Here is a 57,671-nt window from a genome sequence, read left to right on the forward strand (position 1 = left end):
CCAGGACTAGCCGCACGGCCTGCTCTCGGAACTCCTTCGTATACTGCTGTCGCGGGACCTGTTCCATCTCACACCTCCAGCCCTCTCATTCTAGGTTGAAGGCGTCCACTTTTTCGAGCTTACCTCATGGTACGGTCATTGGGGAAATCCAGTGGCAATCGATGGGCGATCTGTTCCGGTGACCACCGGTCGAGGAATCGTGCTTGCACATAGGCGGCCAGTGGGGGATGCGCGAGACGGCCTGCACGCGAAGTTTGCTGGCGCCGCCGCCGGGCATCACGATGGGCCCAATAGCCGGCATACCCACCCCAGGGATCAGTGTTGCGGCGTACTTCCCGACTGACGGTGCTTGGCGCTCGGCTGAGGGCATGGGCAATCTGACGAATCGACCAGCCTAGCATCCGCATCGGGGCAATCGCAGCGCGTTCTTCCAAGCTCAAGTGATGATAACGCATCGTATAACCTCGCTCGGTGAGAATGACGGGTTCGTCTCACTCTACCGAACGGCCGATGCGCTCGCATGCCCCCTGCTGCGGTGTTGCACTTCCAGTTAGAATTCGCGGAGATGCTTACAGAGAACTTGGGCGGTATGAATAGGCGATTCAAGACTACTCAGAGGCTCTCAAAATCCAGTCGAGTCATGCTCCAAGCCTCAGAAATCGTGGGTGGGTCTATGACTGTACCGGGGACCTTGAGAAGAGTCTGGCCGATTTTAATCAGCTGTTAGCACGGTTTCCCGAGGATCTCCTGACGCGTCGAATGCGTGGATGGGTGCGTATTGAAATAGGAGATAAAGATGGTGCGCTGGCTGATCTGAGCTACGCTTTGGAGAGGGGAAGTAAGGACTCTTGGACATTCCTAAATGCCGCCGCCGCATATTCCCTTCATGAGAATACGGCCAAAGCTCTGGAAGTGAATGGACAAGGCTTGGCACTAAAAGATCCAGACAGTGAGTATGCGCTTCAGTTTCAACGAGGGCTCCTGCTCCTCATAAGCGGTCAGGAGGCGGAGGCTAGAGCGTTCTACAAGAAGGCGGGAGCTTCGGCATTAAAGAAGCAAGACCCATTGGATCTGCAAGTGGCGATAGCTGAGCTTAAAGAGGAAATGAACTTTCACCCTCACATTGCTGGCGTAGCAGAATCTATCCTGAAGGAACTTGAGCATGTATTGACCAAGACAAAGGCACCGCATAAGCCACGACGAAACCAATGTCAACAGTTCAAAAAAGAGAGTGAGGCGGGTCATCGTGTCACCGCCGTGCGGCCAGTGAGGGATGCGGTGACTCTTCGCTGACGGATCTTCTCTTGAATCCGGAGGCGCTCGTTGATTCGGTGGGTTTGTCCCGTCCGCGCGGACAGTGCGGGGTTCAGTGGTGACGAGTTACCTCATTTCATGACGAATCGCGCCTCAGCACTACAATACCTCCGTCATGCTTGCCTCCTATCCACAGCGATAGGCAGGGGGCAGTGCTTGAAGCGTAAGTGCGGGCGATGGCGCCTCGTCTTCGCGGAAAAAGAGGCGTCGTATACCTACGATAATTGTTTCGAGGTGGTTGTGGATGATCGGGCGAAAGAAACCGAGTTCCACGTCTCCCCGTAGCCGTCTAACCGTTATGAGGCCGCCGGATGCTGATTGTTATGAAGAGGACGTGGTTGTCGTAGACCCGGTTGCGCCTGATGCCGGCGTTGATGAGGAGGCAGGGGGAGATGTCGTCGTTGTTGCCGGCGCAGTCGATTCTTTCTTTTCCGGTGATTTGGTCGCGGTCGTTTCACCTCCGCTACTAGACGGGGGTTTGAGCTTGTCCGAATAGTCTGTCACATACCACCCGCTTCCCTTAAACATGATGCCTGGCGACGAGATGAGGCGGCGGACCGCTTTCCCGCATCGTTCGCATGCGGAGAGTGGGTCATCCTTTATACTCTGTTTCACCTCAAAGCGATGTGAACAACTGTCACATTGATATTCATACGTTGGCATTGGTGCGTCCTTCCTCCATCAGTCTTCTATTCACGGTACCTTGGGATGAGCCGGTGGTCGTTTACACCAGCTTGGCAAAGGCTTGTCCCAGTCGTTCAAGTCCTCTGGTAATGTTGGTCATGCTGGTGGCATATGACAATCGGAGATGGTCATGACTGCCGAACGGCTCGCCTGGGACTACTGCGATGTGCGCATCGTTCAACAGATAGTTGGCCAACTCGTTGGGTGTCTTGAGCATACCTGAAGGCCCTCGTTTCCCCAAGACTCCTTTAATATTGGGGAATGCGTAGAAGGCGCCACGAGGCATCGAGCAGGTCACACCTGGAATGTTGTTCAGTCCCTCGACGATCGTCTTTCGCCGGCGCGAAAACTCTTCGACCATTTTAACTGTGAATGGTTCTCCAAGGCGTAACGCGGCGACGGCTGCCTTCTGTGCGATCGAACAGGGGTTGGAGGTGCTCTGGCTTTGGATATTGGCCATGGCCGTAATGAGCTCTTTGGGGCCTGCCGCATAGCCGATACGCCACCCGGTCATGGCATAGGCTTTTGACACTCCGTTGATGACGACGGTTCGCGCAGCAATCTCGGGCCCCAACGAGGCGATACTCACGTGGCTGGCTCCATCGTAGAGGACTTTCTCATAGATCTCGTCGGAAATCACGATGAGATCATGGCGAATGGCCACGGCCGCGATCTGCTCCAAGGTGCTGCGGTCATAGGTGGCCCCGGTTGGGTTGCCTGGGCTGTTGACAAGAATGGCTTTGGTTTTCGGGGTAATGAGCTGTTCGAGTTGTGCCGGCCGAATGGCATACCCTTCGTCTTCTTTGGTCGGCATGAGGATCGGAGTCGCATCGTTCAAGAGGGCTTGATCAGAGTAGGAGACCCAGTAGGGAGTGGGAATGATAATCTCATCCCCTGCTTCAAGCAACGCTTCCGCCAGATTATACAGCGAATGTTTGGCGCCGCAGGACACTAGAATTTGAGACTTGTCATACCGAACTCCAAGTTCAGCCCATAATTTCTCGGCGACGGCGCCGCGCAACTCGTCAATGCCCGAGGAGGGCGTATATTTGGTAAACCCCGCGCGAATAGCAGCCTCCGCTGCGGCCTTGACCGGCTCCGGTGTATCGAAATCCGGTTCTCCGGTTGAAAAGTCAACGATGTCTAATCCCTGTGCCGCCATGGCCTTGGCTGTCGCCGCCATGGCGAGTGTGGGGGACGGAGCGATGCGGCTGACACGGGCAGCAAGTTTCATGATTTGAGACTCCTGATACGATCATTCAGACGGCGTGCGACTTCAGGGTGAAGAAATTCAGTCAGTGTACCTCCATGCCGTGCCACTTCTTTGATAATGGTCGACGAAAGGTAGGAGTACTCTTCGCTGGGCATCAAGAACACGGTCTCCACGGTTTTCGCTAATTTTCGATTGATCAGCGCCATCTGGAATTCATGTTCAAAGTCTGAGATCGCCCGTAAGCCTCGAATAATGGCGTTGGCACCAGACCGCTCAACGTAATCAACCAACAAGCCGTCAAATTGCGTGACTTCGATCTGAGGAAGGTCCTTCATGACGAGTTTGACCATCTCGACGCGCTCCGTCACATTGAATAACGGATGCTTGGAGGGGTTTGGCGCGACGGCCACCACCACTCGATCAAACATCCGGAGGCTGCGGGTGATGATATCTGTATGCCCGTGGGTGATAGGGTCAAATGTGCCGGGGTAAATGCCTGTTTTCATGTTTCGTACATATCAAGAGGAGTAGAGCGACAGCATGGTGTCGCCGTAGCGATATTGTCGGCGCAAGCTGGTAGGGCCGAGCGCAGCGGGAACCGTGGTCTTTCCTCCATGTTCGACGACGAGCCAGGCATCCTCAGCAAAGAGTGCCCCGGTTAATGATTGGCTCAATAACGAGGACAGTCCTGTCGTTTCTGCGTAGGGAGGATCGGCAAAGACCACATCGTAGGGACCATTCCACTGGTCTGGGCGTCGAAGGAACTGTTCAACAGCGTGAGGCTGTATCGTCAGTTCCGAGCCAATCTGACAGAGCTGTTTATTCCGCTGGAGAAGCTTCACGGCGTCCTTGTCCGACTCTACGGCGGTGACATGGTCCGCGCCACGGCTGAGAGCCTCGATTCCGACCGCACCGGTTCCTGCATAGAGGTCTAAAAACCGACTGTGTGGCAACCGATTCCCAAGAATAGAAAATAACGCTTCTCGAACTCGATCAGAGGTTGGACGAAGGGTCTGTGTTTGTGGCCCATAAAGACGCCTCCCACGGTAGGTTCCTGCAATCACACGCATTCCACACAGCACCACGCCATACGATGTACTGAACTCTAACATAGCGTTTTTACAGGGGTCAAGAAACGAGGGCTGGGAAGTCGCCGTACTGACGACGAACCTGACGAATCTGGGCGATTGGTTGGGAGATCTGAGGAGGGGGAGATGTCCTTGTCGCTTTGACCGTCTTTTGTGGGAAGACTATAATGACGCTGTCAGTACGCGATGTACAAGCACTCCCGTGATCAGCTCAGACGGTCACGGAGGGCCTGCGGGCTCGTGGAATTCGAGCCCGACTGGTCGATGGTGTCAGCGCGTACCGACGGTCTGGGATTCGCGGGCAGCCAAACTCTTCCGGCGATTATTGGAAATGGTACGGTCGATAATGGCGCCGCAGTTGATGCATTTCCATGCATAAAACACGAGAAAGAAGTCCGAGAACCGTTCCAGCATCATCATTCCCTTGCATTTCGGACATTCCATTGAACCCTCCCAGGGTGGTTACGTTCACAGCTGACGGCGAATTTAAGCAAGAGCTGCACCAAATTGTCAGTCTTTTGTTTTTCAATGATTTACACGTTATGTAGTTAAGTGGGATCAGGGTTTTTCAGGAAATTGACAGTACAAAAGAGTCCGGCTCGTCAATTTTTTGTCCATCACAAGGGATGTCATGGCAGGAAAAGATCGCGGAAAGGGCATCGCGAACTGGCCCCAAGCCGAGCGACCTCGTGAGCGTCTCCTTGCCAAGGGGCCAGAAGCCTTGTCTGATGCCAATCTGCTAGCTATTCTGTTGCGAACCGGCCGTCGTGATGCCTCCGCTGTCCAGATAGCACTTGAACTGCTTGAACGGATGGGCGGGTTGGGAGGCCTCGCGGCCTGCGGGACGGACGAACTCTGTACCATTCCTGGAATCGGCCCGGCCAAGGCTGCTCAGCTCAAGGCCGCCCTGGCACTCGGAAGACGATCACTTGCGGCGCCACTTTCAACCGGGACGCGTATTTCGTCGAGCGCCGACCTCTATAAGCACTTTCACCCCTTACTGCGTGGGATAAAGCACGAACTGTTTAAGGTCGTTTTGCTCGATGCCAAGAACGTCGTGATCAGAGAGGTGACGGTGTCTGAAGGTAGTCTGACCCTCAGCATCGTCCATCCTCGTGAGGTCTTCGCCCTGGCCGTCCGTGAATCGGCGGCTGCTGTGATTCTTCTTCATAATCACCCCAGTGGAGATCCCACACCGAGTGGTGAGGATCGGCAACTGACGAGCCGACTTGTCGAGGCCGGACGGTTGTTGGGGATCCGTGTGGTGGACCATATCATCCTCGGAGATGGTCGCTACGTGAGTTTTGCGGATGAGGGGTGGCTGACCGAGCAGTAGGGATGGATGACATCCTGGGAATGTTCGTCAACCTGAGCATGGGAGTAGAAAGGTGAGGATACAAATGGCGTAGAACACCATCGTGGATAAGGAGGGCCGATCATGCAAACAGCCTGTGGAGAGTCCATCAGGAATGTGGCGATCGTATCCAGTGCCAATGCAGGGAAGACCTCTCTCAGCGAAGCCTTGTTGTACATGGGGGGAGCGCTTCCCGTACTTGGCTCGGTCATGCAGGGAACAACTGTTTCGGATTTTGAGCCTGAAGAACTCCGTCATCGTACGTCGACCAGTGCCAGCCTGCTGCAGTTTTCGTGGAATCAGACCCAGCTCACCCTGATCGATACTCCCGGTACTTTAGCGTTACTCGGTGAGTCGATGGCCGCGCTCCGTGCCATCGATGCGGTGGTTCTCGTCATGACCGAGCAGATCGGCGTGCGTACCGAACTCTCTCGACTGTGGGCAAAGATCACAGAGTTGGAACTTCCCTGCCTGTTGTTCGTGAGCGGGCTTGATAAGGATGGCGTCGCCTATGAGGACGTGCTTGAACGGTGTCGTACACAACTCGACTGTACGCCGATTCCCATGACGGTGCCGGTCCGTTCTGGTGGGATACTCGATGGTGTCATCGATGTCCGGCTCAAACAGTTCGTCCGATCCGGACCGAGCTCCGTGAAAGTCGACCTCCTCCCCATTCCAGCGCATCTGGAGGAGAGTTTCAGCCGAGCACGAACCAAGCTCTTGGAGACTGTGGCAGAGAGTGGAGAAACACTCCTGGAGACCTATCTTGCGGAGGGCGATCTGAACGATGACGCACTGCTTCAAGGACTGCGTCGAGGTATTCTGACCAGGCAATTGCTTCCGGTGTATGCAGGATCGGCCACGCAGAACGTGGGAGTCTCGCCTCTGCTTGATGCTATGGTGAAGCTTCTTCCGTCGCCAACTGAGCGTGGCATGACGCATCCCTGGTACGGTATCCAGCCAGAGACCTCTGAGAGGTGTGAGCGGAAGGGGACTGTTGAGGAACCTTTTTCCGCCTATGTTTTTAAGACGATCATCGACCCATTTGTCGGTCGATTGTCATACTGTCGTGTGGTGTCAGGCAGCGTCCATGCTGATTCGATCGTGATCAATGCCTCTAAACAGGTACGGGAGAAACTTGGCCATTTCTACCGAGTCTTGGGGAAGCGGCATGTGGCGGTCGATTCCGCCAAAGGTGGAGACATTGTGGCGATTGCCAAACTCAAGGACACTCACACCGGTGATACGTTGTCGCAGGAAGGGAATCCGATTTGCTATCCAGGGCTTGGTCTGCCGAGACCAATTTTGTCGTATGCGATCGAGGCCAGATCGAAGGCGGAGATCGATAAGGTCGGTCTCGGCCTGCACAAACTCATCGAAGAAGATCCGACGCTGGAATTCTCCCGGAACGATGAGACCAAAGAAATGGTGCTTAGTGGGATGGGGCAATTCCATATCGATCTTGCGCTGGAAAAGCTCCATCGAAAATTCGGAGTTGATGTCATTCTCCATACTCCGAAAATTCCTTATCGAGAAACCATCAAGACGCAATCCCAGGCGCAGGGAAAGTACAAGAAACAGACGGGGGGGCACGGGCAGTACGGCGACTGTTGGCTCGAGGTGGCGCCGCTGCCGCGAGGACAGGGTTTTACCTTTGAGAATCGAGTCGTCGGAGGGGCCATTCCACGGAATTTTATTCCGGCGGTGGAAAAGGGTGTGCATGAGGCGATGCACGAGGGGCCGCTGAGCGGCTGTCCGGTGGTCGATGTACAGGTTGCTGTTTATGATGGGTCTTACCATGTGGTTGATTCTTCAGAAATGTCATTCAAGATGGCAGGCTCGATGGCATTCAAAAAGGCGATGGAGAGCGCCCATCCTGTCCTGTTGGAGCCGGTGATGACGATCGAGATCGACACACCGACCGATACGGTGGGGGCCGTGATGGGGGATTTGAACGTCCGTCGAGGACGCATCCTCTCCGTGAATGCGCACGATCAGGTGGAACAGATTACGGCGCTGGTCCCCTTGGCGGAATTACTTCGGTATGCCACCGCGTTGAATGCCATGACTGCCGGTCGAGGGAGTTATGCCATGGAGTTTGCGCAGTACGACGAAGTGCCACGGGATCTCGTGGGAAAGATTCTGGAGAAGCGGAAGGCTGACAGACCGGCCGTTGCATCGCACGCGGAACACTAGCATGGTCTTAACAAAGTGCTTATGTGCATCACAACGCAGGAGTGCGCGGATCTCACGGACGCATTCAGAATTCCCTGCAGGCCGTTCGGAAAGGCCGCAGCACGCGAAGAAGGGAAGCGTACGCTTGGGTACGTTGAGCCTTTGAGCACCGTGAGAACGCCGCTGGAGGACTTTATCAATGGCTCTGCTAGAGCCTGCTAGTCGGAGGTTTTCAAAACGACATAGAATGCGCGAGTTTCACGCAGAACGCGTAACAAGATTGTGTCGCCACGCCGTGATCGGGCGATGGCTGCGGTATAGTCGGCGAGAGAAGCGGTCTCCACGCGGTTGACTTCTTTGATCAAGTCGCCCTCGCGGAGTCCTTCGGCGTGGGCCAAGCTGTTTGACTCGACCCGCATAATCACCACGCCTTTCGTTTCACGAAGCTTGAATTTTTCAGCGAGGCTTGCCGTTAATTCCTGAACCTCAATTCCTAGTTTCACTTCGGTTCGCGCGTGAGGAGCCGTGGGTACGGCTGCCACGTCGCGGCGTTCCGTGAGGAGAATGGTGAGCGTCACGTGCGTAAGATCTCGGATCACGTCGATCTTGGCCCGTGCACCCGGAGTCAGTGTCCCGATCAGTCGCGAGAGCTTATTCGGTGAGTCGACGATCGCGCCGTCGATCCGGAGGATGACATCCCCCGGTCGTATTCCGGCGATGGCGGCGGGATCATTCTCAAATACTTCGTTCACCAAGACCCCTTCGCCCTCGGTGACGCCGAATTTCTTGGCGAGCTCGGCCGTCAGGGGTTGAATGCCGACCCCAAGCCATCCGCGAATGACCTTTCCTTTTGCCAGCAGTTGTTCAATGACCTGTTTGGCCATGTTTGAGGGAATGGCAAACCCAATGCCCTGGGCGAAATTGATGATCGCCGTATTAATTCCGATCACTTCACCTCGAAGGTTAAACAGCGGGCCCCCGGAGTTTCCTGGGTTGATCGACGCATCGGTCTGAATGAAGTTTTCGTATCGTGAAAGGTTGATATTTTCACGGCCGATGCCGCTGACGACACCGAGCGTTACCGTACGGTCCAAGCCAAAGGGGTTTCCAACCGCCAGTACCCATTGACCGACTTTGACCGCGGAAGAGTCGCCGAACCGCGCGCTGGGAAGCGGCCGATCGGCGGTCACTTTGAGCAGCGCCAAATCCGTATCCGGGTCCTTGCCGATGACCTGAGCAATAAGCTTGGTCTTGTCTGAGAAACGAACTTCAATCTCCGTGGCATCGCCGATGACATGATTGTTGGTTACGATGTGTCCGTCACTATCCACGATGAGGCCAGAACCGGAGCCTGAGGCATTCGGCGTCCGGTCTCCTGACGTGTCACGGGACCTTCCTGCGGTGGAGATGGGAAAGAGATTCACGACGGAGGGTTTGGTCTGTTCAGCGAGTTCGGTAATGACGGTTTGAATTTCTTCGAGCATGCGAAGGCCGGTCGAGTCGGGCGAGACGGCTTCGACTGCAGGCACGAAAGAGATCCATACAAGAAAGAAAAGGAGGAGTAGGGACATGGGTGAAAGATCTCGAACTGTACGGGACGACATCACGACCATGAAGGAAGATTGTAGCTGATCTTATGTTCGTGTGCCTACTCCCTGGGAGGACAGTGTCAGCGTCGGGGTGAGGGGGCGTTGTCCGGTAAACCAGTGCGTGAGTTGATCGAGCTCAGTTTGAGGGCCGATCACGATCACGATGTCGCCGGGTCGTAGGACGAGGTCACTGTTGGGAGCCAAGAGACAAGGCCCTCGCAGAATCGTGGCGACGTAGGACGCGAGCGGTGCGGGAACGGCACTCAGCGGTTGTCCGGAGGCAGCGGCGTCACGCACCACTGTGAGACGCTCGATCCCTGCCGATCGGACGGTCAGGTCGTGATGCAATAAAAGCAAATCTTGATGGATTGCTTCAAGTTTGAGTTCTCGGATTTGTGCATCGACTTGTAGTAAGGATCGTTTCAATTCATGCACGCGAGCGCGAGCATCGGTTAAGGCTTCATCAACCGCGTACACAATCGAATCCGGCTGAAGTCTGGAGTGGAGTCGATCGGAGACTTGCACGGCGATGAGTTGCCCAACTCGAGCGGTCACGTCGTCGATGCGTTGGAGCAAGGAGGATGCCTGCCAATGCAGTCGGATAATCTCAATCTTGCGGTTGACGACTTCAGAAATCGACAAAATACCTTCATAGAAGGCGTGTCCGGTGATCGAAAGTTCTTTATGGACTCGGTCGAGCAGCTCAAAACTCATGTTCTGATAACGTATATTATGTCAACTTACAGATTATTTCGACCATCTGTAGCGACTGCTGGCCTCCTGCTCTGTACGCAAGAAAGCGATGCCTCAGATGCTGGTCGGACTATAGCACATTCGTTCCCCAGGCGCAGCGTGTGAGTCGGATCACCGCTGTTATCTGCTGGGAATAACGGCGGATACATTGCAACAAAGACTCACCATTGGAAGTCAGTGGTGGGTCGGAAGCTCCACGCCCCTGTCGTTTCACCCTAGCTACCACGAAAAAAGTTTATGTGTTAGTTGAAGATTTTGAATAGGAGCAAGCCACCTCGAGCGAAGATGAACTCACCTCCCTCCGCACGCATGTGAATCGTCAGCAACCATTCGGGCCAGCTCAATGGCAAACGCGCATGCCACCAGGTCTCCGACTGGAATCCACGTTGCGCAGCTGCCCCCGAAAATCCCGGCCTGAAAAGTAGCCTATATCCCCTTTTCTTGTTTTCGCGATTCCCGACTCCGTTATAGGTGTAGGCGGCTTGGTTGATCGTCGGGCCGCTGGTGCCGAGCTGGTGGAGAATCTGCTGGACTTGCGAGGCGGGATCATAGATTTAACTCTTGGCTGGTCTTTAAAGAGAGCATGCTTTTTAGGCATACTTTCCGTCGTTTGTATTTGCGGAGTAGGTCTTTTCTTGCAGCGCTTGCCATCACTTGATCAGAATCTAGAAATGTAAGAACAACATATTTTGCCAACTGACTGTCAGAAAGAGATTTTTCAAGCCACCATCGAAAGGCACCGTAACGGTAATGTTCAGAGGCAGCCTCTGAACCAGGCTCATAATCCTTTCTTTGTGTCTGATAAAGCTTCTGCGAATACATTCCCCATGCGAGCCATTGAATGGGAAAATTCAGCAATTTGGCAAATTGGTGTCTTGATGCCCGTTTTGGTATTGATCGTGAGGAAGCCTTTCGCTCTTTCATCGATGATCAACTAATGGACATGGTGATTCGACTCGCTGCTCAAAGAGCTCTGGCATGATTTCAGAAGGAAAGAAATTTGTGTCAGAGCTTGAATTGTGCATTACTGCTCAGCAGCAGCATATCCCGTGACATGGTGTATGGCATCTCACTGAGCTAACTGTACGTGAAGTCGCTGAGTCCGCCAACATGTCTGCAAGAATTTACTGAGCTTCATCGACCAGGATAGACTCCGTGAAGTGAGTGGAGGCGGGAAGTAGTTTCCGAACTGACGCCAGCCTTTCAGGCAGCGGCAAGCGCGGTCGCGTTCAAGCATGCACGTCACAAGAAGTTCTATGTGTTTTGACCGACCTGACCAGGGAAATCGAAAGACTCAAGATAGACGGAGGGTGTTCCCTCAGGCTGTCAGAACCGCACCAGTCCCAATTTGCAATCAGCCTGGTTCGTCCGTATGATCAGCGCGCGATGAACTGTACAAAGTGTAAGACCAAAGCCGTGCTGAAATTGCCGCGTCACAACGCGGCATTCTGCAAGAATTGCTTTAACTCTTTCACCCATGATCAAGTCGTGCGAGCGATCAAGTCACAAGAGATGTTTGGGAAGGATGACCGCATTCTCGTGGCCGTGTCGGGAGGAAAGGACAGTCTGGCGCTGTGGGATATTCTCTTGAAGTTGGGATACAAGGCCGACGCGCTCTATGTGAATCTCGGCATCCCGGGCTACTCGGATCGCTCAAAAGACAAAGTCCAGCGTTATGCCGAAACAGTGGCCGCACCCTATCGTGCCACGCTGCACCTCCACACCGTTGAACAAACCGAAGGCGCCGGGATCAAAGAGCTTGCGCAGCTCGTGCATCGCCCGACCTGTAGTACGTGCGGTACCATTAAACGTTATCAATTCAATCGTGTTGCGATCGAGCAGGACTATGATGTGATGGCGACCGGCCACAATCTCGATGATGAGGCTGCCCGGTTGCTCGGGAACGTACTCCATTGGCAGGAAGACTATCTCGAGAAACAGAGCCCAAATCTTCCTGCCTCGATCGATGGCTTTGCGAAAAAGGTGAAGCCACTTTATAGATTAACGGAGCGTGAACTGGCTGCCTATTGCGTGCTGAATGGGATCGATTACATCGTGGATGAATGTCCTATGGCTCAGGGCGCGCGCACGCTGCTGTATAAGGAGGTTCTCAACCGACTGGAGACTGAATCGCCAGGGACGAAACAATATTTCTATTGGGGATTCTTGGAAAAGCAACGCAAGAAAGCGCCTCCCGTAGCGACCATGACGGAGAAAGACCAAGCCTCGCTGCACCCCTGCCCCACTTGTGGGCAACCCACCACCGCCGAAACCTGCTCCTACTGTAAGCTCATGGCGCGAGCCAAAGCATCACCCGCTCGTTGAGCCATTCGGCTCTTGCAAACCTCGTGCGCACTCCGTAAGCTGAGCCGTAACGGCATTGACTCTACTCTCCTCGAACGGATGTGGTATGGGGACGGCTCCGCAAGATTACTATCAGACGCTCGGTGTTTCCCGAACAGCCTCTGCCGAGGAGATCAAGAAAGCCTTTCGGCGACTTGCTCGTCAATACCATCCTGACCTTCATTCCGGTGCGAAGAAGGCTGAGATGGAAAAGAAATTTAAAGAGCTGAATGAAGCGCAGGAAGTTCTCACCGATCCTGAGAAGCGAAAGAAGTATGATCAGTACGGGAACGAGTGGGACCAAGCCCAAGCATTTGAAAAGGCTCGCCAGCAGGCTTGGAACAGGGGCGCGAACAGTCCGTGGGACTTTGAGCAAGACCCTAATAGTCGCGGCGGTTCCGGGGAGCACTTCTCCGATTTCTTTGAGAGTCTGTTTGGGAATCGTAAGCAAGGGACCGGAGGACGAAGTGCGAGCGGACGAGCTGGACAGGATTTAGAGACGGAAGTGCAGTTGACCCTGCGAGAAGTCTTGACCGGTGTCGTTAAACGGGTCAATTTGAGGGAACCTCAAGCTTGTTCGACCTGTCATGGGCACGGCATGGTGCGAGGACGGCCTTGTGGGACCTGCCAGGGAACTGGGAGAGTCACCGAACACAAGACCATTGAAGTGAGAATTCCCGCCGGTGTGCAGGACGGAACTCGTGTCCGAGTTGCGGGGAAAGGTCAGCTTGGGAGCGATGGTGGAAAGCGTGGTGATCTCTATCTTCAGGTGAGTATCGCCACCGACCCGATTTTTCGTCGGCAGGGTTCAGATCTCCATGTCGCCCTCCCCATCTATCCCTGGGAAGCGATTCTTGGCGCCGATGTGACCGCGCCCACCTTAACAGAACCGGTCAAAGTCAAAGTGCCGCCTGGCAGCAAGGCGGATGCGAAGCTTCGACTCAAGGGGAAAGGGCTTCCCTCGGCCACCGGTGGGGCGGGAGATCTCTTTTTGACGTTACAGATTGTGATGCCGACGATGGCCACGGAGGAAGAACGAATCCTCTATGAACGGTTGAGCAAACAACGGCATCCGGATCCTCGCGCGGAACTACTCCATCAGGCTCAACGACACTAGCGGAATACGGGATGAAGGATTGCCGGTGGCGTCTCGCTTCGCTCAGAGGCGCACGGTACCGCTCAGCGTACGACTCACCTTTTTCCACACTACGGCCTAGCTCTCGGTTTTTGTAAATTTTGCATAGTCGCCGAACGTCGTTTCTCTCCTCGATATCCCTGACGGCATCAGAGATCACGATGAGTTTTCCCGTCGCCTCGTAGAGTCGACAGGGTTGCTGCTTGGACATTCGTGATGAAGTCGAACGGCTCGCTTGCGTTGCAGCGCGTGCTGTGGCAAGCTTCGGGCGAGGGGCTTCCAAACCAAGGAGGAATTCATGAGGTCAGTCACGAAGACGACAACCGTTGCGGTTCTATCCGCCTGTCTGTTGGTGTTGGGTGTACCCAGTCTGTGGGCGAATGATCCAAGCTATGGACATGCGGGAGGCGGACATGGCGCCGGTGGCAGTCATGGGTACGGGAAAGGGATGATGCATAGCGGAACCGGCCACTTGATTCGGCACCTGCTCAAGCATGAGAAGGATATCGGACTCAGTGGGGATCAGATCACCAAGCTTAAAGAGTTGCAGTTGAACCTTGACCGTGTCCGGATTAAGACGGAGGCGGACATTCAGATTGCCGAACGTGAGGCGAAGGCGCTGACCGATGAAGACAAGTCCGATCTCGGAGCGATCGAAGCAAAACTGAGACAGAGTGAAGACCTCCAAATTGGATTGCGCATGGCGGCCATCAAGGCTCGACGCGATGTGATGGCGGTATTGACTCCGGAACAGCGCGCGAAGGAAAAGTCCGAGCATGACAAAGTGATGGAGCAACACAAGGGGTCAGGGGGGCCTCATGGAGGGACGATGCCCTATGGCACGAATCCTCATGGAGCCAACCCACATGGTAGTAATCCACACGGAAAGAACCCCCATGAGGTTGCACCTCCGACAACACCAGGCAACTAGCTCGATGATCACACGGTCCGCTAGCTGGTTCTCAGATCGCGGTCACGTGCGTGACGCGTCGTTCAGTCAGTTGTCGAATACGAGATGCGATGATCCCGCTGGCTCTTCTGCTTCGAGTCGTGATACCTACGTCATCGAGGCGACAAGGGCTGCGACATAGTTTTTAACAACCTGCTCGGCTGTGCAGTAAAGAGGACCTCAACGACCGATGAAAAAACAAGTCAAGCTTCAAAGTCATGATCTCTTGGTGGGAGCCGGACGTGCCCCGGCTCGGGCGATGTTGAAAGCCGTGGGCTTTACGGACGACGACTTGACGAAGCCGATCGTCGGTGTTGCCAACACATGGACAGAGGTCATGCCCTGTAATTTCCATCTGCGCCGGCTTTCCGAGCGCGTGAAGGCCGGCATCCGAGCTGCCGGTGGGACTCCGATCGAATACAACACCATCGCCGTGTCCGATGGAATTTCCATGGGGACCGAAGGCATGAAGGCCTCGCTCATCAGCCGTGAGGTCATCGCTGATTCGATTGAACTTGTGGCGCGTGGACATTTGTTTGATGCGGTCGTGGCCCTGTCCGGTTGCGATAAGACGATCCCTGGAACCGTCATGGCCCTCGCCCGGTTGAATTTGCCGTCGATCATGCTGTACGGCGGGTCGATCATGCCTGGACAGTTTCAGGGACATGATGTGACCATTCAAGATGTCTTTGAAGCCGTGGGAAAACATGCCTCCGGAAGGATGACCGATGCCGAACTGAAAGACCTGGAGGACCATGCCTGTCCGGGGCCTGGAGCCTGTGGCGGGCAGTTTACGGCCAATACCATGGCGATTGCTTTTGAGTTTCTTGGTATTTCTCCCATGGGGCGCAACGGAGTGCCCGCCATGGATGGGCGGAAGGATGACGTGGCATTCGAGTGCGGCAAGATGGTGATGGAGCTGGTGAAGCAGGATCTTCGCCCGCGTCAGCTCATTACGCGCAAGTCATTGGAGAATGCGATTGCTGCCGTCGCTACCACCGGAGGCTCGACGAATGCCGTGCTGCATCTGCTCGCGATCGCCCGCGAATCGGGGATCAAGCTGAGCATCGACGACTTCGACCGGATCAACCGCAAGGTCCCCTTGCTGGCCGATTTGAAGCCGGGTGGTCGCTTTGCCGCAGCGGATCTCTATGCGGCGGGGGGGACCACCTTGGTCGCCAAGCGATTGCTCGATGCCGGGTTGCTCCATGGGAATCAACCGACTGTCACCGGTCGGACGATCGGTGAAGAGGCATCGCAGGCTCGTGAAGCCTCGGGCCAGCAAGTGTTGCGTCCCCTCGCCCATCCGATCAAGCCAACCGGCGGCCTTGTCATTCTGAAAGGAAACTTGGCACCGGAGGGGTGTGTCGTGAAGGTCGCGGGCCATTCGATGACGAAGTTTCAAGGACCAGCAAAGGTGTATGATCAGGAAGAAGACGCGTTCGTGGCGGTCAAGGCTGGGCAAATCAAACCCGGTGACGTCGTCGTGATTCGGTATGAAGGCCCGTCGGGTGGTCCAGGGATGCGCGAGATGCTCGGCGTGACGGCAGCGATCGTTGGCGCAGGGCTCGGTGATTCCGTTGCCTTGCTCACCGACGGCCGTTTCTCCGGAGCCACGCATGGGCTCATGGCCGGCCATGTGTCGCCTGAAGCGGTAAAGGGCGGGCCCATTGCGGCGGTCAAGAACGGCGACATCATTACCTTCGATATTCCCAAACGTCGCCTTGATGTAAAACTCTCGAAAAAAGAGATCGTGACTCGACTGAAGAAGGTCAAACGACCGACTCCGCGATACACTTCAGGAGTCATGGGAAAGTATGCGCGGCATGTGTCATCGGCTTCTGAGGGAGCGGTCACGAGCTAGCACCTTGCGGCTTCTCCAGACAGACGGTCACGACACTCGTAACCGCGTCTTCGCGAGTCAATCGATGGAGGTATGGCAAGGACGGTAACGCGTTGTCAACCGATTCGTTTCGCTGTGACTCTTCATGCCGAACGACAAACCCTGCCTCCTTGAATAGCGTCAACCACTCAGATTTTCTGAGGCGGTTTGTATATGAACTGCGGTTCCACTTCATGAGGTTCCAGAGCCATTCCGGATACCGAAGCCCCTGAAACAACTGCTGCGGAAGGAGGTCGGAATTTCCATAGACTGAGTGGTCGCCCAGGTCTATCACTGCAACCAACTTCCCACCCAGGCGCAATACCCTGAAACATTCCGCCACAGTAACCGAGGGATAACGAAGATGCTCAAAGGCCGTATGGGACCAAATGAGGTCAAACTGCTGTCCATCGAACGGTAAGCGTTTTCCATCGTAGGTCCGGTACTGAACAACGTTCCTCCCCGCGTCGGCCATGAGATAGTCGTTGATATCGATCGCCACACAGCTTCTTGCCCCAGATGCACGCGCATACTCTAACACTTCAAGCGTGTGGCCAGGTCCGATCTCCAAGACATCTACCCCTATGACCGGCACAAACCGGGAGAACATTTCAAAAACTCGCTTGGCCAGCACTGGATCGGCATTGAGACCGGTTGAATGGTGCCGTTGGGCAAATTTTGCCACCGGTCGCAAGCCCATGAGCAAGTTTTGAAAGACTTCTTTTAGAATAAACATCATTTGCTGGACGCAAGGGCAGTACAGAAACAGGCGGGCTGATCTACCGTCTCTTCATCTAGCCACGTATGCCGAGCATCATGCTGTTGGGCTCGACCTCGCTGAATAGGCATAGCGGTGCGCTACTGAGATGGCACTGGAGCCAGAGGGGGCTCCGGAAATTCGGACAGTATGGTAAGTGGTAGCCTGGCTTCACCGACGCCACCGAGAGGTGGCGACACAAAGGAGCGAGGCAATGAAACGCACGAGACGGAATCACGGAGCCACCTTCAAAGCGCAGGTGGCGTTGGCCGCAGTTAAAGGGGACAAGACGCTGGCCGAATTGGCTGAACAATTCAGCGTCCACCCCACTCAAATCACCGAATGGAAGCAACAATTGTTGGCGCGAGCCGCAGACGTGTTCGGCGGAACGAAGGCTTCCTCAGAGACACCGGATCTCAAGACCTTGCATGCGAAGATCGGGCAACTGGCGTTGGAGAATGATTTTTTAGAAGGGGCGCTCACCAAGGCGGGCTTGCGGAGCGCAAAGCGATGATCGACCGGACTCACACGTTACCGGTGGTGCGGCAATGCCAACTGCTGAAGCTGGCTCGCTCGACCGCTTATTACCAGCCGACGCCGGTCTCCGAGACGACGCTGGTGTTGATGCGGCGGCTCGATGAGCTGCATCTGCAGTATCCCTTTGCTGGGGCGCGGATGCTGCGCAATCTCCTCAGGCAAGAGGGCCGGGCCGTTGGTCGGCGCCAGGTGGCCACCCTGATGCGTCGCATGGGGATTGAGGCCCTGTATCAAAAACCACATCTCAGTCGGCGACATCCGGCCCAGCAGGTTTATCCCTATCTCCTGCGCGACCTGGGGATCTTACGCCCCAATCAGGTCTGGGCCGCCGATATCACCTATATTCCAATGCGCCGGGGCTTTGTGTATCTTTTCGCAGTGCTCGACTGGGCGAGTCGCCGGGTGCTGGCCTGGCGGCTCTCCAATACGTTGACGACGGACTTCTGTCTCGACGCCGTGCGGGAAGCGATCACGCAGTATGGCTGCCCCGAGATTTTCAACACCGACCAAGGGTGCCAGTTCACCAGCCAGGAATTCACGGGACTCTTGAAAGACCAGGGGATTCAGATCAGCATGGACGGCAAAGGCTGCTGGCGGGATAACGTGTTCGTGGAGCGACTCTGGAAAAGCATCAAGTATGAGGAGGTCTATTTACATGCGTATGACACCATCAGCACGGCCCATCAAGGGCTGGAGCACTATCTGATGTTTTACAACCAGACCCGACCGCATCAGGCGCTTGATGGCCAGACGCCTGACCAGGTTTATTATGACAATCTGACGACACGGCAGACCGCCGCGTAGTCAGCATTCCGCCAGGCGCCACTTAAGAACTGGCAGAAACTGTCCAACCAACCGGAGCCACCTCTGCCACAGGGAATTCTCGGAGCAGAATATCACCGATATCGCTCGCCAACACCGTAAGCCCCTTGCTGTTGAGATAGGCCGCATCGCAACCATATCGACCGTCGATCCACGATTTCACCAAATCCTCTTCCGGTCCCCCCTCGGCACATCGTTGGAAGATGTTCGCTTGGCACTCGTGCTGTTGTTGCCGTGTATCGCTTATCGTGTTGTCTAACGGCAAATCGTAGGCTAAAGCTCCGCAGCATCTCTACGCATGAGGAGTTGCACCATCCGGCCGATGCTGAATCTTGCGATTGAGTCGCTCACATAACGAGCCATAGAGGGACTCGTACTGTGTCACCATTTCTTGAATATGAAACTCTCGGGGAAAGTCCTCCGTAGCCGTCCGTACACGTTTTGGCGCCGCACGGAACATTTCCAATATGCGAAGGACACCTTGTGCAAGCCCCGTGCAATCCCCCGCTTCGTATAAGAATGCGTGTCCTCTCTCTGTAATTGTTTCTTCGACTCCGCCCACATTCGTGGCCACGATCGGCAAGCCCGACGCGCGTGCTTCCAGAAGGACTCTCGGCAGTCCCTCCCAATGGGAGGTCAGGAGAAACGTATCGAGCGCCTGCATGATTGCCGGAACATCACGTCTCCATCCTGCCAAATACACACGGTCTTGAAGCCCATACCGATCTATCAGCGATTCCACTTTCTCCCGTAGCTCGCCATCGCCAATGAGGACGAATCGGACATCTGACCGCGCCTCAAGGACCAGCTTCGCCACCTCAACGAAATCTTCAGGGGCCTTCTGTGGCTTAAGACAGGCCACGGTTCCCACCAGGTATGTACCGGGCTGTGCACCCAGGTCCATTCTAACTCGCTCTCGATCGGAGGGAGTCATCATTTGCTGAAATGGTTCAGGGGCAATGCCAGGCCTCACCAACATGACGTTATCGAGAAATAGGCCCCAGGAACGGCCCCTGGTGATATCGGTCTGTGCCACAGCGATCCAATGAGTGGTGATCCAACCGGTGCATCGTTCGACTATGGTGAGCAGACGTTGGAGCCAGGGCGGCTGGGCCGGAGTGATTCCGTAGCCATGGACCGTATGTACTATGACAGGAACTCCGGCCAGCCATGCAGCCCACCGGCCGAGAATCCCCGCTTTTGAACTGTGTGTATGGACGATTGATGGGCGAATTCGGCGAAGGAGTTTGGTCAGCCGAACCAGAGCGATCAGATCATCCACCGGATGGATCCGACGACCGAGTTCCGGAAGAAGATGCATCTCGATGTGCGGTAAGCGTTGGGCCTCTTCTGTCAGAAGTCCGCCAGGGCCGCTGATGAGGACGGCCTGATATTTTGTGGGATCCAGATGTGACACGACATGAAGCGCCACTTCCTGCGCTCCTCCAAGTTCAAGCTTGGTGATGATATGGCAAATAGTATCCACGACATGTTCCGCTAGGCCGAGAGGGTTTGATCGTGTCCCATTCTGAGCCGTTCAGCGAGGTGCTTCCCCTGCCCAATGGCATCCTCCATAGAGGTATGTTCCCAACGGCCATATCGGCCAATGGAGTAGATGCCTCTCCGCTCGAGCTCGGAGAGGATGGCGGGAATCGTACGTGCGCGATGATGATCAAAGTAGACATACGCATAGTGCAAATCCTTCACATCCGAGACGACCAGTTCGTCGCTGGGTTGTAGGATACCTGCCCGCTCCAATCCGGCCCTGGCTTCGGTGGCGAGCTGGTCAGCTGATTGATGTTCCGTCGGCCGGTGCGAGATCTCAACGTACATCGAGCTACATCCAGGTTGCCCCAACGATGGGGAGAAATTCATGGGAAATCCGACTCGGTAAAACGGAAATTCTTGTTCAGGGAAGTAGAGCCAATGCTTGTCCGACACCTGCTCACGTGCCACGGCCATGTTGAGGTTATAGACCGACACCCAGCGTAGCCCGTCAGCGGCTTCTTTGAGGTGGGCGGGCATATCGAGGCAACGGCGCACAAGTTCCGGAACAGGAATCGTCGAGACCAACGACTCATAGTGTTCGGTGATGGTTGTACCGCTGAGCCGATCGTGAAAACGTGCGAGCCGACGTTTTGTATCGACCTCCAGGAGTTCGATATTGGTGGTGGCACCAGTGATGTGAGGCAGGAAAGACTCTGGAAGGATGCTGATCCCGCCGGATGCAGGATAGAGGAATGACGGATTGTACCCGAATGCCTTGTCCTTGATGCCCAGCGCCCCATTAATCACGTCTTTCAACTCCGGCTTCGGCACCAGCCACGACACCCAATCGGATGTGAGCTCATCCAGCGACACCTTCCACAGCTTTTCGTTGAATGGAACCATAAAATGCTTGGCCATCCCCTCTCCAAGGTTCTCCACAATCCACTGCTTGAAGGAACCGTCTTTCGGGTCGATGCGAGAGGCCGGTTGCAAAAGTGTCGTCAAGAACCCCATCAAACACTCCCGCACGACTTCAGGCGGAAGACCGTGGATGTTTACCTGAAAGGGATATTCCGTGTAGGTTTGGTGTGAGTAAATAAACGACTTGCGATCGTGTTTCTGGAGTTTGTCTGCGAGCAATTGCTCCACGAGGGCCTTGATCGGTGGCTGGCGGAAATGCAACAGATGTCCCGTGTAGTCGAAGGTAAACCCGTCCTTGCGATAGGAGCGGCACAGCCCCCCGACCTCCGACTCGCGCTCATAGAGTCGGTATGGAGTCCCCGCAAGATGATAGGCGGTGCTTAACCCGGCAAGCCCGGCGCCGACGATCAGGATCATGCTGCTCGCCTTCTTTCTTCCGGGGATGTCTCGACCTCCAGTGTCCTGGCTTTCTTGACCTCGATTCGTTTCAACGTCAGGGTCAGGGCGAGTAATATCGCCACGGTCCCGAGACAGAGTCCCCAGGCCATCTCATACGTCACCATCATGAGCATGAGACCGACGGCTCCAACCGCAGCGGTGGCAAGATAGCTGACGATGACGATGTGTTTGGTCGACATCCCCCAATGCCGGAGTCGAAGGGCGATATGGTCAGGGCTCCCTAAGAATATCGGGAGGCCCCGTTGATAGCGGATATACATCACGAAGAGGGTATCGAAGATTGGAATGCCCAAGATGAACACGGGTGTGAGCAATGAAAGAGGATGCGCGCTTGGAAATTGTCCGATCATCGCCATGGCACCCAGCAATAAGCCGATGAACATGGCTCCGGTATCACCCATATAGATTCGAGCCGGTTGCCAATTATATTTGAGAAAGCCGACGAGGCTTCCAATCAAAGCGGCCAGCATGAAGGCGATGACCTGATCGCCCTGGAGCAAGGCCGCTAAGAGTAAACAGGCGGCGCTGATGGCTCCGATTCCAGCGGAAAGGCCGTCCATGATATCTAAGAGATTGAAGGCATTAATGAGCCCGACCATCCACAGTACGGTCAACGCGAGGTCCAGCCATTCCGGGAGTGCGGCGATTTGAATACGGATGCCGCTTTTGATCAGTACAAACACAGCAAGGAGCTGTCCGATCAGTTTCGTCGTAGGCGAGAGCACCCCAAAATCATCGATGAGTCCCAGCATGACCACGATAGTGGCGCCGAGAATAATACCCAGGACGTCCTGCCGGAATTCAAAGGTGAATGCGAGACTCATTAAGAAGGCAAGATAGATCGCGAGCCCTCCGAAGTACGGGACCGGTTCCTTCTGGTGTTTGAGACGCCCGTCAGGGGCATCGACAATGCCGTATTTCAACGCAGCCTGTCTGGCAATGGGAACGCCATAGAGCGACAGGAGGAGTGCAACGAGGAATGTTAAGCTCAACAAGTACATGAGGTTACTTTCATGGCGTTCTGCTAGACATGAGCCAATAAGTCTGAGAGATCACACGCTGCCACACGAAGTTTGAGCAAGGCACGCTGCATAGACCTCCTCATGTTGTCGTACGACCTTCGAGATGTGATAGCTCTCTCGTGCTCTCATCTTCCCCTTGGTCCCCATGGTGTGAGCCAGCTGTGGGTCACGCAAGAGCCGATCGATCGCGTCAGCCAACGCGTCAACATTTCCAGGCTCGACTAACAGCCCAGTTTCGTCTGGCAGGACAAATTCGGGGATTCCTCCTACGGCGGTTGCAATCACCGGCTTTCCCGCTGCCATCGCTTCGAGAATCGCAATGCCGAACCCTTCGTACAACGATGGAAGCACGAAGGCGTCCAACGCGTGCAGCACGCGAGGGATATCCCGTCTGGACCCTGTAAACACGACCCAGGAGCACAGCCCCAATTGTTCACGCAGCACTTCTAATTCGTGACGTGATGGCCCGTCTCCGACTATCAATAATTGACAGGGAGGTTGCCCATACCGTCTGGCCAACTCGGCCATTGCTTGTAGGAGGCTTCTGAGCCCCTTTTTGGGTTCGACGAGACGGCAGACTGTTCCGATCACTGCTCCGTCATCTCGAAGCCCGAGTTCGCGCCTTGTCGCCGCTGCGGTAGGCTCAAACTGATCGGTGTTCACGCCGAAGGGGATAATGTCACAGTGTTCGATTTGTCCACCAATCCGAGAGACGACCGATCGACTGACTGCGCCAGAGCAGCAGACGATGCGGTCAGTCCAATTGAGCGTGAGTCGATCCACCAAGCGTACCCACCATCCTTCACTGACGATTTCATCATGATATGACGAAATAACTGGAAATGCCCGCAAAATTCGCCCGCACGCACGGGCAGCGGCATTCGCCCAGAAGAGAAATGCCTGTACGACATCCGGTTGTTCGACTCGAAGAAGCTTGAACAATCTTAAGATGACGCGGGCATCGAGTTTCCCGGCACCGTCCAAGGATAGAACCCGGACTCCTCTCTTTTGGAGTTCCTGCGCCATGATCCCGCCAGGTTTGAAGGTGCAGACCGTGACCGTAAATCGTGAGCGATCCAGTCGGGAGGCCAACTCCAGAATATGGGTCTCCGTCCCTCCAACTCCAAGGCCAATTGCCAATAACATGACCTTAGCAGGCATGAGCGGTTTTGCCGGCTAGTTGTGAGGAGGAGAGAATCTGGCCATACCAATCCAAATACGCTTGCACCTGCCTTTGAATACCGAACGAGCGTGATGCGATTTCTGCAGCGGCTGTCCCCATGGAGGTTCGTATCTGTTCGCTCGTAAGCAGATGAATCACGCGATTGGCCATGGCGTCAGACTCTCCGGCCTGAACTAAGAATCCGGAACGATTCTCATCTATCTGTTCAGGAATGCCATCGACTGCGGTGGCGACAACCGGAAGGCCGCAGGCCAGTGCTTCAAGTACGGTGTTGGGAAACGTATCGGACTTGGCCGCATGTACATAGACATCTGCTGCTTGGTAATACTGAGCCAGCGTGTTCACATCTTTCTCAAACTCAATAAATCGGATCTCGCCGTTTTCGAAGATAACCGGCTCCCCTTCCTCCCCTAGGACCAGCAAGATCACCCTGCGCTGGTGATAGGCGGCCGCGGTTGCGACGGCACAGCGTTCTACCGTTCGATAATCTTTGAAGATATTGCTTCTGGCCTTATTGGCGACAAAGAGCAGGATCGCTGCCTCTTGTGAGAGGCCACGTGACGCCCGTGCTGCCTGTTTGGAACCGGGACGAAAATGAGTAAGGTCAACTCCGTTCGGAATGACGCGGCCCTGAACGATTGCGGGTGCCACGATGGATTGTTCCACTTGACGCAACAGCCATCGTGAGGGGGTCGCAACGTAGAACCGGCTGGCCGCATAGATATCTCGCTTGCGCCGCCAGTTATCGGCCGTGTTATCTCGTGAGATTGCCGGGTAGATTGAAAGATCAGGGCACTGCCCGCACCCTGTTTTCCAGCGGTCACATCCAAGGGTATATGCACAATGTCCGCTCAGCATCCAGGTATCATGTAAGGTCATGATGGTTGGAATGTTCCGGCTGAGTTCGGGCAACGCTCTCAAATCAAAGTAACCGCCACGTGAGAGCCACCCGCCGTGCAGGTTATGGCAATGAAGGATGTCCGGGCGGTCGGGCAAACGACTGAGGAGTTTCCAAGTTTCAGGAAAGGTGAAGTGGTCTCTCCCTGCACAGGTCTCCCACCAGTTACCTGGGTGTGCCACATACGCTTCAAGCCACCGACGCATTCTCCAGACGCCACGAAGACGTCCTTCATACGCTGCAAGCCATCGACTGAAATGGGCAAGAGAGGCACCGTCTGCAAGATGGGCTTCGGCCCCGGAGAGAGAAATGACCTGAGGATCATTGCCCACCTTTTCACCGACGATCAAGGTGGAGTCATGTCCTCGGCGCCGATAGTGCTCAAAGAGCCGTCGGGCAATGGATTCGGCACCACCTCCCTGATCGTACGTGCTGACCTGGAGTATCCGCATTCGCCTAGATTACATGGCTAGACCACGAATCCAGAAATCATTCTCCATTCTGTGCCGCCCCAGACGATCACTTTGCTAGGGAAGGTCAGTCCTGACCATTGCGCCACCATCCGAACCCATTCCGGTATTGGCTTCAGCGACAGGTACCGGCAGGTTTTCCACAGTACTCCTCGCAGAACCGCCTCAGGACAGGGACAGGGGCTACCCCCATTCTGCTTTAAAATCATTTCAGCTTCGGCGAGGTATTCTTGTGCATGCAAGACCGATCGCTGATTCCCATGAGACCGAAAGCCACCCAATGGGACCATGACTCCATAGAGTTCACTATGCTGGTAAAATCTGGCCCATAGTTCAAAGTCGGCAGCCAGGTGAAAGGTGGTGTCCAATCGCCCACCGGCCTGTTCCCATAGTGATCGTCGCCAGAATGTTGATTCCTGTTGAATAAAACGCCGTTGAAATGATCCTTTTGTCGGGAGATTGCCTCCTTTCAAGAAGGAGGTCCGATTGAATCCTCCGCCGAAATTGATGGATGTGGCCTGCCCTTTTGCATTCCATCCGAGTGCCTGTACCGTACTGAGCCACTGGATTTCAGGAAACTGTGTGAAGATGTCCCGTACGACGGAAAAGGCCCATGGGGTATATTTATCGTCGCTATTGATCCAGGCCATAATGTCTCCCGTCGTATGGGAAAAGCCTTTATTGATTGCATCATAGGGCCCTTGATCAGGCTCACTGATCCAATACCTCAATCGTCCGGCATGCTGTTTGATCAGATCAACACTGCCGTCGGTCGACCCCCCGTCGATAATGACATACTCACAGTTGGGGTCTCGCTGTGACAACACAGAGTCGATCGTTTCGTGAAGAAACGAGACTTGATTAAAGGATGGCGTGACGATCGATATTTTCAAGGGCGATGTGTGCACGCGAGCTCATTCGACACTCCGCTTAAGACGGAAGAACGGAATCGCTGATTCTGTCGCTTCCGTTGATCAGGAGTGGCATAGGAGTGGATTGTCCGGAGTGGCCCATCCTCTTTCACGAACACCACATCAACCTGTGACAGCGCATCATCAATGGGGCGGTATTGAAGGCCAAGGAAGTCATAAGGAGCAAATCCTTTGGCCTTCATATACTCCAGAACTTCCTGGAAGACAGGCCCACGTTGAAAAAACCTGAACAGAGAAACTTCCAGAATCGCGACATCCGTATCGGCTAGGATCGCTTGTCCACCTTCGAGTACATCGAGCTCAGCTCCCTGCACATCGATTTTCATGAGATAGGGTGGCATCCCACCCTGCTCTTCTACCCATTGATCAAGCTTGATCGTCTGCACCTGTCGTGGTGCGCCGTTGACATCTGACCCCTCCTCGGTTTCGCGATACAGGGAAGATCCGAGAAGGTCAGCGTGCACGTTGAGCGTTGTTGAATCTCCACTGGCTGTGGCAGCCGCGAGTTTAAATCGTGTTCCAGGAATGTCTCTTGAGACCTTCCTCAGCGACGGCACGAATTCCTCAAGCGGTTCAATGAGGAGATAGTTGGCCTGTGGGAATATCGCATGGCAGGTACGGCTAAACATCCCCATGGCAGCTCCGACGTCAATGACCGTGGCTGGAGCGAATCCTGCTTCGCGAATTTGTCGCAGCACACCTTCGAGGGAATCTCGATCCGGCCCAAGATGGGTCCGAGCCCTACCCTCACGGCGGTGAATTTCCAATCCAAATCGTCGAAAGAGCCGCTGAAGGAATCGCTTCATGATTCATCCGCTCCAAGCTGAGAGGAACATGCTCGCCATCAATCGCTCCGGCTGATTATGGTCGGACCGCTTCCATAAACAGTGAATCAGGTTTTCGCACATCCCCGCTCACCACATCCAAGTTGTAGGAATCAAATGTGACCATGCGACTGTCAAAAGCCGTGCAGCGTCGGATGTCGCAAAACCCACACTGTTCGAGTAATTGCTTCAGTGAGAACTGGTCGTACATCCATCGATGACATTCACCGGATGCCCGAAACAACCCTTCCTGGACTGCCGAGCGCCCACGTCGCCCGACCAGGAGGCTGCAGACTCCTGTCACGAGCCGTTCTTGGAGCGCCGTGAATGTATGCTGAAACCGTTGGCCGGTTGAGTTATTCGATGAATTGCGATGTGCCTGACTTGAAGAACCGAGGTTCTTGCCATCCTGCTTGAAATAGGGAGCAGCTTCGCATCCGATTCGCGATGCGACATAATCGACGTTCTGTGAGGCCAGGCTCCGGAGGTATCGTCCCATCTCACCGCCGGACTCCACACGTACCAGTTGGTCCAGTAACTCAAGCGTGATCCATTCATACTGTTTCACTGCAGCCGGATCTCCCGTCCGTGCGTGGGCCAGCACACGGAGGTATTCTCTTGCGATGGCCTCAAGGTCTGGGACGGCCAATCGAACGATCCCACCTGAGCGAAGCACGCGAAGACACTCCCGCAACAATCTTCGAGCACCCTCTATAGGAAGATGTTCCAGAAGATGCGAGGCATAGCATCCGTCAACGGACCCGTCCTCGAACGGAAGCCCGTTCTCCACATCCCACGATTGGACCTCCGGACCCACAGGACGCACGTCCAGGTTGACCCACGCTGGATGCCAGACCGAACCGCAGCCGAGATTGACCAACATGGGAAGTCTTGAGCCTGATCCATTCTCATTCACAATGGCTTCACTCCGATTCGACCCGTATAGTCGATTGCGTGGAGGGGCATCTTGATCTGGTGTTCATGTAGATATTCGTCAACGGCTCGGCGGGCACCCTTCCAGTGACCATAATCGTCGATAATCAACACTCCGCCTGGACAGAGTTTTGGAAAGAGGACGTCCAATTCATGTTTGGTCGATGCATACCAGTCTGTGTCTAGCCGCAAGAGCGCGATGTGTTGAGGGGGAGAGACAGTCAAGGTCTGTTCAACCGGTCCAGGAACACAATGGATATGTGATTCAGGGTATTTCGTCAGGGCGAGGGACTCAACAACTCGCCCCATTGGTGCATAGCACCACACCATGTCCTCTTCGGTTCGAGCCGATTGCTTCAGCAGTGTTTCTGCGATATCTCCCTTCAAGGAGATGTCGAGAGGTCCTGGTTCGGTCATTCCCTCGAAGGTGTCGAAGAGGTACAGCTCCCGTGCGAGTCCTCCGGAGTTCATGAGCGTTCGTGCAACCGCCATCATACTTCCCCCGCGCCAGACGCCGCATTCAACTACGGCCCCTTCGAGCCCTGTCTGTTCAATGTATCTGACGGCTGAACAGAGCGCACGAATCCGCTCCGGAGACGTCATGGTATAGGGCTGGACGAATTGAACCGTTTCGTCGTCGCCCTGCTGCCTGTATTGAAGTGCAGGACAGGTTTCGTGGCCCGCGCTGTGTCGGCGGTTCGCATTCCACTGCTCTACTAGAGCATGCAGAGGGGCAACCAGTTTACCCAACACGGTGACCTCGTCGGTGAGCGAAGACAGTGACTATGGGTTACGCAGAACGATGAGGGAATCTCGCTGAAGGAGGCCTAGGTCGGCGCAAAGCACGTCCCAACCGGCTTCCGTCGCGAGCTTCGTCATGGCCTGTTGATCATTGCGTGGCCACCAAATATCCCGGTCGCTCTGTGACTTGAACGCCAGTGGAACGCCCCCACGACTCCAGCCGAAGCGCTCCAATTTGATCCAATCACCATATTGATGGATTGAGACCGCACCCCGCTTCATGGTGCGTCGAGCGGAACGAAGAATGTCTAGAATTGAAGCGGATTCATTATGACAGAGCACTCCGAATGACCAGAAGATGTCAAAGTACTCGTCGGGTAGTTCTCTAAAACTGTTGTCTTGGACGTGGTGACAGGTGAGTTGCCCGGTATAGTCTTCAGGGCTCAACCACGGGGTGACATCCTGGAAGTCGACGGTGTGCAGTTCACCATGAGGAATAAACCTGAGAATCGCGCGTGACCATGACCCCCTGCCCGGTCCCAATTCGAATACCCGTGAGCCCGGATTGAGATAAGGTCGTAATGCCTTGTTGAAGACTTGTCTATACGATCCCCCGCTTCTCCGTTCTTCTGAAAATCTGACTCTTCCTGGTATCCACGACAGCACGTTGCCACTGTTGTAGCCGTAGGTGAATTCCTGTTGTAACCAACGATGCGTTGGCATGGGCGACAATTGCTCCCACTATTTCTCCTGCCTGATGGCAGAAGAGACTGTCTGCTTCATTCTACCCGCCATCATGCGGAGTCGCGAAGCCAATTCAGCTATCCTGCTCTTTTGCCTCTGAGCACCTAACCTGATAAAAAACGAGCGAATTTCATCCCGCGCCATAGGCGATTCCTCGATGCGCTCCGAAAAGTGCCAGGCCGAAGATTTGCTCAGCCGTACATCAAACTGTGATGATGTGTTGCAATGCATACCGCTTCCATCCATCCCAATATTCTGCACCAGTGATTGCCCTGGGTAGAGGCAGAGTCCCTGTGCCGCAAACATGCTGGCATACCAGCGAACTCCCCACACGTCCAGTTTTCCAGCAGCCTGGAGCTTCAGCTGTGTGAAATAGGGATAGGCGCCATCCACATCGAAGCGGTCCTGCTCTGCTTTCGTGCTCAACCCAGCCAGTAGTTGAACCGCGTGAGGCTCGAACTGTTTCCATGCTCGATGCCAGGTGCCCCATCCCCAACTGGCCGGAACAGGAAAAAAGAATGTTGAGGTAAGGTGCTCAGGATGTTCAACGGGGAAGAGATACCCTGATACCGTCATGACTCGTGAAGCATGTTCATAGTGCTTAAGCGCCTGATTCATAAAGGTCAGAAATCCCGGTGCCACAACGAGATCATCTTCCAGAACGATGACGGATCCGTACCGCGCGGATAACTCGCTGACACCGGCAATGATCGAACGTGCCAACCCGATATTGTCTGTCTGTTCATGAATGGTGACCGCTGCAAACCCGTCGACTTTCTTGATCACTTGTCGGACCTGGGTGACAACGGTTTCGTCACGCGGAGTCTTCGGACCGTCGCTATAGACATAGAGCCGGCTCTTGTGAGCCAACGGATTATCTCGTAATGCGTCGAGCGTACGAGCTAGATGTGTTGGTCGATTGTAGGCAAACAGCGCAATCGGCGCAGGGGTCATAGCGCGATGTCCTCTTGACTCAAGACCGTACGCTTTTCACAAGGTGAAATCCTGGAAACCTAGGCAGCCTTCCCTTGTTCAAGCTGCGTGCGTGGGCCAGACCGCTGTGATTGTGTTGTCACCGCGGCAAGCTTCCTGCTCCAGAGTTCAAGCGTGAGGGCTTTGAACGAAAGCGGCGCTCCGGCTCCAGCCGGATAGAATCCGTTGGAGAGTTCTCGTGCGCTCGACGGTTTCAGCACACCGGCATCGACGAGGAACCCGTCGTCAAGTGTCGCCCCGTGAGCAGTGAAGATTGCCTTGTGCCATTCGTTTAGGGGAGGCGTAAACCCTCTCTTTGGACGGTTCAATACCCATTCGGGCACCATGGTGCTCAAGGCCTGACGCAGCCACGACTTTGGGGGCAGCGTGTGATCGGATGAGGCCTTGCGCAATCCGATGACGGTTTCCACTAGTCGGTAATCGACGAATGGAAGTCGTAGCTCCACAGAGGAGGCCATGCTGAGCCGGTCTCCCTGGGCGATGCCATTCTCTTGCAAATAGGTTTTGCAGATGAGCTGGGTTAGGACAATGTCAATCGAGGGCCGAGGAAACGGGATTCTAAAGACATCGTACACCGCTGTCTCTTGCAACTGGTGAAGAAACGTCTGGGTATACAGGTTGCCGACTCCCTTGCGGGCCAGTTGAAAATCTGGTGTGAGATCATAGAACACGACCTGTTCGTTCGGAGTGGACCGGTCGCGCAAATAGGCTTCCCATGCAGGGCGCAGTCCCGCACCAGATTGTAGCCATTCCTTCAACTCCCATAGCGACCAATAGTCAGGAGACTTCAGTGTCAGGTAGTCATGGAAGTTAAAGGAGCCTGACGCCTGTCCTCTCAACTTTCGCGTCGTCTGTGTCACCGCCTCCTGCACCCAGGGGTATCCCCAAAACAGTTCATCGCCTCCGTGTCCTTGAAGCATCACCGACACTCCGTGAGCTTTGGCCGCCTTCATGACTGCGTAGTAGCCGAATGCGGAAATATCTGCGATCGGATCATCGAGCCAATACGTCAATTCAGGAAAGGATAGTGCGACATCATCGGCACACAGCTCGACTTCGTGAACGGGCATGTTGAGATGTTTTGCAAGAGCCTTTGCGGCGTTTCGTTCGTCGAAGGGGCTCTCTTCTCGATAGCCGACGGTGAATGCCTGCATCACGCCGGGATATCGGTGAGAGGTCATCGCGGCAATGGCACTCGAGTCGAGTCCGCCACTCAAGGCAATTCCGATTGGAACGTCTGAACGGACGATGAGTGAACTAATCGTCTCCAATTCATGTCGGATGGCGTCGACAGGATTATCAGTCCGTGCAGGAACATCCTCCATATGCCAGTAGCACCACTGCTTCTGTTCCCAACTGTGCGCATCGATTGTCAGGATATGAGCTGCCGGCAACTTGTGCACCGCTTGTATCGGCGTCATCGGTTCAGGAACATACCCATAGTGAAAGTAAAGGTTCACCGCTGTCGGATCCAGCGCAAAGGGGACACAGCCGGCGGCCAGGAGTCCCTTGAGCTCGGACGCAAAATAGATCTCGCGTGGTCCGATGTGGAGATAGAGCGGCTTCTCCCCCATTCGATCACGCGCCAACATTAACCGTTGGAGACGGGCGTCCCACAAGGCGAATGCGAACATGCCTCTGAGGTGCTTCACGCAATCCAGGCCATATTGCTCGTAGAGATGTACGATCACTTCGCAGTCACTGCCAGATCGGAAGCGATGCCCTTTGGATCTGAGCTGATCGCGGAGTTCAACATGATTGTAGATCTCTCCGTTGACGATCAGCGCCAGGGAGTCGTCCTCATTAAAAAGCGGTTGTTGTCCTCCATGAAGATCGATGATACTCAATCGGTGCATGGTCAACGCGACCGGTCCATCATGGAAACTGCCTTGTCCGTCAGGCCCTCGATGGACCATGACGGCACTCATGTCCACGACACGGGAGAGGTGGTCTGGTGTCAGCGGTTCTGCGGCGATTATTCCAGCTATTCCACACATGTCAGGTTAGGCGCATGTGGTTAGTGAGTGCGATGAGTGACCTGTTCGTATGTGCTGCCAAGTGTTTGGAGGTGAACAAAGACCACTTCATAAAGATAGTTTTCTATGAATGGATATCTGGTGCGGTCTCTGGCCAAGATTCCGATTGCCATGTCTTTGACCAATGCGAGCAACGCGCGAAGGCCGTAAAGACAGGAACGAATGGCATGGGCTCGCTCGGTCGCCGTCTCATACAAGACCCGTTGCCAATCTCGTCCGGATATAAACATTTGTTTGGCACACCAACTCAGCTGCATTTTGTCCGATCGTACAAGATGCAAGACGGTAAGGCGAGGCTCGTAGTAGATCATCTCATCCTGACGTTCGTGGCGAACTTGCCGCTGAAACGCAGTTTCTTCACCATATCCTAGTCGGGTTCCTGCCATCCCCACCCCAGTATGAAATCCGCCGAGTTGTTCTAAGAGGGAGCGTCGAATGAAAAGATTTGTGCCGGACAGATATTCGTCTTGGTCGAGGATGCGAGCGACGGGTCCGTCATCATATGTCCCATACCGATCCAAATACCACTTCGGTTTCAGTGAAACGTAAAATGGTTGGTACGGTCCTCCGAAGAGCGCGGGTGCAACGTGCGCGATGACATCCTGAGCGACCTTCAACCATTCTCGTGGTACGGTACAGTCGTCGTCGACATAAGCGACGTACTGGCCCCGAGCCGATTGGAAGCCGGTATTGCGTCCATGCGAGAGTCCTTGTTGTGGCTCAAAGCAATACCGAACATGCGGATACTGTCGGCCTATCTCGACGACGTGTTGCCTTGTTCCGTCAGTCGAATTATTGTCGACCACTATGATTTCATAGAGCGATGGTGCGAGGGTCTGCTCACAGAGACTGTTTAGTGCAGCCGACATGAGATCGCAACGATTGTAGGTGCAGAGCACCACACTCATCAGTAACGATTCAGTTTGCGCCACGACCCATCCTCATGAATTTCGTATGGGGATCCTTTCGGAGGAGGCATTTCACGACAAACTTCACGTGTTGGCTCGGGCTCCAGCCGGAGGCCGCCAAGCGCGGAGCGCGCCAAAAGGCGATCGCTGTTTGCAATCCTTCCTGAGTCGCCAACGAACATATCTCGCTCCATCGTCGACCCAAGACCGTCACAAACTCATTGCCTGGGTAGACCTTATGCAGTCTATTCGCGTCTCTCAGCTTATCAAACCATGCACGAGTCGCCGAGAGAAATGTCGTTGACGACTCAAGCTGCCAGCGACTGATCTGGTGATGTAGTTGTGCTTCCTCAGGTGTAGGGTTGATGCCTAGACGAAGAAGTTGACTCAATCGGATCGCTTGTGAGGACTCTTGGGTTGTCAATTCATGACGTCGGCCAACTTGCTGCGGATGTATCCGATACCGAAGCAAGCTTATCGGTATATTGGCAAAACGGGTGTGTTGAGACGCTCTCGCCCATAGATCGTAGTCTTCGGCATGAACTGCACGCTCATCGTAGAAGAGCCGATGATGAATGATCAGGTTTCGCCGAAACATGGTAGCGGGGTGAGCCAACGATGAGGAGAACAATAACTGGCAGCGAATGGTGCCGTCATCGACGGGATACTCCACCACTTCCGAGGAGTCCACGCCAAATGTTTCGATCCATGATCCGCAGACCCCAATGTTGTGATCACGATCCAAATAGTTTAGTTGAGTCGCAAAGCGATCCGGCATACTGATATCGTCGGCATCCATCCGTGCGATATACTCACCTCTGGCCGCCAGGATGCCTTGATTCAATGACGCAACGAGGCCTTGTTTCGACTGGTGATAGACCCGTATGCGTGTATCTTTTCGTTGAAATTGATCGAGAATCTGATCCGTGCGATCGGTAGACCCATCGTCTACGACGATCAGCTCCCAGTCGTGGAACGACTGTGCCTGGATACTTCGAATAGACTCGGGAAGATAGGCCTCCCCATTCCATACCGCTAAGACACAACTGACTCTCGGTGAATTGGACACCTGGTGGCCTATTAAGTCCTGTCTTTTGATTTCTATGGCAGCACCCTGTCAGGTGCGAGTAGTTTCCAATGGTCGTGTCCGACTTATTTCTCAGGGATATTGGTAACCTTAGTCCGGCATGGGTCTAATACATACCAGTCATCCTGTTTCGAAACGCGTTCAAGGGTTCTTTTGTACCCATTCTGAGAAAGTAAGGTGTAAATCTTGTCTCGAGCCGGGGTAAAGTTGTGTTCGCATGTGATGATACGAAACTGGTGCCGTTCAAAATCAAAGTGCTCCAATATGGCAAACTCACTTCCCTCCGTATCAATCGACAGATAGTCAATGAGCGGTGGGGCCTGATGTTTGATGAGTAAATCTTGCAGTGAAATGGTCGGTACGTCGTACCGTATGCCATGGGCACGTTTGCTCGTATGAAGATCCTCTCCTCGGTAGACAGCGATTGTTGAGAGATCTGAGGCATCGGTTTCACAAAATGGCACGGTCTGGTTGGACTCTTTCCAGACGCACTGTGTGTCAATGGCAACTTGGCGGTTTCTTTGTAAGGCTCCGTGCCAACAGAGGGCTGGTTCAGCCAAAATGCCGGTCCAACCAAAATTCTTCTCTAATATGTAGGTATTGGAATGATCGATGCCGTTGGTAGCGCCAAACTCAATAAAAAAGCCATCTCGTTTAAAGTTGAGATGTGATAGGACGAACATATCCTGTCTGTTCTGAGCTCTGGAGAGGGGGAGATATTTGATGAGATCAGCGATGTGCTGGGGAGGAGTATTGATCAGGAGCTCGATATCGCTGTCGCCGGCTGCGTTCAGCCGTTGCTTCAACGCTTCAAGGCGACTGTGCCGTGTAATGACCAGGTCAAATCGCTTGAGCATCCTATTCAGTCTTGTCGCGACAGACATCAGTCCAGAATTCACGTTACGCTTCATGGGCCGTCATGAATGTGTGATCCGTTCGAAGAATCTAACTAGGGCCTGTCGATCGAGGTGGTGTGACTTTGGGGTCGTGAAGTGTGGTGCTTTCAAAAGGGCGAAGTACAAGTCATCGTTTCGATCGACTTCCATAATGTACTCGATGAGCCGCTTGACGTTCGAGAACTCATAGGCATTGATGAACGCGCTTGTATTCCAGTCTCGATGAACATCGGGGTTGCCCCAATAGATGGGAATGCTGTTGACCAGCTTCGGATGGACTAGTTTCTCGGTGGTATAGCCTGGATATTCACTATTCTCAAAGGCGATAGTGAATTTATACTGGCTTAAGAACTGCATCTTGTCGTCGACGTAGTAGCCCAGATTATTGTGGGCTCTTCCTCCTGAATCTACCCGTTTATACTTTGATAGTTTGTGAAATAATGTATTTCTTTCGCGAGCGTTCGGATTGGAAAAGAGAAAATTGCAGAATCTGGTTTTCTCACGCTTGACCTGCTCGCAATCGACGGGTTTGTCGAAGCCATCCAGGATACCCCATTCGTACAAGGTAACTGCCGATAACGGAAAGCGTAGATGACGATCATCGTCAAGATAGTCGAAAGTGATCGCGTACTGACATTCACCAAAGTTTGGTCTGACATTTTCGCCCGTATAGAACACCTTGGCGCAGGTAAAGCGTTTATGATTAGATCCAAATACGCTGTAGATCAGGAACTCGGGATTGTCGGAGATTTCAATGTCGAAGCGTTCTGCCAGTATTCGATACAACACGTTATCAAAATGCGATTTACCCGTAGGATTACAATCAAATCCCTCCCAAAAATCCGTGAAGGCCAGGCGCAACCGTTGTTTCATCGGCATGTTATGTTCCCATTATCGAATATCGACAGCGGCCTCCGGTGCCCCTCTGTTCATCTCACCTCGTGAGTCTGTCCAGCGACCACTGGTTGGTCGCCGTCAGCTGGATCGGTATGCTCAGCCAGGCCAATTTGTGCGAAGATGTCGTTGAATCGCCGTTGGTAGGTATGGTTGCTCAGCGTCCGCTGGTATCCAGCCTCAGCAATGGCGGTGCGCTCAGCGTCATGTGTGAGGTAGTAGCGAACCTTTTGGATCATCTCCTCGGTGGAGTGAAAGCTGACGACTTCCCTGCCGGGTTCATAGTAGTCTTCGAGATGTGCCGCATGCTGCGTCAGGAGAAACCCTCCGGTGCCTGGGACCTCAAAGTTACGCCCCTTGATCTGTTCGGTGCTGTGTCCTGTTAGTCCAGATACTGTAGGTTCGGATGTCGTCGAACTTTGCCCGCACCCGGTCGCACACCCCTTTCTAGCACTCGTGAGCGGGATGCGCTCGAATAGCCGCCCAAAAGGGTGTCTCTTGCGTGAAGAGGCTTCTGGCTCGTCATCAGAGTTCGCACCGTAGGAAGCAGTCAAATTAAGGTTGATGCGGCTGGTGTTGAAAATCTTGATCATCTCATCCTGAGAGGCTCTTCCTTCGTCCCATCCCTGTCCCCAAGTTCTGACATGAATACCCGCATGTCTCAACTGCTCAATCACCTGGCGGCGTTGTCCATAGGGTTGTCCGATAAACGTCACATCGTACTCCAGGGGAAGGTTCAATCTTTGATACAAGAAGGTGTTGCAAGCCCACTGGCTCTTGATGACATTGTGATAACCCATTTGTGCATACTTAGGGAGCGCGCTCTCTGCCGTTGTCACAACCCAACGGAAACACGGCGCCCACAGGCGGGAGTACCGTTCGAATCTCCAATGATCGTCGCAGAACCAGTTGACGGACGTAATTCCGACGTCCTCGGTTACGTTGCGTAGAACCGACGCATCGAACTCATCCGTAAAAAGTACAGTGAACATCATGTCCGGCTTCTCGAGCTTGGCCACTTCCATCAAGCGGTTATTCATCCAAGACCGTCCATGTTCTTGCATCAAGGTCATGAAATCGAAATATACGATGTCATGCCCCATCTGGAGCAGACAGTCATAAAAATTGTAGTGCTCAAAACTCGGTCCCTGGTTACGACGGCCATAGTCGTATTTCATTGCGACGTATAAAATACGCATACAGGTGAACCCGCCTAACACCTTCTGAATGCTTCGGCTGTGACGGCTGGAGCAGTACAAACCTGTTGAAACACCGTTTCATACTGTCGGGTGATGCGTTCCCATGTGAATCGGGCAGCCCAATTCCGTTTCCCATGTCGTCCACGCTCACGCCTGCCCTCTTCGTCATGCATGAGTTGAACCCATCGCGCAGTGAATTGTTTGGAATCGATTCGGGTATACCCCTTCTTATCGATGACGGAGGGGCCAATCACGCCGGCTCCTGTCCACTCTGCGATTTCCTCAGCATTGCCTACGTGAGCAGAGAGAAACGCGGTGCCGGCTGCTGCTGCTTCAAAAAGCACCAGAGGGGAGTACTCAATATGGGAGGCGAAGACAAAGAGATCGGCATTCATGTACGCTTGCACGAGCTCCGTCCGAGGCATATCCATAATCATGACCCGCTTGGTAGTTTCTGGCCGGTTCAGTCGTTCCACGAGCGACTGTATCTCTTCTTGAAACGGTAGCGGATCGTGATCAGGTTTATTGCCCGTAATGAAGCGGGAAAGAGTTCCGTATGTCTTGGACAAGAGCTGTCTTCCTGTTGTCCTGTTCCAACGCATATCACAGGTTGCCCTGTTCTGCGGGTGCTTACCCATTTCTGATGAAACCGGTGGTACATTGGAATGTCCATCGCTCGCTTCGGCAATGTAGGTATTGGCGTTCAACAGCAATACGGAGGCTTGCCCATTGAAATTACAGTCCAAGTAGGATTTCAGTAAGTCAATATGTCCTTTGTCCACGGTAAAGGCACCCACGGTGAGGAATAGCCATTCCTGATCCGAGATACCCAACCGCATTCGAAACGCAGGGTCTTTCTCAACAGCAAACTCCGTTTCACTCGCCCCGTTTGGAATGATGGAGAACTGTTTCATCCCATGCTTCTGTGCGAAGCGGATGTCTCGATAATCGGATGCGTGAAAGATGAGATGGTCAAATTGCCGCAAGATGTTCGGCATCTGATAGAAATAGGCCGCATAGGATGGCTCGTAGAAGCATGAAAACCCACAGGGTATGAGTACTTTTCGAGAAGGGATCTCGGACAGGACAGGAATCAATGCATCAAGAGTCCACTGTTGGGCCATGTTGATCAGCACGACATCAAAGTCACCCGTCGAGACAAACTGCCGGTACTGTGCCACCTCGCCCTCTACTCCCTTTACGAAGTTACCGGACACATCAAACTCCACGATCCGTACCCTATTGAGTTCCTTGAATGTGCGGGTTGGAAGGTATGAGGTTGCGACTGTGACGTCGTGTCCGCGGCATACGAGTCGCTCGGCGACCTGCCGCATGACTTCTTGAATGCCCCCGACGCTGGGCGCATAAAATTCGCAGCAGAATAGGATCTTCATAATGTTAGCCGCCTAGGTATCGTGTTATTCCTGCGAGTGCCGGTATCGGTTTCACAATGGAATCGGTGAGTGGTCCTGCCGCTAGGCGGCACGTGTTCGAGCGTCAGTTGCTTCGAATTGCTCCATCCATGTCTGAAGCATTTGCATTTCAGTTGGAGACTCATCCACCAGACTCAATTTCAAAAGTTCTCTCACCCGGTCCGTCTGTTCTGCTTTCGATACAGCCGGGCCCGCCTTTGTGCCGATGACCGTGATGTTATACGTTCCTTGCCATTCTCCGGTTGTGAATTCTAGTTTGTGGTATCCCAACGCAGTGAGGACATGAGTGAACCGCTCACGATACCAGCCATCGTAGTGGGCCGCCCAGTCAGCTTCATGTGATCCAAATAAATGTCTCACAATCTTCATCTGACTCTTTAGGTTGGAACTACTCAGATATGCCTGTGCACAGCGATGAAAGTCTGGCGTCTCGATAATGAGTTGCCCCCCTTCCTTGAGCCAGCCATACCAGTCGATTAACAGTCGCAAGGCGATAGGCCTCTCAAAGTGTTCAAAGACATGATGCAGCCGGATTTCGTCAACGGTTTCTGATGGATAGTGGAGCTGAGACAAGTCAGCAAAGATGTCAGCTTTCGTGTGCCGTTGAACCGAGTGTTGACTTGGAGGGAAATCCACGTTGATGTAACCAGGTAAATAGACTTCGCCACATCCAAGGTGAAGCTTGATGCGTTTGTCAGGACCGAGTGGTGTCTGTGCGGTGTTCGATTGTTCACGTATGCCTGTATCTGGCTGTCGATTGTTCTTGCGAAACCTTCTGAATGCGGCCCTCACCATGTCCCTCGGATCGTGGAGAAAGAGCGCTATGACGTGAGGCACAGTAGAAAGATATCGCTGGTCCGACAAGAGTGCTTTCGTGCATGCCTTTCGAAACACCGTCTCTTGTCGCCTCAATATGGGTTCTTGCATCATCTGAATGTCTTTTGCGCTCTGGAGGAATCGACGCAGTCGGTGTAGAACGGTCAGCCTTGATTCCCAATGCTGTGCCACGGGAACCGTCCCTCGAATACTAACGGAGGGGATATTGCGATACACGGCAAGAAGAGCGGGCAGATACGCAACCTCACACTGAGTGGCAACCCTCAGCCAAAGGTCGTAATCCTCAACTGCCCGTAGAGCGCGGTCTTCGCAAAATAGTCCTATGTGCTCAAGTGTTGAACGTCGGACCATTGCTGTTGATGTGATGATAAAATTGTCCTCAAGCAATGCGGGTAAGGCCGGCCCTCTATGTGCCTGATCGTTCTGCAGGTAGGGTTGACATGGTTTTTCTTCATCCTGATGAAGCACATAGGCATTGGAACAGACCAACCCTACTCTGGGATGTCTCTCAAACGCTGTGACCTGTTGAGAGAGCTTACCTGGAAGCCACTGATCATCGGAGTCCAGGAACGCAATAAATTCTCCTTTGGCGAGTCTGATGCCAGCGTTTCGTGCCACGGCAGGCAGTCCTGAATGTTCAACTTTCACATAATGAACAGATGGGAACTGCTGAGAAAACAAGGCTGGCGTTTCATCCGTAGAGCCGTCGTCGACCACGATAATTTCAACATCGCCATGGGTCTGCTTCAACACGGAATCCACTGCCCGGCATAGAAAGGGAAACCGATTGAAGGTTGGGATGATGACGCTTACGCACGCCATAGGTTTCTCAATGTGAGCCAGGGACTTCTATCATGTTGCCGCTCTGTCGGGAGCGATTTGCCGCCGTTCGCCCGTGTGAATGCCTCGGCTGTCTTCGTCAGGTCTTGATAGGTCAAGTAGACCCAATCCCGACGATTCGGCTTGTCTGGGTCGAAGAAGATCCCGCGCCATCTTTCCTGATAGACGGTGCGGTCCATCTGTTCGCTCTCAAGGTTGGAGGCCCTGATCGCTAAATTGGCATGCGAAAAATGCTCAACGAACGACGTGGGACAGTCTACGACTTCATACCCCTGTTGCCAGAGTTTGAGGCAGACATCGCCGTCAGCGCAGTAGAATTGATACCGATCTTCCTCAATCCACGCTACCTGCTGGAGTGCAGCACGCACATAGAGGCCGTGATTCACGAACATTTTCTCGCCGTGGGTCAACCCCACCCAATACTCTTGCTGCTCTGGCCAATTCCTCCAGTAAAATGCGACCGCGCCAATATTGCGCCCATTTTGCCGCAGCGTTTCACAATGTGTAACACCGTTCATCACAGCGCCTGGGACTAGCAGGGAATCATCGCTGATCATGACTATGTATTGCCCCGCTGCACACTTAAAGCTCAGGTTCATGAAGTAACCCCAACTGCGCCGTTTACGCAGTTGATTGCCGGAAGCCGTACGGTTGTGCTGAACAATCGTAATAATGTCAGGTTGCTCGATGAGCCATTCTTTGGAGCCGTCGGTTGACCCGCCATCGACAACAATAATCTCGTAGGGCACGGTGATGCCATTACAGCGAACGCTTTCAATTGCTTCTTGCAAAAAGGCTTTCCGATTGTATGACCCCAAGACGATGCTCACTATTGCCCGATCATTCTGTTGGATGGATTGAGCGCGTGCTTCTAGCGCCTTGGTTTCCTGACTAGAGGTCCAAGCATTGTTCTCTTTTATTGTAGTGTCGCGTATTGTCATGAGCAGGCTTGTCTGTTCGTTTGTATCGATGCTATTGCTCCAGCGGATGAGGACACACGAGGCTGGCATTTCTGCAATAGGCGTCCCACAGCTTCCCTCACGCGACGGACTTCTACTTGGCAGATACAATGTGCTGTCGTTGATATACAGGCTTCTCGGCATCCCGCTGCGGCCTGCTCTGGCTGAACCACCTCTGACTCTACATCCCAGGGGCCAAATCGTCGGGGAGAGTTCGCAAGACCGGAGTTGCCATTCATTGGATGGCAGGATATCTCCACGACCGGCACTCCTGCTGCCGCTGCCATATGCATGGGCCCTGTGTCGTTGCCGACGTAGAGAGTACATCGCCGGAGAAGCACACCGAGCTCACGCAAGGATGTTTCTCCCATGGCATTGATGACCCCCTGCCCGAGCGTGTATTGAATGTTCTTTCCCAACGGCTTTTCCTCATGTGTTCCTATAAGAACAATGCGTGCCCGATATTCGTGGAGAAGCCATTTCCCTAACTTGGAAAAATTGTCAGTGGGCCACCGCCGTGTGTCAGAGGACGCTCCAGGTGCAAACGCAATAAGCAAATCTTCTTCATGCAGGCCATGTGCTTGTAGTAGGCGCTGTGTCTTGATCTGATCGGCTTCTGTTTGCCACAGCTCTAAAGAATCGTCCTCCACCACTCCTCCCATCAGGCGAAGAAGATTCAGCCCTCGTTCCACCTCGTGCTTGATCGCAACATCGGTCATGACTTCGCTGAAGAGTTGATCGAATCCGCGGTTCATCGCACGCTTATGTTCGATCACCTGCTCCGAATATCCGACTCGCCACCATGCTCCACTCCAATAGGCGACAAACGAAGCATGATAAAGATCCGCGTCCCATCGGGGAACGATTGCGAGATCAATTCTGCGACGCCATAAGTAGTGCGCGGAAAATCGTATCGTTCGCCACATTCGTTCAGTCGTCGCGGTTTCACCCAGCGGCCCGGGATCATAGGTCAGAACTTCATTGACGTAAGGACATCGCTCGACCAAGTTATGCACGGACGGTTTCACCACGAGCGTGATGTGGGCTGTCGGCAAAGTCTTCCGTAACTCTCGAACGAATGGCGACGAAATGACCATGTCCCCTACGTCGTCGAGGCGAACGACAAGGGCATTCCGGACATCGGAGAGACTTCTATGAGGATGCGTCTTTCGCCTTCCGACGGCCATAAAGAATGGCTCACCAAATGTGAGAGTCCCCTGGCAGGTGTTCATCCACGACAGTGACTGATTCCAGGCGGAACGGACTTGCCACCTCGAGGGAACGATGGCCATGGTCATCCTTTTCTCAAGACGCAAATCTCATGATGCAACCATAGGCGTTCCTTCAGGCTCACCACTTCCAATCCCGAAGCCTGCGCGAGCTTGCAGATGGACCTATCCGTAAACAGGTACAGATGTTCGAGGTCGTCAAATGCGGCTTCAAAACGTTCCCCGAAAGGGGGACAAAAGTCATAGCGATCAACAGGAGTTTGGAGAATGGCAATACCGTTGGGAAGGAGGAGCTGGGCTATGCGGCGAAAGAATTCAAGGGGGGCATGGCTATGCTCAAGAACATCGAATGCCAGAAATAGATTGCAGCTGGGAAGTTCGATGGATGGAAAGAGCCCCGAGCGAATGTCTAGATTCAGACTTTCTCTTGCCCAACGAGCCGTCTGTTCGTCCGGCTCAACTCCAATTCCATCAAACCCATGGTTGTGCAACTCTGTCAACAAGACTCCGTGGGCACACCCGACTTCGATGACTCGTCCGGAGCTGGGACCGTATTGCTCAATGAGTTTCAACCAGTAATCGACTCTCCCGTCAGATCGGTCATGTGCCGAGCGGTGCTCAATCGTCGGATAGCCCTTTGACTGTTGACGCTGATGCCAGTACAGGTCAAATGAATACAGCCTATTCAATTGGTCTGGACGGAGGGGCCTCCGATTCACGTACGTGCCGCACTCTTGACACACACCATAACTGCGATGCCATTCGAATGGACCCAATCTCCCACCACACCAACAATGATCACGGTGCTCACGTTCTAGGTCGCGAAACTGTTTAGCCTCGGAAAAGCGTCGAATGTATCGACGTAGTGCGAAACGCGCTCTTTCAGGCCATGATCTTACTAACCGAGAAGGGATTGTCAGATGCCCAAACATCAACATACGTAACCGTCTTTCACTCGGTCGCCGAGAAGGGCAAGTCAGTATGCCGTTAGATCGAAGAGGCTCGCTTACGACCAATGAATATATAGGTTCCATAGTGAGCCTCTGGGTTCCGCCCAGCATTTCGTTCGAGTACCTTGTACCGAATGGGCTCACAGCGGGACAGCAGCTCCTGATCAAGAATGTGATGATCGATACGAATGGGATGGCCAATATCATCCCCGGTGCGCTTCACGTCCTCGACATCACTCAAATCTTGTCCGACGACGACATAACCCCCTGGTTTGGTGATACGCACCACTTGCTTGAGGCAGGCAAGGCTGTCTCGGCAGTGATCGAGGACGTTGATCAACACCGTCAGATCGAAGTAGTCATCGGCAAAGGGGCAATCTTCTAATGGATGGTCGTCGATAAAAATGTTCCCAGCCTTCCACATTTCGGCTAACCATTGTCCGTCAAACTTAATATATTTCCTGATGAGGGGATCGCTTCCATACACATGCGTTGCAGGTCGTCTCTGTAGAATCACTCGCATGTTTGTATAAGGCCCGCAACCTAACTCAACGACATTCTCAAAAGCTTTCGGTAACTCCTCATATTGGCCGAATTGCTCGGACCACCAATGGTTCCAATCATCGCCCAGCCCAACTGGGGGACCCTGTTGCGGAACCAACCCAAACACTTTCATTACAAAGTGTTTGAGTCTCCCGACCGGCACAACGTTTTGTGCGGGATGTTGGGCACACCAGTGGGCGCTTTCCCATTCTTGGGCCTGGCGCCATCGATCAATGCTCACCTGTAATGGAAGCCGGGTCATCTTGTGTTACCCCAGTGCATAGGGTTCGAGTTCGCGCCACACAGAAGAACAGAAATGCTCCCATGTGTAGTGCGTTTCAACTAATCGGCGCCCTTCCCGATTCATCTGCTGCAATCGCTCCTCCGGTGCATACTGGAGCTCGAGTAACTTCTTCACGTTGTCTTCGATGTCGGTGGTGTTGAGCGTGGTCACCGTTGACATGTTGTAATAGCCGGATTGCGGGGTACAGGCGACAGGAAACCCCCAAGCCATAGCTTCCAGGATGGTTGTCGGATTCGCATCCGACACCGATGTGTTCACAAAAAAATCGTATTCGTTAGCCAACGACGACACAAATTGCGGCGTCAGGCTGGCGTAGGGAGCCAAGCGCGGTACGTTGAGAATCTCCTCCCCTCCGCCAATCCAGCCGCGGCGGAAGCCGTTGAGTTGCTTCATGGTTGCGCTGAGCACATCACATCCTTTTTCCGGACGATTACCCCCGATGTACAAGTAGCCACGACGACCAGGAGGGTTGAATTGCTTCTTGACGAACGGATACTCCCTGACATCTATGGCCATATCCAAACTCGTTATCTTGTGTTTCCATGGGGCGAAGTGAGATTGATCTAACCGGTCGCGCCAGTATGGACCCATGATTCCAAGTACCTTATCTGCCTTCTTGATCAAGGGAAGGGTGAACTGACTGATGGTTGGCATCGCATGATGCATGGGGAAAATCAGCGCCTGTAGTCGGCAGCGGGGAGAAGCCAGCACCGTTTGCTGGATAATTGTCTGAGGGTCAGAATGTGGGTGTCCTAAGATGATATCGCGTGGTCCACATTGAATCTGACCATACTCATCCCAATCGTACAGTTTCACCCGTGTATACCTACGCAGATAAGTAAAAAGATTTTTTGTGATGGTCCATGGAGCTTGTAAGGGGTTGGGAAGTCCTGGCATCCATCCATGCCGATACCAATGCGGAAGCTGGATTCCAGCTTTTGATAACCATGAATAGGTTTTCAGCATGGTTACACTCGCTCCCACCTGGGGAGGGGGAACGGCATACACAAAATGGATCATCCCTGAGCCTGATTGTTTATCCTCTTAAACCTTGAAAATATACTTCTCTTCCCCTCTGGCGTGAGATGCCTGAGGCGTTGCCTCACTCGTCACCCGTAGCCGCTCGACAACAGCAAACCCTACAGACTGTGGTGCGGTGATCGTCTGCCACACGTGCCATTCAGATGACTGCTCAATTGTAGGGCGGAGCAAGGTCATCTTCTCGTTGTCCCAATCATGCATCAGCACAACAGCGCCTTTTCTGAGAAAAGGTTTAAACATCTCAAATTCACCCAGAGCTTCCTCAGGATTTGCAGACCCGTCAAGAAACACGGCATCAATCTGTCCTATATCGTGCAGCAGCGCAGGATAGACATCCGTTGCCTTACCAAAGTGAAACCGTACACGGTTCAAGAGATGTGGAAGATGGCGGCGGTAATTGTCTTGGGCAATCGCATAGGCCTGAGGATCTACCTCGATCGTGTGCAGCATGCCAAAATTGTTGTCATGAAGCGCTTGGCTAATAAAGTACGTGCTGCCTCCCCCATGCCATGTCCCAACTTCGACAACGGTTTTTGGCTTCACCCGTCGGATAGTTTCATAGAGTAGTTTTCGATCGGCACGCCACAACTGACCAGGAATGGATCGGCATCCTTCGAAATACCATCGCACCGTATGCGGCAAAAATAATCTGATCCATTTCCACCAGTATTGTTCTTGTGGTGACAAGTTTTCATACGAGGCATGCAAGTTCATTGGATCTCTCTCGTGAGCGTCGTCGAATCCCATTTGAGAATCGGTGCGATGGCACCCCTTCTTCCTTGCGTGAGTTTGAACTCCACGCTGCCGGTATCCACAACTTCAAAACTAATGGCGAGTGGCACCTCATCAAGGGCGCGTGTTCCAGGCACGCTTGCACCGAGTCCAATCCAGTATCGACCCGGGCGAAACATGAACGGTTCCAGTCGACATGAAGCACGATAGATGCCTTGTTCCCGAAGAGGTGCGTGCTTTATCGGCCCCCAATCCAGATCGGTTGTGCACAATACACAGATGCCAGATCCAGCCCAAAGCTCGAAACCTACCTGCAGCCCCGTAATCGGACGATGTACAGCGTATTCAATCTCGATTCGGCATCCTTTGGTTAAATCAACATGGGCTGTCGGCTGATCCCGCTCGTCCAATACGCGGACAGCGAGAAACTTAAACTCACTAGTCGACGTGTGCGCGTATGGATCAGAGAAATATGCTTCTCCATCGATCGGCCTGCTGCCGTTGAGATATTCATCCACAACTGCCCGAGGAGTACCAGAAGCCCCCATTCTTCCTTCATCAAGCAGGATAGCTTCGGTGCATAAATTGAGAACCGCGGCGATGTTATGGCTCACAAATAGCACCGTTCTTCCGGCCTTCGATACCTCATCCATTTTCGACAAGCATTTCTGTTGAAAAGCAAAATCCCCCACGGCAAGCACTTCGTCCACGAGCAAGATCTCGCACTGTAAATGGGCTGCGACGGCAAAGGCCAGCCGCATGTACATGCCGCTCGAATATCGCTTAACCGGTGTATCGATAAACTTTTCTACTTCGGCAAATGCCACGATGGCATCAAAGTGACGGGTAATTTCCGCCTGCTTCATGCCCAACACCGCACCGTTCAAACGGATATTCTCTCGCCCGGTTAATTCTGGATGAAAGCCCGTGCCTACTTCGAGCAGCGATCCGACCCGCCCATGGATCTTGGCATCGCCCGTTGTCGGCTTGGTGATCCGGGAGAGAATCTTGAGCAACGTACTTTTCCCCGATCCATTTCTACCGATGATGCCCAATACCGCGCCTTGATTGAGTTTAAATGACACGTCTCGCAACGCCCAAATGCTCTGCTCATGGGTCCCAGGACCTGAATTGGTTGTCCTCTTGAACCCATTCCATTTAGGCAATCGACTTCCGATTGCATATTGTTTGCTCAATCCATGAGCACTGATTGCTACCTCATCCATTGGTCACACGACATCCGCAAAGATTTCTTCAACACGGCGAAAATAGTACAGGCCAGATACGAACACTGCGACTGTCACTGCCACCGACGTTAACCACATATCCGTCGATAGCCCGCCTGTCCCGAGTAATGACCACCGGAAACCCTCTACCACAGTTGCCATTGGATTCAGGCCGTACCATGTCCTCCATGACTCAGGAACGAGGCTGCTTGGATAGGCAATAGGTGTTGCAAAGAACCAGAGCTGCGTCAGAAACGGCAGCGCATGCCCGACATCCCGATATTGGATATTCAACGCTGAAAACCAGAACCCCACTCCAAGCGACATCATGACCGCCAGGAGAACGAAGGAGGGCAAGAGCAACGCTAACAAGGTCGGTACCATCTGAAAGTAGGCCATCACGCATGCAAGAATTGCCGCTGCAATCATGAAATCCATAAGGCCGACTCCAAGGGCGGCCAGTGGGATGACCAACCGTGGGAAATACACTTTGGTGAGCAGATTCTGATTCGAGACCAAGCTTTGGCTTGTACTGCTGAGCGTCTGCGCAAATAATTGCCACGGCAGAATTGCACAGAGGCTGAATACGGGATAGGGAAGACCATCGGAGGGAACCTGTGCAAGCCAGCCAAATACGACAGTAAAAATCAACATGAGGCTGAGCGGCTTCAGCACGGCCCATGTCAAACCAAGAGCGGTTTGCTTATAGCGAACTTTGATGTCGCGCCACGTCAAGAAATAGAGGAGTTCCCTGTACGCCAAAAGTTCGTTGAGCTCCAGCGATGTCCATGTGCTGGATGGTCGGATATGCACTGTGTTTTGAAGGGGCCCTTCCCACGTCACGCTATGATCTCTCGGTAGCGTTGCCGACATCGGACGTCCTTGAGACATTAGGCCAGCTTCCCCCGTAACTGGAGTTGCTCGAATAATCGATCGAACCGATGTTGCCACGTGTGTTCGGCTAGTGCGCGCCTCTGTCCCGCCTCGCTAACTTTCTCCCCCGCTCTTGGATTACGAACGTAGAACCCTACCTTCTCCACAAGATCGCCCGGTCCTGTCCAGGTCACGATTTCTTCACCAAGCTTGTAGTAGTGGCAATGGTCTGGGGCTTCCTGGACCAAATAGAATCCCCCAGCCATTGGTACCTCAAAATCTCGTAGTCGGCACTGTAAATTCTTGGATGCTTGGATACCTGTTCCACTATGCCAGCCCGTGTCTGAAAAGCCTAGATTTACCTGACTTTCTGCGAAGATACCGGGGAGTGCATTCTCCTCACAGGGGCCTCGTACGTCAGCTCCCTCCAAGGGCTCAAAGGAATATTGCCGTGCATACTTGCGCCGAAGCGGCCCGAGAAGACTCTTGATCCCCTCTGCTTTCCAGCGTGGAAGAGCGTAGTAGCGAAGATCGTGGTACACCTTGTAGGTATCCCATGAAAATGTGTAGGGACTTGGTGCGGCTGATGTCCAGCCACGTCCATAGATAGCCGGGGTGATTCCGTGACTGACACAGTTGGCCAATAATGCTCGGCGGTACGGGTTGAAACTCCCAACAAATGACACGGTATGTTGGTAGGCTGTGGTCTGCTTACGATCACGGAAGTAATAACGTGGATTGGCCGCCATTGGCATCCAGTGAATCTGTTGGGCGTAGGGTTTCAGGTGGTCTGCATTCGTCATTTGCGCCACGGCTAAGACATCGAAGTAAGGGGCGGTGCGGATGACACGATACCACTGAAAGGCCATATCGACGTGGTAGTTCACCATGGGGACTGTGAGCTGCTGTAATTGCTGTGCCGTGTCGACGAGGAGAAAATCGTCATAGACCACACAAAATATAAGATCGAGACGTCCTGTCGCGCGAAGAGTGCGGGCGATCGAGAGCAGCTCCTGGTTTAACCCCTCCCGCTTATGGCGCCAAGAGGCAGAGCCTAGCTGTCCCATACCACCCGGGTAATGGAAAATCTGAAGGGTGTCACAATAGTGCCGGCGCAATGGATCGATGAGATTGATCTCCATCCAGCGATCTGGGGGAAGGACGGCCAAGACGTGCATAGAGAATGGATGTGCGGGGAGCCGCTATCGCTAAAAGTCTCGCCGTTGAAAGATCAGGCACGCTCCGACGAGGAGCAGGCCTGTGTAGAGCAGTCCGTAGGTTGTTGCGATCATTTGGAAACCAAGATCAACCGAGATCCCCGCAGCAGACTGCCCCTTGATATTCAGTGTCTCAAGGTTTGGGAAGGCATAATATAAAGTAGCTGTGAGCGACTTGATCACGCCGGAAGCATGTTTTTCTGCGATCATCTTCAGGTCGCTTGTGAGATGGCCGATCACATAAATGCCGAGGGTGAGTGTCGCGCTCAGGATCGATGAACTAAATGTGGAAAACAACAATGCGAAGGCCATCACCAACAAGGCTTCGACCAATATCAACTCGACAGCCTGAAACAGCGACGCATGGATAGGATGGCCGCTCAACCTCACGGTTGCCAAGAACATGGCAAACATGATGCCGATATTCACAAGGATGACCAATGCCAATCCGAGGTACTTTCCAAGCACGAACTGCGCTCTCGTGATGGGTCGTGCAAGAAGGGTATAGATGGTTCGTCGCTCAATTTCCTTGGAGACTAGGCCGATCCCGACGAAAATGGCGATGATAACGGCCACGACATTAATGGCCGCCAATCCAAGGTCGTTGACGAGACGGGCCTGTTCTCCAATGGTCAATGTACCCAATAGAACAGAGGACCCGATGAGAAGCACGGCAAACAGCACAAGATTGTAGAGAATCTTATCGCGTAGTGTTTCTCGAAATGTATTCACAGCCACTGCAAACAGACACTGCATGTCACCCCTCGCCGTGACTCTTCTGGACAAAGAGTTCCTCAAGAGAACCCTTGTGAGGAATGATCGAGACCAGTTTCGCACCGGCCCGACGAAGTGCCTCAAGGATTTCATCAAGGCATTCGTGCCCTGGGAGTACCATCAGACAACGTGTTCCACTTTGTAAGATCCGAAGGGCGAGTCTCTGGACCGGCTCGATCTGTTTCCCGATCACTCCGTCGCAGACGACTTCGATGGACTGAGCTAGATGCGCGTCAATCAAGTCCTCTACTTTTCCGAGTGCCAGCATCTTGCCCTTCGCCAGTATTCCCACACGGTCACAGACCATCTCGACGTCGGACAAGATATGGGTGCTGAAGAAGACCGTCTTCCCTTGTTCGCGAAGGGTCAGGATAAGGTCTCGTACTTCTTTCCTCCCCATGGGATCGAGCCCAGACATTGGCTCGTCAAGCACGACCAACTCAGGATCTTGGATCAAGGCCTGCGCCAAGCCGATGCGTTGAAGCATCCCTTTAGAGAACTTCCGTAATTGGCGATGTTGAGCCTCTTGAAGTCCAACCTGCTCCAGCAAGATAGGGATGCGACTTTGAATCGCATCATGAGACATTCCCGCAAGTTTTCCATAAAACTCAAGAAACTCTTCTGCTGTGAGATAGTCATAAAAATAGGGCGCCTCCGGCAGGTATCCGAGCTTGCTATGGGTTGCCACATCGCCCGCTGGTGCTCCTAACACGTCAACCCTTCCGCTGGTCGGCCTTAAGAGTCCGAGCAGAATCTTCATGGTGGTCGTCTTACCGGCTCCATTGTGACCCAGGAATCCAAAGATCTCTCCTTTCGTGACGGATAACGACACATCAGACAGGACAGTTGAGGAGCGATGCCAGGGCCACAGTGGTGCGTAGACTTTTGTTACATGTTCAATAGTGATGGCATCCATGTTGCCCCGTACCTTCTGTCTACTCTGAGAGAGTGCTTCGTACTACTGTCCCCTTTTCCGAAACGTCATTCGCATTCGTTCCTTGACCTCACTGCTTTTTACCTCGCCGGAAAGAGCACTGTATTGATACTGGCCGCCGAACGGCTCTTGTGGCAATTCCCGCAACAGCCCTTCTTGGACTAACTGTTCCAGCCGAGCCGGTCGTTGTGAATGCTGTGCTTGGAACCGTCCGATCGCTTCTTCAAGCAGTGCAAGATCACGCTCGACGATGGCTTCCCGTAAGCGTTGCTCTAGTAGCCTTTTGACATTCTCATCAGGGGTTTCCTCGTAGACTTTCGCGAGTAATTCAACGGCCTGTTGAGGTGACTTCGCAGAGACCAGCAGCTTGGCCGCTAACCGTGCGATAATCTCAGGCGCACCAGGAATCCGTGCGGCCATGGTCATGGCTTCAGCCGCTCTCTGGTTGTCGCCGAATTCGAAGAAGTGGTTGATCCCCAATAGGAACGGCAATCGCCATTCCTGGGGGTTATGGCGAATGCCCTTCTCGAGCAATTGGTTACTTTCCTGCGGCATCACCACAATCGAACAGAGCGCGTGTGCACCTGCCTCGTAGGCTCGTACAAATGTGGGGTCCAATGTGGTCACGACATCCAGTGCTCGATAGATCCATTGACCAGTCTCTGTGGAGACGCGTCTGTCACCCATCGCTTGAATGACTTGCAGCCAGAGGACATCCGCGACGACCTCTCGATAGCCTAGTGCTGCTACTTTGAGTATATTGCCGTCGGGGAGATACGACAGGCGTTGAAGTTTCGGGACTTCTGCGCGTGTGGTGTCCAGAGAGAGTTGGGTTGCCACAATCCCAGCGCACAAACCCATCCCGACTAATGTGAATGGGATCCATTGTTTCGTTGGATGTGTGATAGGAGCCATTTGCAATGCGGCTAGGGTTTCGACTGTCGTACCCCTAAGAATTGTTGTTCCAGGGATGTCAATGTCCATCCCTGATACTTCCATTGGATTGCTTTAATCGACGCCAGATACATGTTCGCGACGTCGGTTTGTCCGTTCTCTTGTGTCAGATCCGCCAGCACCATTCTCGCAGGTAGAAAATTCGGTTCGTAGATGATCGCTTGTTCAAGCAGTCGTTGAGCTGATGTGCGATCTCCCCTTCCACGATGCAGCTTGCTCAACTCAAAATATCCGAAGGGTGAAAAAGGGTCCACATTTATCGATTTTTCGAAAGCTTCCGCCGCCTGTGCGTTGAATGAATTCTGATATGCAGCGAAGGCTGGTTGTTCAGCCAGCAGGCGGTAAATCGTGCCTAGTCGATAGGGTGCTCGGCCATCGAGTGGGTTGAGAGCCATGGCCACTGCCATTTCACTAGCAGCCTGATCAAGCCATTCAGGAGTGCCGGTCTCATTGAACTGCTGGATGTACAACCGTGCGAGCTCGTCACGGACTGATGTAGAACCAGGATCAGCGATTGATGCATATCGATACCATTTGATCGCCGACAGATTGTCATGGTCGGCTCTGGCGCTGCTGCCGCGATTGGAGAGGAGCCACGTTGCAGCTGGTCGAACAGCCAGAAATACCATGGCTCCCAAGGCCACAAGGATCAAGATGATTCTAGCCACATGATATGGGGGTGAAAAAGTCCACGATGTAGTCTGTGTGCCACGCATATATCTTTCAAAGGCAACCGCGAGACCTCCTTCAAGAATCAGAAGAAGCACTAGGGCCGGCTCATGGAACACGGAATCCACGCCGGCATGGACGATCGTAGCCAAGACCCCGGCGCAGAGGCCAATCAGTATTCCTCGTGATTGTTGGGGAAGGTCCGTCTTCCACGCCCGTTTGATTGCGACTGCCCATATCACGGTACTTAGTAGAAAGAGCGTCAACCCCGGTACTCCCAATTCCACGGCCAGCTGTAGATATTCGTTGTGTGCCGTCTCGGCACGTTTGCCATAACGGATAATATTGTCCTCTATGGGAAAACGATATTGAAAGGAAGCGTATTTGTACATTCCCAACCCAATTCCACTCGGATGGTCATACAAGCGTTTTGTCGCATCTTCCCAAATCTCTACTCTGGTGTAGGCGTACGGATCTTGCTTTCCTACGTCCATCATTCGCTGTTTTAGGGGATTGGGGAACAAGATCGTACCAAGGGCAAGTAGGAAAAGAAGAATCAGCGTAGACTTTCCATATCGGAAGTATCCGACGGCTGTGATGGCAATAAGAAATGCTGCTGCTCCACCCCTCGATTGAGCCAGTATCACCGCGGTGCCGGATACCGTTGCGGTCAGAATTAGGAACAGCTTGCCTATCGTTCCGTATTCTATGCGGAACAACAGGAGACTAATCGCCAGCACGGCACACACCGACTCATATGTCGAAAAAAAGTTAGGGTTAAAAAACGTTCCCTTGGCCCTCGGTTCTCCAGCATACAGGTATTGGGTAATCCCAAGTCCGCCTTCAAATAGCCCCATGAGTAGGATGAGGATGAGAAATCCTTGTAATCGTTTCTCGTTGTCTACTCCAAGCAGGATGATCAACAAGAAGCCGGCGTACAGCAGGAGGCTCAGGAACCATTGAAGGCTGACACTTGTATAGGGAGACCATAGGAGGGAAAGGCCAGACCACGCTAAAAAAGCAGCAATGGGCCACCACAGAACTGTTTGGGGGATGCTCAATGTGGATCGACAAAGTCCAGCCACGAGCCAGCTCCCCAAGGCGACCAAGAGAATGAGCCGTATGACGAGAACAGGGATCTGTGTGGTTCCGCCATCGATCAGTGGGGAGAACACTGTCAAGCTTCCTATGACCAGATAGGGGCCGGTCAAGAAAGCAGGGATTCTCTCAGTGACGAACTTATTCATGCCACGAGTCCGGGATCATGAAGAAACCCATTGCACGGAATCTCATCAACGTGTGTGAAGGGCCGATGGCAACCTGTTTCGCACAACGAGCAGGAAGTTCGGGTTTCTGAAGTGCGGATGGTAGCAGCCGTTTAGGTCCCATGACCCTTACAAATAGGAAAGGGGATCGGTTTTACCGATCCCCTTTCTCGGGAACACCTGCCTAACTTTGATTAGGCGCCGACATCGTTACGGGTATTGGTCAAGCTGCGTTGATCGTTAATAAACCAGTCATCGCAGGTGGCATCAGAGTCGACGTTCCCCTGCGCACCAGCCGTGAATCCTGCTGGTGTCGTTCCTACCGTCGCACTTGCGGCCACTGCATTACCTCCAGTCGTCGGCGCTGTCGTACAACTGGTTGGTGCTGTCACGCTCGAAGGAAGGGTAAACGCTGTAGCCGAGGATGCTGAAGCAGCACCGACCGCACCGGTGGCATAGAAGTAGGTATAGCGGGGCTGTCCACTCGGCGACCAACCGATTGGATCGAGCGTGGGGCCAGGCACATACGTCGGAGTTGCCTGTTCAGCCGCAAAGGCGGTGGCGGAGGTGAAGATCGCGCCGAGATTGATCTTGGCCTCCGACTGCCTCGATTTCGCCTGGTAGGCGACGAAGTTGGGAATGGCGATAGCCGCCAGAATTCCGATGATCGCCACGACGATCATCAACTCAATGAGGGTAAAACCCTCTTGTTTACGAAGCGACGTCAACATTGTACTGCCTCCTTGTTGATGGTTCACTGAGGGCTCGGTTCATAACCTGCGGCGCCTGTGTTGCCGCCTACCGGTTCTCATAGCAGGTTCAATGCCCGCCCAGTGACAAGGCTGAGGGTACCACTGATCCCTGATGTTGCAATAAGTTATGAAAAAGCCGTCAGGAGAGCGAATCTCGCGGGACGGTTTTATGACCGCAATGTGTTCTGAATCGCCAAGAATTGGCACTTATAGGGTTCAAAAATAGGCTGAAACGGGCTACAGGGAATAAGCCGATCAGCTATCTGGGAAGGCACAACAGATCAGGGATTGCTAGAGAGGGAAGAATGTAAGGGATAGCTTATTGATTCTGTGTCTTCTCCGCAACACGGCGCTTGGCCTGCTGGATTCGCTCTTCATAGGCAGGGTTGGTCATGCCGTGTTCTCGGAACCGTTGGAGCAGTTTGTCGTTGGAAGGGTCGAGTTCAAGTGAGTGAAGCCAGGCCTCACGCGCATCAGTCGACTTCTCCTGCTTCATGTAAATATCCCCTAAATGCTCATAGATCACGGGATCATCACCTACGAGGGTGACGGCTTTCTTGATCTCGATGAGGGCCTCTGCGAGCATGCCGGACTTGTAGAAAGCCCATCCGAGGCTATCCACATAGTATCCATTCTCCGGTTTCAGTGCAACCGCCCGTTTCGTCAAGGACAAAGCCTGTTCGATCTTGATCCCGCGGTCCGCATAGCTGTACCCGAGATAATTCAGTGCATCGGCATGATGGGGATCAAGGGAGAGTGTCGTCTCCATGGCATGTTCCACGTCTTCGAATCGATTCAGCTTGTCGTATGCCGTGCCAAGATTAAAATGAAGGTCGGCGTTTTTAGGGTTATGCCGAATCCCTTCTTCAAATGCTTGCGTGGCCTTTTCAAACTGATCACTCTGCACATGCGCTAATCCCAGGACAATGTACGGCTCTGGTTGCTTAGGCACCAGACGCACGGCTTCATCGAGATGCGTCACGGCTTCCGGGAACTGTTTAAGCCGATAGAGAAGCACGCCCAGGTGTATGTGGCTATCCGAGAACCTTGGGTCTAAATAAATATTGTACCGATAGACTTCTATTGCTTTGTTGAAATCCTTCGATTCTTCATACAAATATCCCAGATAGTCTCTTACCTTCAGCTCTGCCGGTTTCGCGTTCAATATGTCCGTCAATCGACTAATCGCCTTGGAGAACTCTTTTTTCTCCCCATAGATCAACGCCATCCGTAATTGGGCATCGAGATCTCCGGGATTGTCCTGCAATATCGTTTCAAGTTCCGCGAGGCCTCCAGCATAGTCTTTGGTCGCGATGTATAACTGGACCAAATGTTGGCGAATGTCTCGATTGCGTGGATTGACCTGCTCGAGATACCGCTTCAGAACGGCGATGGCTTTATCCTTCTCGTGGCGTGATTCAAAGACTGACGCTTGCGCAAGATAGGCGGGTTCAAAAGCGGGATTTACCGTGATAGCGCGGTCAAAGTTCGCCACTGCTTGCTCGGTGTTTCCTGCCTCTATTGAGATCCGCCCAAGATAATAGTGACCGATCGGCGAATCGGAGCTGTACTGTAGGCCTTTTTTCACGGCTTGCTCCGCCTCGGCGATTCGCTTTTGGTTTAACAGGATCAAGCCTTTGGGGAAATAGGACTCTCCCCTCTCCGGTGCACTATCGATCGCCTTGTCCAATAGTTCAAGCGCACGCTCCGGTTTTCCAGCACTGGCGAGGATACCGGCCATCTGCGTGAGTACCTGTGGTTCTTGTCCTGTTCCCTTTCCAACCTCTTCGGCATACTGAACGGCCTGTGGGAAATCTCCCAACGCAAAATAGAGGGCTGCCAAGCGCGATTGGACTTCTCGTGACTTCGGGTCGATCTTTAAGGCGGTGTGATACTCCTTGAGAGCAGTGTCTATGTCCTGGGAGAGCTCTGCCTGATGTCCCATCATGAAATGATAGGTTGCATCAGACTCAGGCGCAGTCGGTGAGGGCGGCTGCGTTGCAATGGCTGGCTGAGCGGTCTTTGGGGGTTGAGGGGCTGCTGCACAGGCAACAAGGACGCATGGGATGAGCCAACTCATTCCGAATGGAATAAACCCGGTTCTTCTAGGCGATCTGCTGCCAAACGTCATGTTTAGGTCCTGCCTATTGTGTTCAGTGGGTTGGATTGGCATGGGGTACAGGGAGATTATACCGAGTGCCGGAAGGATGCGCAAACCGCTCGATGTCTCATGAGGAGGTTGAACATCGTGATTCTGGCCTTGCGTTCAAGCGAGTGGAGCCCATCTTGTAAGGTGCCCTTCGAGTCCAACATATGAGCGAACGAGGGAAGGACAAGAATGCCACCACAGCAGGCAGTCTCAATCTCCTGACTGTTCAGTGGCAAGTTTGACTGAGGTTGCAACAGGGTTTTTCAACGGCCTGTTAGGCTTCACGAAGGTCGAGGCTTTCAAATTTGGCGTAGCGGTCCTGAAAAAACAGCTCTTTTTTCCCAATGGGTCCGTTTCGATGTTTGCTGATAATGATGTCAGCAATCCCCTTTCGTTCCGAGTTCTGATCGTAGACGTCTTCACGGTAAATGAACATGACCACATCGGCATCCTGCTCGATCGCTCCACTTTCCCGAAGATCGGCCAACATGGGAATTGGTGGCTTGCGCGCCTCCACGGCCCGACTTAACTGAGACAGTGCGATTACCGGAACATTGAGTTCTTTGGCTAAGGCTTTCAAGGAACGAGAGATATCTGAGATCTCCTGTTGGCGAGATTCTGAATCGCTTCGGCCTTGCATCAATTGCAGGTAGTCGACGATGAGCAAATCCAGCCCCTTTTCAGCTTTGAGACGACGGGCTTTCCCGCGCATCTGCTGGACGGTGATTCCTCCGGTGTCGTCGATATAGATCGAGGCCTGTTCCAAC

General features: G+C 53.5%; 53 protein-coding genes and 2 pseudogenes (1 of these 55 running past the window's edge). 9 read left to right on the forward strand and 46 right to left on the reverse strand.

Features of this window, described 5'->3' with window-relative positions:
* Positions 1-119: 119 nt before the first annotated feature.
* Complete coding sequence (locus COMA1_RS12195; RefSeq protein WP_090748899.1) at positions 120-455, reverse strand: helix-turn-helix domain-containing protein; 336 nt, start codon at positions 453-455, stop codon at positions 120-122.
* Between the two features lie 316 nt (positions 456-771).
* On the opposite strand from COMA1_RS12195, the gene COMA1_RS12200 reads away from it, so the two are divergent.
* Both COMA1_RS12200 and COMA1_RS21620 read left to right on the forward strand, forming a co-directional pair.
* A complete protein-coding gene (locus tag COMA1_RS12200; RefSeq protein WP_141654326.1) occupies positions 772-1,293 on the forward strand; it encodes a tetratricopeptide repeat protein in 522 nt (173 codons plus the stop codon).
* A 265-nt stretch (positions 1,294-1,558) separates the two neighbouring features.
* Positions 1,559-1,810 (forward strand): hypothetical protein, encoded by a 252-nt coding sequence (locus tag COMA1_RS21620; protein WP_245631060.1) that lies wholly within the window; start codon positions 1,559-1,561, stop codon positions 1,808-1,810.
* Positions 1,811-1,836: 26 nt separating this feature from the next.
* On the opposite strand, the pseudogene COMA1_RS22025 reads toward COMA1_RS21620, so the two are convergent.
* The 5 genes and pseudogenes from COMA1_RS22025 to COMA1_RS21100 all read right to left on the reverse strand — a co-directional run.
* Positions 1,837-1,977: pseudogene (locus COMA1_RS22025) on the reverse strand (FmdB family zinc ribbon protein); the annotation flags it as partial.
* A gap of 61 nt (positions 1,978-2,038) precedes the next feature.
* Positions 2,039-3,232, reverse strand: a complete 1,194-nt coding sequence (locus COMA1_RS12210) for a pyridoxal phosphate-dependent aminotransferase (protein WP_090748905.1) — start codon at positions 3,230-3,232, stop codon at positions 2,039-2,041.
* A complete protein-coding gene (coaD, locus tag COMA1_RS12215; protein WP_090748907.1) occupies positions 3,229-3,717 on the reverse strand; it encodes a pantetheine-phosphate adenylyltransferase in 489 nt (162 codons plus the stop codon). The genes COMA1_RS12210 and coaD overlap by 4 nt, the downstream gene beginning before the upstream one ends.
* A gap of 12 nt (positions 3,718-3,729) precedes the next feature.
* The gene (gene rsmD, locus COMA1_RS12220) at positions 3,730-4,281 is read right to left on the reverse strand and encodes a 16S rRNA (guanine(966)-N(2))-methyltransferase RsmD (protein ID WP_090748909.1); all 552 of its coding nucleotides are present in this window, start codon (positions 4,279-4,281) and stop codon (positions 3,730-3,732) included.
* Between the two features lie 288 nt (positions 4,282-4,569).
* A complete protein-coding gene (locus tag COMA1_RS21100; RefSeq protein WP_086426070.1) occupies positions 4,570-4,743 on the reverse strand; it encodes a hypothetical protein in 174 nt (57 codons plus the stop codon).
* Between the two features lie 187 nt (positions 4,744-4,930).
* On the opposite strand from COMA1_RS21100, the gene radC reads away from it, so the two are divergent.
* Both radC and fusA read left to right on the forward strand, forming a co-directional pair.
* Positions 4,931-5,635, forward strand: coding sequence for a RadC family protein (gene radC, locus COMA1_RS12230; RefSeq protein WP_090748911.1), 705 nt, complete (start codon positions 4,931-4,933; stop codon positions 5,633-5,635).
* Positions 5,636-5,737: 102 nt separating this feature from the next.
* Positions 5,738-7,849, forward strand: a complete 2,112-nt coding sequence (fusA, locus tag COMA1_RS12235) for an elongation factor G (protein ID WP_090748913.1) — start codon at positions 5,738-5,740, stop codon at positions 7,847-7,849.
* Positions 7,850-8,046: 197 nt separating this feature from the next.
* Here the strand turns inward: fusA and COMA1_RS12240 are convergent, their stop codons facing one another.
* The 3 genes from COMA1_RS12240 to COMA1_RS20655 form a co-directional block, all read right to left on the reverse strand.
* Positions 8,047-9,357 (reverse strand): Do family serine endopeptidase, encoded by a 1,311-nt coding sequence (locus COMA1_RS12240; protein WP_245631062.1) that lies wholly within the window; start codon positions 9,355-9,357, stop codon positions 8,047-8,049.
* A gap of 105 nt (positions 9,358-9,462) precedes the next feature.
* The gene (locus tag COMA1_RS12245) at positions 9,463-10,131 is read right to left on the reverse strand and encodes a TrkA C-terminal domain-containing protein (protein ID WP_090748917.1); all 669 of its coding nucleotides are present in this window, start codon (positions 10,129-10,131) and stop codon (positions 9,463-9,465) included.
* A 585-nt stretch (positions 10,132-10,716) separates the two neighbouring features.
* Positions 10,717-11,094, reverse strand: a complete 378-nt coding sequence (locus COMA1_RS20655) for a hypothetical protein (RefSeq protein ID WP_141654327.1) — start codon at positions 11,092-11,094, stop codon at positions 10,717-10,719.
* A 462-nt stretch (positions 11,095-11,556) separates the two neighbouring features.
* Here COMA1_RS20655 and COMA1_RS12250 point away from each other — a divergent pair, with 462 nt between their 5' ends.
* The 4 genes from COMA1_RS12250 to ilvD all read left to right on the forward strand — a co-directional run bounded on the left by COMA1_RS12250 (position 11,557) and on the right by ilvD (position 16,461).
* Positions 11,557-12,495: a PP-loop family protein gene (locus tag COMA1_RS12250; RefSeq protein WP_090748919.1), complete on the forward strand. Its 939-nt coding sequence runs from the start codon at positions 11,557-11,559 to the stop codon at positions 12,493-12,495.
* An 85-nt stretch (positions 12,496-12,580) separates the two neighbouring features.
* Positions 12,581-13,630, forward strand: coding sequence for a DnaJ C-terminal domain-containing protein (locus COMA1_RS12255; protein ID WP_090748921.1), 1,050 nt, complete (start codon positions 12,581-12,583; stop codon positions 13,628-13,630).
* Between the two features lie 316 nt (positions 13,631-13,946).
* Positions 13,947-14,579 (forward strand): Spy/CpxP family protein refolding chaperone, encoded by a 633-nt coding sequence (locus COMA1_RS12260; protein WP_090748923.1) that lies wholly within the window; start codon positions 13,947-13,949, stop codon positions 14,577-14,579.
* A 208-nt stretch (positions 14,580-14,787) separates the two neighbouring features.
* Entirely contained in the window at positions 14,788-16,461 is a 1,674-nt protein-coding gene (gene ilvD, locus COMA1_RS12265) for a dihydroxy-acid dehydratase (protein ID WP_090748925.1), read from the forward strand.
* Here ilvD and COMA1_RS12270 read toward each other — a convergent pair.
* Complete coding sequence (locus COMA1_RS12270; RefSeq protein WP_090748928.1) at positions 16,451-17,218, reverse strand: class I SAM-dependent methyltransferase; 768 nt, start codon at positions 17,216-17,218, stop codon at positions 16,451-16,453. The genes ilvD and COMA1_RS12270 overlap by 11 nt on opposite strands.
* A gap of 232 nt (positions 17,219-17,450) precedes the next feature.
* Here COMA1_RS12270 and COMA1_RS12275 point away from each other — a divergent pair.
* A protein-coding gene (locus tag COMA1_RS12275) for an IS3 family transposase (RefSeq protein ID WP_407921320.1) occupies positions 17,451-18,577 on the forward strand; the annotation gives its coding sequence in 2 pieces (ribosomal slippage) (positions 17,451-17,697 and positions 17,697-18,577; 1,128 coding nt in all).
* Between the two features lie 22 nt (positions 18,578-18,599).
* On the opposite strand, the gene COMA1_RS21105 is transcribed toward COMA1_RS12275, so the two are convergent.
* From COMA1_RS21105 to dnaB, 36 genes and pseudogenes are all read right to left on the reverse strand, one after another.
* Positions 18,600-18,758 carry a hypothetical protein gene (locus tag COMA1_RS21105; protein WP_176698015.1) on the reverse strand — a complete coding sequence of 53 codons (159 nt, stop codon included), beginning with the start codon at positions 18,756-18,758 and terminating at the stop codon, positions 18,600-18,602.
* Positions 18,759-18,887: 129 nt separating this feature from the next.
* Positions 18,888-20,081 (reverse strand): glycosyltransferase family 4 protein, encoded by a 1,194-nt coding sequence (locus COMA1_RS12280; protein ID WP_090748932.1) that lies wholly within the window; start codon positions 20,079-20,081, stop codon positions 18,888-18,890.
* Between the two features lie 11 nt (positions 20,082-20,092).
* Positions 20,093-21,421 (reverse strand): protoporphyrinogen/coproporphyrinogen oxidase, encoded by a 1,329-nt coding sequence (locus COMA1_RS12285; RefSeq protein WP_090748934.1) that lies wholly within the window; start codon positions 21,419-21,421, stop codon positions 20,093-20,095.
* Positions 21,418-22,464, reverse strand: a complete 1,047-nt coding sequence (locus COMA1_RS12290) for an MraY family glycosyltransferase (RefSeq protein WP_090748936.1) — start codon at positions 22,462-22,464, stop codon at positions 21,418-21,420. The genes COMA1_RS12285 and COMA1_RS12290 overlap by 4 nt, the downstream gene beginning before the upstream one ends.
* A gap of 51 nt (positions 22,465-22,515) precedes the next feature.
* On the reverse strand, positions 22,516-23,646 hold the full coding sequence (locus COMA1_RS12295) for a glycosyltransferase (RefSeq protein WP_090748939.1): 1,131 nt from the start codon (positions 23,644-23,646) through the stop codon (positions 22,516-22,518).
* Positions 23,636-25,018, reverse strand: a complete 1,383-nt coding sequence (locus tag COMA1_RS12300; protein ID WP_090748941.1) for a glycosyltransferase — start codon at positions 25,016-25,018, stop codon at positions 23,636-23,638. The genes COMA1_RS12295 and COMA1_RS12300 overlap by 11 nt, the downstream gene beginning before the upstream one ends.
* A gap of 17 nt (positions 25,019-25,035) precedes the next feature.
* Positions 25,036-25,944 carry a glycosyltransferase family 2 protein gene (locus COMA1_RS12305; protein ID WP_090748943.1) on the reverse strand — a complete coding sequence of 303 codons (909 nt, stop codon included), beginning with the start codon at positions 25,942-25,944 and terminating at the stop codon, positions 25,036-25,038.
* Positions 25,926-26,774 carry an FkbM family methyltransferase gene (locus COMA1_RS12310; RefSeq protein ID WP_090748945.1) on the reverse strand — a complete coding sequence of 283 codons (849 nt, stop codon included), beginning with the start codon at positions 26,772-26,774 and terminating at the stop codon, positions 25,926-25,928. Before COMA1_RS12310 ends, COMA1_RS12305 begins: the two co-directional genes overlap by 19 nt.
* 55 nt (positions 26,775-26,829) lie before the next feature.
* On the reverse strand, positions 26,830-27,675 hold the full coding sequence (locus COMA1_RS12315; RefSeq protein ID WP_090748947.1) for a class I SAM-dependent methyltransferase: 846 nt from the start codon (positions 27,673-27,675) through the stop codon (positions 26,830-26,832).
* A gap of 29 nt (positions 27,676-27,704) precedes the next feature.
* Positions 27,705-28,478, reverse strand: coding sequence for a TylF/MycF/NovP-related O-methyltransferase (locus COMA1_RS12320; protein WP_218055373.1), 774 nt, complete (start codon positions 28,476-28,478; stop codon positions 27,705-27,707).
* 30 nt (positions 28,479-28,508) lie between these two features.
* Positions 28,509-29,189 (reverse strand): class I SAM-dependent methyltransferase, encoded by a 681-nt coding sequence (locus COMA1_RS12325; RefSeq protein ID WP_090748948.1) that lies wholly within the window; start codon positions 29,187-29,189, stop codon positions 28,509-28,511.
* An 18-nt stretch (positions 29,190-29,207) separates the two neighbouring features.
* Entirely contained in the window at positions 29,208-30,164 is a 957-nt protein-coding gene (locus COMA1_RS12330; RefSeq protein ID WP_090748950.1) for a glycosyltransferase, read from the reverse strand.
* Between the two features lie 59 nt (positions 30,165-30,223).
* The gene (asnB, locus tag COMA1_RS12335) at positions 30,224-32,200 is read right to left on the reverse strand and encodes an asparagine synthase (glutamine-hydrolyzing) (protein ID WP_090748952.1); all 1,977 of its coding nucleotides are present in this window, start codon (positions 32,198-32,200) and stop codon (positions 30,224-30,226) included.
* A gap of 20 nt (positions 32,201-32,220) precedes the next feature.
* The gene (locus COMA1_RS12340) at positions 32,221-33,171 is read right to left on the reverse strand and encodes a glycosyltransferase family 2 protein (protein WP_090748954.1); all 951 of its coding nucleotides are present in this window, start codon (positions 33,169-33,171) and stop codon (positions 32,221-32,223) included.
* A complete protein-coding gene (locus COMA1_RS12345) occupies positions 33,158-34,216 on the reverse strand; it encodes a glycosyltransferase family 2 protein (protein ID WP_176698016.1) in 1,059 nt (352 codons plus the stop codon). The genes COMA1_RS12340 and COMA1_RS12345 overlap by 14 nt, the downstream gene beginning before the upstream one ends.
* A gap of 83 nt (positions 34,217-34,299) precedes the next feature.
* Positions 34,300-35,145: an FkbM family methyltransferase gene (locus COMA1_RS12350; RefSeq protein WP_218055374.1), complete on the reverse strand. Its 846-nt coding sequence runs from the start codon at positions 35,143-35,145 to the stop codon at positions 34,300-34,302.
* A 6-nt stretch (positions 35,146-35,151) separates the two neighbouring features.
* Positions 35,152-36,009, reverse strand: a complete 858-nt coding sequence (locus COMA1_RS12355; RefSeq protein WP_090748961.1) for a glycosyltransferase family 10 domain-containing protein — start codon at positions 36,007-36,009, stop codon at positions 35,152-35,154.
* A gap of 50 nt (positions 36,010-36,059) precedes the next feature.
* Positions 36,060-37,223: a CgeB family protein gene (locus tag COMA1_RS12360; RefSeq protein WP_090748963.1), complete on the reverse strand. Its 1,164-nt coding sequence runs from the start codon at positions 37,221-37,223 to the stop codon at positions 36,060-36,062.
* Positions 37,224-37,237: 14 nt separating this feature from the next.
* On the reverse strand, positions 37,238-38,617 hold the full coding sequence (locus COMA1_RS12365; protein WP_090748965.1) for a glycosyltransferase family 4 protein: 1,380 nt from the start codon (positions 38,615-38,617) through the stop codon (positions 37,238-37,240).
* Between the two features lie 81 nt (positions 38,618-38,698).
* Positions 38,699-40,315: a glycosyltransferase gene (locus COMA1_RS12370; protein WP_090748967.1), complete on the reverse strand. Its 1,617-nt coding sequence runs from the start codon at positions 40,313-40,315 to the stop codon at positions 38,699-38,701.
* Positions 40,303-41,163, reverse strand: a complete 861-nt coding sequence (locus tag COMA1_RS12375) for a glycosyltransferase family 2 protein (RefSeq protein ID WP_176698017.1) — start codon at positions 41,161-41,163, stop codon at positions 40,303-40,305. The genes COMA1_RS12370 and COMA1_RS12375 overlap by 13 nt, the downstream gene beginning before the upstream one ends.
* Positions 41,164-41,270: 107 nt before the next feature.
* Positions 41,271-42,584, reverse strand: a complete 1,314-nt coding sequence (locus tag COMA1_RS12380) for a glycosyltransferase family 9 protein (protein WP_176698018.1) — start codon at positions 42,582-42,584, stop codon at positions 41,271-41,273.
* A gap of 2 nt (positions 42,585-42,586) precedes the next feature.
* The gene (locus COMA1_RS21110) at positions 42,587-43,240 is read right to left on the reverse strand and encodes a class I SAM-dependent methyltransferase (RefSeq protein WP_176698019.1); all 654 of its coding nucleotides are present in this window, start codon (positions 43,238-43,240) and stop codon (positions 42,587-42,589) included.
* Between the two features lie 268 nt (positions 43,241-43,508).
* Positions 43,509-44,276, reverse strand: a complete 768-nt coding sequence (locus COMA1_RS12390; protein WP_090748975.1) for a class I SAM-dependent methyltransferase — start codon at positions 44,274-44,276, stop codon at positions 43,509-43,511.
* A 6-nt stretch (positions 44,277-44,282) separates the two neighbouring features.
* Positions 44,283-45,338: a glycosyltransferase family 4 protein gene (locus COMA1_RS12395; RefSeq protein ID WP_090748977.1), complete on the reverse strand. Its 1,056-nt coding sequence runs from the start codon at positions 45,336-45,338 to the stop codon at positions 44,283-44,285.
* Between the two features lie 24 nt (positions 45,339-45,362).
* Positions 45,363-46,073 carry an O-methyltransferase gene (locus COMA1_RS12400; RefSeq protein ID WP_176698020.1) on the reverse strand — a complete coding sequence of 237 codons (711 nt, stop codon included), beginning with the start codon at positions 46,071-46,073 and terminating at the stop codon, positions 45,363-45,365.
* Complete coding sequence (locus COMA1_RS12405; protein ID WP_090748981.1) at positions 46,070-47,317, reverse strand: ABC transporter ATP-binding protein; 1,248 nt, start codon at positions 47,315-47,317, stop codon at positions 46,070-46,072. The genes COMA1_RS12400 and COMA1_RS12405 overlap by 4 nt, the downstream gene beginning before the upstream one ends.
* A 3-nt stretch (positions 47,318-47,320) precedes the next feature.
* On the reverse strand, positions 47,321-48,190 hold the full coding sequence (locus COMA1_RS12410) for an ABC transporter permease (RefSeq protein ID WP_090748983.1): 870 nt from the start codon (positions 48,188-48,190) through the stop codon (positions 47,321-47,323).
* 17 nt (positions 48,191-48,207) lie between these two features.
* Positions 48,208-49,368, reverse strand: a complete 1,161-nt coding sequence (locus COMA1_RS12415; RefSeq protein ID WP_090748985.1) for a glycosyltransferase family protein — start codon at positions 49,366-49,368, stop codon at positions 48,208-48,210.
* 30 nt (positions 49,369-49,398) lie between these two features.
* Positions 49,399-50,163, reverse strand: a complete 765-nt coding sequence (locus tag COMA1_RS12420) for an ABC transporter permease (protein ID WP_176698021.1) — start codon at positions 50,161-50,163, stop codon at positions 49,399-49,401.
* Between the two features lies 1 nt (position 50,164).
* Complete coding sequence (locus tag COMA1_RS12425) at positions 50,165-51,097, reverse strand: ABC transporter ATP-binding protein (RefSeq protein ID WP_090748989.1); 933 nt, start codon at positions 51,095-51,097, stop codon at positions 50,165-50,167.
* 42 nt (positions 51,098-51,139) lie between these two features.
* Positions 51,140-52,030, reverse strand: a complete 891-nt coding sequence (locus tag COMA1_RS12430) for a tetratricopeptide repeat protein (RefSeq protein WP_176698022.1) — start codon at positions 52,028-52,030, stop codon at positions 51,140-51,142.
* 11 nt (positions 52,031-52,041) lie between these two features.
* On the reverse strand, positions 52,042-53,985 hold the full coding sequence (locus COMA1_RS12435; RefSeq protein ID WP_090748993.1) for an O-antigen ligase family protein: 1,944 nt from the start codon (positions 53,983-53,985) through the stop codon (positions 52,042-52,044).
* 589 nt (positions 53,986-54,574) lie between these two features.
* Positions 54,575-54,734: pseudogene (locus COMA1_RS22195) on the reverse strand (type IV pilin protein); the annotation flags it as partial.
* Between the two features lie 340 nt (positions 54,735-55,074).
* Positions 55,075-56,703: a tetratricopeptide repeat protein gene (locus COMA1_RS12445; RefSeq protein WP_176698023.1), complete on the reverse strand. Its 1,629-nt coding sequence runs from the start codon at positions 56,701-56,703 to the stop codon at positions 55,075-55,077.
* 475 nt (positions 56,704-57,178) lie between these two features.
* A protein-coding gene (gene dnaB / locus COMA1_RS12450) for a replicative DNA helicase (RefSeq protein WP_090748998.1) crosses the window boundary here: on the reverse strand, positions 57,179-57,671 show its 3' end. It continues 860 nt past the right edge of the window; the window shows 493 of its 1,353 coding nt (coding positions 861-1,353); its start codon lies beyond the right edge, outside the window — the gene reads right to left on this strand; the stop codon is at positions 57,179-57,181.

This window comes from Candidatus Nitrospira nitrosa (genome assembly GCF_001458735.1).
GTDB classification, from domain to species: Bacteria; Nitrospirota; Nitrospiria; order Nitrospirales; family Nitrospiraceae; genus Nitrospira_D; species Nitrospira_D nitrosa.

Bases quoted from the DNA above. Each gene is read 5' to 3' on its own strand.
- COMA1_RS12395 (WP_090748977.1), bottom strand. From the start codon at position 45,338: ATGATCCATTTTGTGTATGCCGTTCCCCCTCCCCAGGTGGGAGCGAGT.
- COMA1_RS12315 (WP_090748947.1), bottom strand. From the start codon at position 27,675: ATGTTGGTCAATCTCGGCTGCGGTTCGGTCTGGCATCCAGCGTGGGTC.
- COMA1_RS12370 (WP_090748967.1), bottom strand. From the start codon at position 40,315: ATGGCGTGCGTAAGCGTCATCATCCCAACCTTCAATCGGTTTCCCTTT.
- COMA1_RS12260 (WP_090748923.1), top strand. From the start codon at position 13,947: ATGAGGTCAGTCACGAAGACGACAACCGTTGCGGTTCTATCCGCCTGT.
- asnB (WP_090748952.1), bottom strand. From the start codon at position 32,200: ATGTGTGGAATAGCTGGAATAATCGCCGCAGAACCGCTGACACCAGAC.
- COMA1_RS12350 (WP_218055374.1), bottom strand. From the start codon at position 35,145: ATGAAGCGTAACGTGAATTCTGGACTGATGTCTGTCGCGACAAGACTG.
- COMA1_RS12330 (WP_090748950.1), bottom strand. From the start codon at position 30,164: ATGACCCCTGCGCCGATTGCGCTGTTTGCCTACAATCGACCAACACAT.
- COMA1_RS12360 (WP_090748963.1), bottom strand. From the start codon at position 37,223: ATGCGTATTTTATACGTCGCAATGAAATACGACTATGGCCGTCGTAAC.
- rsmD (WP_090748909.1), bottom strand. From the start codon at position 4,281: ATGCGTGTGATTGCAGGAACCTACCGTGGGAGGCGTCTTTATGGGCCA.
- COMA1_RS12405 (WP_090748981.1), bottom strand. From the start codon at position 47,317: ATGGATGAGGTAGCAATCAGTGCTCATGGATTGAGCAAACAATATGCA.
- COMA1_RS12430 (WP_176698022.1), bottom strand. From the start codon at position 52,030: ATGGCTCCTATCACACATCCAACGAAACAATGGATCCCATTCACATTA.
- radC (WP_090748911.1), top strand. From the start codon at position 4,931: ATGGCAGGAAAAGATCGCGGAAAGGGCATCGCGAACTGGCCCCAAGCC.
- COMA1_RS12380 (WP_176698018.1), bottom strand. From the start codon at position 42,584: ATGGCCATCGTTCCCTCGAGGTGGCAAGTCCGTTCCGCCTGGAATCAG.
- fusA (WP_090748913.1), top strand. From the start codon at position 5,738: ATGCAAACAGCCTGTGGAGAGTCCATCAGGAATGTGGCGATCGTATCC.
- COMA1_RS12435 (WP_090748993.1), bottom strand. From the start codon at position 53,985: ATGAATAAGTTCGTCACTGAGAGAATCCCTGCTTTCTTGACCGGCCCC.
- COMA1_RS12400 (WP_176698020.1), bottom strand. From the start codon at position 46,073: ATGAACTTGCATGCCTCGTATGAAAACTTGTCACCACAAGAACAATAC.
- COMA1_RS12290 (WP_090748936.1), bottom strand. From the start codon at position 22,464: ATGTACTTGTTGAGCTTAACATTCCTCGTTGCACTCCTCCTGTCGCTC.
- COMA1_RS12210 (WP_090748905.1), bottom strand. From the start codon at position 3,232: ATGAAACTTGCTGCCCGTGTCAGCCGCATCGCTCCGTCCCCCACACTC.
- COMA1_RS12410 (WP_090748983.1), bottom strand. From the start codon at position 48,190: ATGTCGGCAACGCTACCGAGAGATCATAGCGTGACGTGGGAAGGGCCC.
- COMA1_RS12285 (WP_090748934.1), bottom strand. From the start codon at position 21,421: ATGATCCTGATCGTCGGCGCCGGGCTTGCCGGGTTAAGCACCGCCTAT.
- ilvD (WP_090748925.1), top strand. From the start codon at position 14,788: ATGAAAAAACAAGTCAAGCTTCAAAGTCATGATCTCTTGGTGGGAGCC.
- COMA1_RS20655 (WP_141654327.1), bottom strand. From the start codon at position 11,094: ATGAAAGAGCGAAAGGCTTCCTCACGATCAATACCAAAACGGGCATCA.
- COMA1_RS12270 (WP_090748928.1), bottom strand. From the start codon at position 17,218: ATGATGTTTATTCTAAAAGAAGTCTTTCAAAACTTGCTCATGGGCTTG.
- COMA1_RS12295 (WP_090748939.1), bottom strand. From the start codon at position 23,646: ATGCCTGCTAAGGTCATGTTATTGGCAATTGGCCTTGGAGTTGGAGGG.
- COMA1_RS21100 (WP_086426070.1), bottom strand. From the start codon at position 4,743: ATGGAATGTCCGAAATGCAAGGGAATGATGATGCTGGAACGGTTCTCG.
- COMA1_RS12445 (WP_176698023.1), bottom strand. From the start codon at position 56,703: ATGATGGGACATCAGGCAGAGCTCTCCCAGGACATAGACACTGCTCTC.
- COMA1_RS12415 (WP_090748985.1), bottom strand. From the start codon at position 49,368: ATGCACGTCTTGGCCGTCCTTCCCCCAGATCGCTGGATGGAGATCAAT.
- COMA1_RS12365 (WP_090748965.1), bottom strand. From the start codon at position 38,617: ATGAAGATCCTATTCTGCTGCGAATTTTATGCGCCCAGCGTCGGGGGC.
- COMA1_RS21620 (WP_245631060.1), top strand. From the start codon at position 1,559: ATGATCGGGCGAAAGAAACCGAGTTCCACGTCTCCCCGTAGCCGTCTA.
- COMA1_RS12250 (WP_090748919.1), top strand. From the start codon at position 11,557: ATGAACTGTACAAAGTGTAAGACCAAAGCCGTGCTGAAATTGCCGCGT.
- COMA1_RS12255 (WP_090748921.1), top strand. From the start codon at position 12,581: ATGGGGACGGCTCCGCAAGATTACTATCAGACGCTCGGTGTTTCCCGA.
- COMA1_RS12420 (WP_176698021.1), bottom strand. From the start codon at position 50,163: ATGCAGTGTCTGTTTGCAGTGGCTGTGAATACATTTCGAGAAACACTA.
- COMA1_RS12355 (WP_090748961.1), bottom strand. From the start codon at position 36,009: ATGCCGATGAAACAACGGTTGCGCCTGGCCTTCACGGATTTTTGGGAG.
- COMA1_RS12390 (WP_090748975.1), bottom strand. From the start codon at position 44,276: ATGACCCGGCTTCCATTACAGGTGAGCATTGATCGATGGCGCCAGGCC.
- COMA1_RS12245 (WP_090748917.1), bottom strand. From the start codon at position 10,131: ATGAGTTTTGAGCTGCTCGACCGAGTCCATAAAGAACTTTCGATCACC.
- COMA1_RS12300 (WP_090748941.1), bottom strand. From the start codon at position 25,018: ATGCGGATACTCCAGGTCAGCACGTACGATCAGGGAGGTGGTGCCGAA.
- COMA1_RS12325 (WP_090748948.1), bottom strand. From the start codon at position 29,189: ATGCCAACGCATCGTTGGTTACAACAGGAATTCACCTACGGCTACAAC.
- COMA1_RS12425 (WP_090748989.1), bottom strand. From the start codon at position 51,097: ATGGATGCCATCACTATTGAACATGTAACAAAAGTCTACGCACCACTG.
- COMA1_RS12195 (WP_090748899.1), bottom strand. From the start codon at position 455: ATGCGTTATCATCACTTGAGCTTGGAAGAACGCGCTGCGATTGCCCCG.
- COMA1_RS12310 (WP_090748945.1), bottom strand. From the start codon at position 26,774: ATGAAGCGATTCCTTCAGCGGCTCTTTCGACGATTTGGATTGGAAATT.
- coaD (WP_090748907.1), bottom strand. From the start codon at position 3,717: ATGAAAACAGGCATTTACCCCGGCACATTTGACCCTATCACCCACGGG.